We start from the raw sequence: 56757 nt of genomic DNA, 5'->3' as shown, positions 1-56757 counted from the left end.
ATTAGGCACGCCGCCAGCGTTCGTCCTGAGCCAGGATCAAACTCTCCGTAAAGTGTTTGAAAAGCTCATGTCTTTTTATTTCGAAAAAGACTAAAAATCTTAAACGTTGACGTTTGGTTGTTTAGTTTTCAAGGTTCAAGTACTTCTCTTTAAAGCGTGTGTCGTTTTTTGGCGACTCAGTTATCTTACCATCTTTTCAAGCATGATGTCAACAACTTTTTTCACTTTATTTTTTGTCGCTGCCGTTTGTTATTGCGGCAACGAATAATAATATATCACGGCTTTTACATTGTGACAATAGTTTTTTATCAAAAAGGTAAAATTAATTTTAAGATTGTCTCAGCAGGTTTCATTGTCGAATATTCAGCTTTGTTTTGTCGTAGTAAGTTTCATGATTTTCACTGCATCCGGATTTCATAGCCAGTCACTGCATCTCAGGTCACAATCCCATCTGTTCCCCGAAGCATTTTGTGATCCGGTCACCAGCTGTGCAATCGTCATAAGAAAAACCGCTGCAAAGAGCAGCGGTTCAGATCATTAATCTCTGTGACGCATAAGCGGGAATAGCAGTACGTCTCTAATAGAAGGAGAATTCGTCAATAGCATCACCAGACGGTCGATCCCGATACCGAGTCCCCCTGTTGGCGGCATACCATATTCAAGTGCTTCAATGAAGTCATCGTCCATTTCATGTGCTTCATCGTTACCTTCTGCTTTTTCTTTCATTTGCGCTTCAAAACGTTCGCGCTGATCAATTGGATCGTTCAGCTCTGTAAAGGCATTTGCATGTTCACGACCGACAATAAATAACTCAAAGCGGTCAGTAAAGCGCTCATCCTCAGGGTTTTTCTTCGCAAGAGGAGAGATTTCTACAGGGTGACCGAAAATGAATGTAGGCTGAATGAGTGTTTCTTCTACTTTCTGTTCGAAGAATTCATTTACGATGTGACCATATTCCATATTGTCCTTAACATCGATTCCGTGTTCTTTTGCAAGTGCATGCGCCTCTTCATTGGACATCTCCTGCCAGAAGTCTACACCTGTTTCGTTTTTGATTGCATCTACCATATGGAGACGTGTCCATTTTGGTGTAAGGTCTACTTCGAAATCTCCGTAAGGAACGACCGTTGTTCCGAGTACTTCCTGAGCGATGTGCGCAACCATATTTTCAGTCAGATCCATAATATCGTTGTAATCCGCATACGCTTCATACAACTCGATCATTGTGAATTCAGGGTTGTGGCGCGTTGAGATTCCTTCATTACGGAATACGCGGCCGATTTCATATACCTTTTCAAGACCGCCGACAATCAGGCGCTTCAGGTGAAGCTCGATTGCGATACGCATGTAAAGCTCCATATCCAGTGCATTATGATGCGTAATGAATGGACGTGCAGCCGCTCCACCTGCAATTGAATGCAGCATTGGTGTTTCAACTTCCAGGTAGCCGTTGTTATCAAGGTAACGTCTCATTGACTGGATGATTTTACTGCGGGCGATAAATGTGTTTTTGCTGTCTTCACTTGTGATCAGGTCAAGATAACGCTGACGGTAGCGCTGCTCGACGTCTTTTAAGCCGTGGAATTTCTCAGGCAGCGGGCGAAGTGACTTTGATAAAAGCTCAAAGCTTGTTGCTTTAATTGAAAGCTCGCCTACTTTTGTACGGAAGATTGTTCCGTTCACTCCTACAATGTCTCCAAGGTCTGCAGTGTTGAAAAGCTCATATGCTTCTTCCCCTACAGCGTCTTTACGGACATAAAGCTGGATTTGACCCTGAAGATCCTGGATATGCGCAAAGCCTGCTTTACCTTTTCCACGCTTGGTCATGATACGGCCTGCAACTGTTACCTCGTGCGTTGTTTCATCGAGGTCTTCTTTTGAAAGCTCACCAAATTGTGATTTGATTTCTTCTGAAGCATGTGTACGGTCGAAGCGTTTACCGAACGGATCGTTACCCTGTTCACGTATTGCTTCCATTTTTTCGCGTCTGACGCGGAACTGGTCATTCAATTCTTCCTGACTCATGTTCGTCACTCCTTTTCGATGATTTATCTATGATTCAAATAATATCTCTGTTCTTTTTGAATACTTGTCTATTTTACACAATATAAATCGTGCGTACACCCCTAAAGGCTTTTTTCCCATACGAACGCCTTCTCCACAAAAAAACTGCCTGAGTTAAACGGCAGTTTTATCTTAGAGCGCTAAAAAGTTCTCTTTGCGCTGATAGACAGTTTCTTTCCATAGACGAACGCCTTCACTGCCAGTGTACTGCAGGAGCTCACTGACTGTACTTCCTGTTAAAGGGTGCACAGCTTCAGGGGCAATTTCATTTAATGGAACAAGAACGAAGCTGCGTTCGTGCATATACGGATGCGGAACGGTCAGCCTTTCTGATTGTATATTGTCTGTATTGTATAGCAAAATGTCAAGGTCTATAATACGGGGTCCCCAGTGAACTTTCCGCTCACGCCCAAGGGATTGCTCGATTTCCTGCGCTTTATTCAGTAAATCTTCAGCAGTCAGCTCAGTCTTCACTGCAACGGCAATATTCAAAAACACTTGCTGGTCTGTATAGCCGACCGGGTCTGTTTCATAAATGGAAGAAACGCTTTTCACTTCTATAGAAGGAACGCTATCGAGCAGCTTCACTGCTTCCTGAAGATTTTCTTTTGATTCACCAATGTTAGAGCCAAGGGATAAATAGGCTGTATGCATTCAGCCTCTGCTCCGGGTCAGTTCGATGGCAACCGAATTGTAGTGACCTGGTATTGGCGGGTCAGGCTTCACCACTTCAATCGTTACACGTTCTAATAAATCGAATTCTTTCAGCATGCGGGAAGCGATTCTATCAGCAACTGCCTCTACAAGCTTCAGCGGCTCGCCTTCCACAATTTCTTTACACACGTTATAGACATCTGCGTAATTGATGGAGTCATCCACGTTATCTGACTTAGCTGATTTTGACAGGTCCAGCTCTAGTACCGCATTCACGCGGAAGCGCTGGCCAAGCTTTGTTTCTTCAGTAAATACACCGTGGTAGCCGTAAAACTCCATTTCATTTACCTTGATTTTATCCATTTCATTCACCCTTTCCGATTAATGCATCCATTACACGGGTCATGCGGACAATTTCTTTTACATCATGAACGCGGACGATGTGGCAGCCTTTCTGTACGCCGTAGCACACGGTCGCGCCCGTTCCTTCAGTACGCTCTGCTGCCGGGAGATCCAGAATATTGCCGATCATCGATTTGCGTGATGTACCGAGCAGCACAGGATAGCCCATTGCAACAATGCGGTCTACCTCCCTTGTCACTTCAACGTTTTGTTCAAATGACTTGGCAAAACCGACGCCCGGATCTAATATGATCTGTTCATCTGTAACCCCGGCTGATTTTGCAATCGAAATACTCTCTTCAAGGTCACGCATGACGTCAGTAAGAAAATGCTCATAGTCACGCTTTTCCCGGTTATGCATTAAGATAATCGGCACGTTGTGTTTTGCAGCCACATCCGCGATAGCAGGGTCATATTTTGCACCCCAGATGTCATTGATGATCTGTGCTCCTGCTTTTACAGCCGCTTCTGCTGTTTGCGCTTTAAACGTGTCGATCGAGATAGGAAGATCCACTTCACGGCGCACCGCTTCGATGACAGGTACTACCCGCTCGATCTCTTCTTCAACTGATACCGGTGTATAACCCGGTCTCGTTGACTCGCCGCCAATATCGATGATGTCAGCGCCGTCTTCAGCCATTTGCTTCGCATGCGCAACGGCTGCATCTACTGTATTGAACCTGCCCCCATCTGAAAATGAATCGGGCGTTGTATTTAAAATTCCCATTACATATGTTTTCTTCGTAAAATCCAGCGTATACGCTCCCGCCTTCATTTGATTCACCTCATTCAACTGACGCTATCTCAAGATTTGTCTTTTGCTGATACTCAGATTTCAACTGAGTGTAAACAGGTCCATCTCCAGGGAAGTCCTGACCTTCAAAACGTGTGATCGGAACAATTTCCTGTATGGAATTTGATAAAAACCATTCATCTGCTCCTTGTGCTTCTTCCGGTGTGAAGCGACCCTCTTTTACTGGAATGCCGCCAGCCCGCGCAAGTGCAAGGACCATTTTTCTTGTGATCCCTTCAAGCATACCGGTTGAAAGGTCCGGCGTATAAAGCGTACCGTCCTTAACCCAGTAGACGTTTGATGCGAGTCCTTCTGAAATCACACCGTCTTCAGTGAGGAAGATGCCTTCTGTTTTCGAATCCGTTACTTCCTTTCTCGCAGCCAGGTTATTAAAATAATGATGCGATTTCAGTCTGATTTCTGTCTCAGGTGTATTGCGGCGCAGCTTCAGCCACTGTGCGTGACGTTCAGCAGGCGGAGGGGTCAGCGGTTTTTGAAGCAGCATAACCATTGGCTCCGTGTAAGGGGATGGATCAAGTCCGATCCCTCTTACACCGGCAGACACATTTAAACGGAAGTAGCCGTCTGCACCGCCGTTCGCCTCTCTCAGCTCACTCACCATCTGCTTGATTCCAGCTGTCGTCAATTTAGCTTCGATTCCCATCTCACCAAACGCAAACTGCAGCCTTTGCAGATGATCCCCAATTAAAAAGGGATACCCATTATAGGTGCGGAACGTCTCGAATGCACCCATCCCGTACAAAAAGCCGTGATCAAACGGTGAGATACGCGCGTCTGCTTCCTCTATGATTTCTCCATTTAACCAGAGCTTCATACGCTTTCTGCCTCGCGGACGCGGTAAGCATCAAGGAAATTCCGTAGCAGTTTTTTACCCTGGTCGGTCATAATGGATTCCGGATGGAACTGTACGCCTTCAACCGCAAGTGTCTGATGGCGGATCCCCATGATTTCACCCTGATCGGTCCAGGACGTAATGAGTAACTCATCCGGCAGCGTGTGCTTTTCTACGATCAGTGAATGATAGCGCGTCGCAGTAAACGGCATCGGCAGATCCTGATAGACACCTTTTCCATCGTGATACATTTCTGACGTTTTGCCGTGCATCAGGCGTGTTGCACGTACAACATTACCGCCAAACACCTGTGCGATCGACTGATGACCGAGACATACGCCGAAAATCGGAATTTTACCGGCAAACGCCCGGATTGCTTCAAGGCTGATTCCCGCTTCATCCGGGCTGCACGGCCCCGGTGAAATCATCAGGAAATCAGGATTCAGCTCTTCAATTTCTTCAATCGTGATCTCGTCATTACGCTTTACGACAAGCTCTTCTCCAAGCTCACCTAAAAATTGAACAAGGTTATACGTAAATGAATCATAGTTATCAATCATTAAAATCACTGCGATGTCACTCCTTCCGCCTGATCTTTTGCCTGCCAGAGCGCACGTGCTTTTTTAAGCGACTCTTTATATTCCCGTTTCGGGTGGGAATCTATGACAACGCCTGCCCCTGCCTGCACATGGGCCTGTCCATCTTTTACAAGCATGGTACGGATTACGATATTTAATTCCAGATCTCCGTTAAAGCCGATCCAGCCGATTGAGCCCGTATACAGCCCCCTTCTCACCGGCTCAAGCTCTTCAATGATTTCCATCGTACGGACTTTCGGTGCACCTGTAATCGTACCTCCCGGAAATACCGCTCTGATCACATCCGCTTCATCATACTGTTCATCCAGTGTGCCGCGGACGTTCGAGACAATATGCATCACGTGTGAGTACTTTTCAATGACCATGAATTCGTTCACTTCCACACTGCCATACTGACTCACTCTGCCAAGATCATTGCGCTCAAGATCCACAAGCATCACGTGTTCAGCACGTTCTTTTTCATTATGAATCAGTTCATTTGCAAGTGACTGATCCTCTTCAGGCGTCTTTCCACGGGAGCGCGTCCCTGCAATCGGTCGTGTGCTCAGCTCAGTTCCTGCTTTTTTCACTAAAAGCTCAGGGGAAGCAGAAGCAATCTGCATATCCGGCAAATGCAGGTAAGACATATACGGTGATGGGTTCAGCTTACGCACTTCCCGGTACACATCAGCCGCCTCCACTGCAAGCGGCTTGGATTGACGGACAGAAAGGTTTACCTGAAACACATCACCCTGCGCAATATACTGACGGATCGCTTCAGCCGCTTCACAGAATGATGCTTCTTCCATCGAGACTGTCATGTCATCAGCACTTTCGCGCGGCGCGGTTCGCTCAGGCGCAGCTGATGTTTCAGATGATTTCCACTGATCCACGAAATGTTCAAGCTTTTCATCCGCAGGCTCAGCGTAATGATGCAGCACCATAAAATAAAGCGTTCCAGTCTCATGATCAAAGACCATCCATTCATCAAAAATTAAAAAGCATACATCCGGCAGTCCGAGGTCATCCTCTGCAGATGCAGGCAGTTTTTCAATTGAACGCACATAATCATAGCTGATATAGCCGATCGCACCTCCCTGAAAATCCGGAAGCTCCGCAATCGGCTCCGTACGATATGGGGACATCCACTCAAGCAGACTTTTCAGCACGTCTCCCTCAAGCGTTGTTTCTTCACCGTTTTCAAAAACAGAAAGCCGGTCATTCTTCCCGCTCGCCCAGGCGAATGGCTTTATGCCCGCAATACTGTAACGGCCGCCCCTGCCACTTTCTAAAAACAGGTGGCGTTCCTCATGCGCAGCCATTTTCTGCGTTGTATAATAAAATGTATCTAAAGTTGTTTTAGTCGTTTGATAAGTAATTGTATATGAACTCAAGAAGTTTCACTCCCAGTAGCAGACTCTTTCTCAATCATACACGAAACAATTCATCAGGTGGTACAGGGACATCTGATAAAAAATTGACGTTTTCGCATAATTTCCATATACTTTATTCATTAAAGCGGCTCCTTTCAGCAGGCTCTTTTCTGCAGGAGGAGCTTTTGTATGTAACGATGAATCGGCACAGCTGTGATGGAAGCGTCAAAACGCGGAAATCAGCAGCCGGTTTTAATCTAAATCGCGAACGTCCCTTGCAAACTGTGACTATACTTACAGAAAGCAGAATTACACAGGAGGCACAATATGATTCAAAAGAATGTACCTTTGAAAGATTATACGTATACAAAAATCGGCGGGAATGCAGATTACCTTGCCATTCCGGAGTCAATTGAAGAATTGACAAAAGCCGTTACCTTTGCGAAAAAAAATAACCTCCCATGGATGGTGCTCGGCAACGGATCAAATGTATTGATCCAGGACGGCGGCATTGAAGGGCTCGTTATTTTAACCACGTCACTAACGAACATGACAATAGACCATGAACAAATCACCGTGCAGGCAGGCGCACCGATCATTGAAGTATCAAGAGCCGCACACGATCACTCACTGAGCGGACTGGAATTCGCATGCGGGATTCCGGGAAGTGTCGGTGGGGCCATCTATATGAATGCCGGCGCTTACGGCGGAGAAATCAAGGATGTGTGCACACACGTAACCGTCCTCACTCCGGAAGGCGACGTTGAGAGACTGCCCGCTGAAGAAATGGCATTTGATTACCGCACAAGTGCAATTCCGGATAAAAACTGGATTGTGCTTGAGGCAGAGTTCGTTCTTGAAAAAGGTGAACAGCACGTCATCAAAGCAAAAATGGATGAGCTCACATACCTGCGCGAATCCAAGCAGCCGCTCGAATACCCGTCATGCGGCAGCGTGTTCAAACGGCCACCGGGTCACTTTGCAGGAAAACTGATTCAGGATTCCAACCTGCAGGGCGTACAGATCGGCGGCGCCCAGGTGTCACTGAAGCATGCCGGATTTATCGTAAATAAAGGTGATGCAACTGCGAAAGATTACCTGAACCTTGTGAAGCATGTTCAGAAGACGGTAAAAGAAAAATTTGGTGTTGATTTGGAGAAGGAAGTCCGTGTGATTGGCCGGACTTAAATAGAATTGGAGCCGGAACTTGTCCTTTGGGATGGGTTCCGGTTTTTTGTTGGGGTGTGGCAGCTCGAAACGAGACAGAATGGGCATAGTCCAAAAGGTACTTTTCTACGAACCAAGGCTGTTTTTCTAAGAACTAACCTGTTTATTCTACGAACCAACACGCCATTTCTACGAACACAGCATGTTATTCTACGAACATCACCGTCTATTCTAAGAACACCCTTCTACCTACTAATAACCCAAACAAAAAGCAGCCCCCGCCAAGGGACTGCCATCAACATCAATCTTCAAACTGATAAAGCGGTGTGCTCAGGTAGCGTTCGCCGTTACTCGGAATCACTGCCAGCACTTTTTTACCTTTACCCATTTTCTTTGCGACTTCAAGCGCTGCGTAAATTGCTGCACCGGATGAAATCCCACCGAGAATACCTTCTTCTCTTGCTGCTCTTCTTGCCGTTTCAAATGACTGGTCATTGGTTACCTGAATGACTTCATCATAAATTTTTGTATCGAGAATATCAGGAACAAATCCTGCACCGATTCCCTGGATTTTATGAGGGCCAGGGTTTCCACCCGACAGGATTGGTGAATCTGCAGGCTCTACCGCATAGATTTTCACATCTTTATAGTGATCTTTCAGCACCTGACCTGCACCAGTGATCGTTCCGCCGGTACCGATTCCAGATACGAAAGCATCCAGCTGCTCCATTTGTTCAACGATTTCTTTACCCGTTGTGCGGCGGTGGATTTCAGGGTTTGCTTCATTTTTGAACTGCTGAGGCATAAAGTACCCTTTTTCTGCTGCAAGCTCTTCTGCTTTTTTAATGGCACCCTTCATTCCGTCCGGGCCCGGTGTCAGTACGAGCTCTGCACCATATGCGCGCAGCAGATTTCTTCTTTCCATACTCATCGTCTCCGGCATGACGAGCACTGAACGGTAACCTTTCGCTGCAGCAATCATCGCAAGACCGATCCCTGTGTTACCACTTGTCGGCTCAATGATTGTGTCACCTTCCTTCAGGTTGCCGTCACGTTCAGCGGCTTCAATCATCGAAAGAGCAATACGGTCTTTTACGCTGCTGCCCGGATTCATATACTCAAGCTTCAGGTAGACCTCTGCTGAGTTTTCATCAGTCAGCCGATTTAATTTTACGATTGGCGTCTGCCCTACTAATTCAGAAATATTATTTGCAATGCGTACCATTTTCCTCACTCCTAATCCCTAGTAATGTGATCGGTTTTACATACTGCAAATGTAACAATTAACATTTAAAATTTCAACTATTTTGATTATTCAACCGGGCCGTAGAACCAGTCAATTGAGTATTCATCCCAAAAGGATTCAGCGGTTACCGGTGTACTCATTTGCTCAAGTGCCAGCTGACGCTCAATCTTACCGCGAACTTCTTCAAATTCAAAATCAACGCCCGGCACCTCTTCATGAAGATAAACAATTGTCAGTCCATCAGCCGTTTGAAAAGCATCTGAATATTCACCTGGTGATACGCTTTCTGCTGCATCTAAAATGGCCGTATCTACTGTATCTGTATTTTCCGGAATAAACCCGAGCTGGCCTCCCTGACTGGCAGTAACAGGATCAATGGACCGCTCCCTCGCGACCGCTTCAAACGAGGATCCATTCTCTAATTCTTCAAGTGCTTTATCAGCATCTTCCTGAGTCGGCACTACAATTTGAGAAAGCCGGTACATCGCAGGCACTGAATAAAGTGATTCATTCTCTTCATAGTATGTACGCAAATCTTCTTCAGACAGTTCCGCTTCAGTTGTAATCAGCTTCTCTAAAATTAATTCGGTTTTCAGTTCCTGTTTTAGCACATCTTCATTCGGCAGTGAAGCCTGATCATAGACATTCAGGACAGAACGCAGCATGGATAATTCCTGATCCAGCTCTTCTTCTGATACGGCTACGTCATAATTCTCTGCTGACTGCTCCATGACTGACTGATTGATCAGCTGCTGAAGCACTTCTTTTCCGTGGCGGACTTCAATGGCATGCAGCCATTCCTGACGCGTGATTTCATCATCACCGACCTGAGCGACCACCTCTGCCTCAGCAGAAGGTGGTGCTCCGTCTTTTGTGATCCAGCCAATCAGAAATATCAGATTCGTCACCATCAGAAAACCAATGATATATAAAAGCGGCTTAGCTTTAAGTCGTCTTTTACGAACCTCAGCCATCTCTTAGTTCGCCTCTTCTAAAAATGCTTCTAATTCTTCTTTCGTGTAATCATACGTTTCGCGGCAGAAGTGACATTGCGCTTCTGCTTTCCCATCTTCCTCGATCATCGCACGGATTTCATCCTTACCAAGACCAACGATGGCATTGCCAAAACGTTCTTTTGAACAGTTGCATTCAAATGAAACCGGCATTGAATCAAGCACACGTACATTCCCTTCTCCCAGTACCGTTTCAAGTACCTCTTCCGGAGAGAGCCCATCCTGAATCATTTTTGAAACAGGAGGAATTGTGCTGAGACGCTTTTCGATTTTCTCGATCGTCTCTTCATCTGCACCAGGCATCAGCTGAATAATGAATCCGCCAGCTGCAAGAATCGAATTATCAGGATTGACAAGCACCCCGACCCCAACTGATGACGGCACCTGTTCTGATGAAGCAAAATAGTAGGTGAAATCTTCGCCAAGCTCCCCTGAGACAAGCGGTACCTGACCTGTAAAGTTATCACGCATACCAAGGTCTTTCACGATGGTAAGAGTTCCTTCTGTACCAACAACCCCTCGCACATCAAGCTTACCCTGTTCGTTCAGTTCTTTATGCGTCTGCGGATTTGTTACGTATCCTCTTACTTCACCCTTAGCATTACTGTCGACTAAAATCATGCCGAGCGGGCCGTTTCCTTCAACTTTTACAGTTAACTGGTTGTCACCCTTCAGCATTGCGCCCATCATAACTCCTGCAGTCATTGCTCTGCCGAGTGCAGCAGAAGCAGTCGGCCATGTATAGTGGCGGTCCTGCGCTTCCTGTACAGCAGCAGTTGTATTTACAGCATATGCACGTACCTGATCATTATAAGCAAGTGCGCGTATCATATAATCTTTCATTGTAAAATCTCCTTTCATTCGGCGTTGCGTTTGTATATTAACTGAAGTCCCTTTAAAGTCAAAAACGGATCAACAACATCTATAATATCTGATTCCTTGGCAATAAGTGAAGCAAGACCGCCTGTAGCAATCACAGTAACCGGTTCACCGGCTTCTTTTTTCATACGTGACACGATACCTTCAACCTGCCCCACGTAGCCGTAAACAATACCGGCCTGCATCGCAGAAACTGTACTTTTCCCAACAACTGTTTCAGGACGCGCGATCTCAATTCTCGGAAGCTTTGCTGCTTTCGAATACAGCGCTTCTGTTGAAATGCCAATCCCTGGCGCAATCACGCCACCCATATACTGGCGGTTTTTATTAATATAGCAATACGTTGTAGCCGTACCGAAATCAACGATGATCAGCGACCCGCCGTGCTCTTTAATACCAGCTACTGCATTCACAATCCGGTCCGCACCGACTTCTTTCGGGTTATCGTATTTAATATTCAAACCAGTCTTCATCCCCGGTCCTACAACGAGCGGCTTCAGATGAAAATACTTCTGGCTCATCCGCTCAAGCGGAAACATCACCGGCGGCACAACAGAAGAAATAATAATACCATCGAAATCCGAAAAAGTAAGTCCGACATGCTCAAACAGATTTTTCACAAGCATGCCATACTCATCCTCAGTTTTATGACGATTCGTCTCAACCCGCCAGTGATAGCGAAGCTCCTCTCCTTCATAAACCCCTAATACCGTGTTGGTGTTCCCAACATCCAATACAAATAACATCTATTATTCACCACGCCTTATTAGAATACACACTGCAAACATTTTACCATATTTAGAAAAGCGGAGGGAGGCGTTTAGCTCTGACAGGCATGTAGAGCGGGGACCTGCCGCCGGAATGTGATCTGACATTGTCCGGATATGACCTAAGATTATTCGAATCCCACCTGAAAATCCGCTAATGCGACCCCAAAAACTCGCCCAGAGCCCGCTAAAACAAATGTGATCCCAGTTTCGCCGGATGTGACCTCAATTTCCCGGGAAATGAACTGATATTCAGGAAATGCGACCTCAAATCCAGCCGCTCAGACGCCTTTCGTCTACACGCCAATCAGTCAAAAAATCCGCGGCCCCGTTTACGCGGAACCGCGGATTCAAGCATCTGCTAATGCAAATGATTATTCTTTATTACGACGATCCTCGTCAGAAGATGTGCCTTCTTTCGATTCTTTCAGCAGATCTTCTGAAGATTTCTCTTCATCGTTAATCTCACTGTCAGTCGTTACAGACGTTTCGTCTGATTCAAGTTCTTTTGACTCTTCTGTGATATCTTTACGGTCCTCACCATTCCCCTGATCGTAGTCACGCTCAGGCAGTGTTCCGTGATCCACAAGATGTCTGATCTGTTCAGCATCAAGTGTTTCAATATCAAGAAGCGTTTCAGCGATCAGCTCAAGCTTTTCACGATTCTCAGTCAGAATCGTTTTCGCCCGTGCATAGCACTCTTTAATAATGCGCTGAATTTCTGTATCAATATCGTAAGCGATCTGATCAGAATAGTTCTGCTCACTGTTAAAGTCACGTCCAAGGAATACCTGACCCTGGGCCTGACCGAACTGAAGCGGTCCAAGCTTATCACTCATACCAAATTCAGTTACCATACGGCGGGCAATGCCTGTCGCACGCTGGAAGTCATTGTGTGCACCAGTTGATACTTCTCCGAAGATAATATCCTCTGCTACACGGCCGCCAAGGAGACCTGTGATTTTATCGAGCAGTTCAGGTTTTGTCATGAAGTAACGATCTTCTTTTGGAAGCATGACAGCATATCCGCCTGCCTGACCACGTGGAACGATGGTTACTTTGTGAACCATATCGGCTTCATCCAGTACAACACCGATAATCGTGTGTCCTGCTTCGTGGAAAGCAACGATTTTTCTCTCTTTTTGAGAGATGACACGTGTTTTCTTTGCAGGACCGGCAATGACGCGGTCTGTCGCTTCATCGATGTCACTCATATCAATTTTCTTCTTATCACGACGTGCAGCGACAAGTGCAGCCTCGTTCAGCAGGTTTTCAAGGTCTGCTCCTGAGAAGCCAGGTGTACGCTGGGCAATCGCTTTTAGATCAATGTTTTCTGCAAGCGGTTTGTTTCTTGCATGAACCTTCAGGACAGCTTCACGGCCTGTTACATCAGGACGGTCTACTGTGATCTGACGGTCGAAACGTCCTGGACGCAGTAATGCAGGGTCCAGAATATCCGGTCTGTTTGTTGCTGCAATCATGATGATTCCTTCGTTTCCACCGAAACCATCCATTTCAACAAGCAGCTGGTTCAATGTCTGTTCACGCTCATCGTGTCCACCGCCAAGACCGGCGCCACGCTGACGTCCAACTGCATCAATTTCATCAATGAAAATAATACATGGTGCATTTTTCTTCGCATTTTCAAACAGGTCACGTACACGTGATGCCCCGACACCGACAAACATCTCAACGAAGTCTGAACCGGAAATCGAGAAGAACGGTACGCCTGCTTCACCTGCTGCTGCACGTGCAAGCAATGTTTTACCGGTACCCGGAGGCCCGACAAGCAGAATCCCTTTTGGAATACGTGCACCGACATCAGTAAATTTACGGGGATCCTTCAGGAAGTCAACAACTTCAACAAGCTCCTGCTTCTCTTCGTCTGCCCCTGCAACGTCCTTAAAGCGGACTTTTTTCTTTTCTTCAGTATAAAGCTTCGCCTTACTCTTACCGAAATTCATGACACGGCCTCCGCCGCCACCCTGAGCCTGGTTAAGTAAGAAGAAGAATAGGATGAAGATAATCACAAATGGAATAATCGTCGTCAGGAATGTCACCCAGCCGCTTGTTTCAGGGGCTTTCAACACATTCACTTCAGTATTATTCGCCTGCGCTACCTCATCAATGGTTTCAAGTGCTGAACTTTCAAATGGAATGTTTGTAAGGAAGTACTCGGTTTCTTCATAGCCTTCAAGCTGTCCGCGTACATTATAGACATTTCTGTCCGGCTGAATTTCAATCTCCGTTACTTCACCACTATCAAGCGCATTTAAAAATTCACCATATGTGAGTTCCTCATTTGGCTGGTTCCCATTGTTAAATAGGCCAATAATACCAATGATGACGAGGAAAATAATCAAATAAAATATCGTATTTCGAAATATACGGTTCATCCCTTACCTCCTCCCACGGTCAAGAAAACTAATATCAATACTATCATAGTAAAATAAAGCGTGACAACCAATAAGCATGCTCAGTGAATGCGCTCGCTTACACTCTATTTTACTCAGAATCTGTATAAATTTCAGGCTTCAATACACCGATGTATGGGAGGTTTCGATAACGTTCCGCATAGTCAAGTCCATACCCTACAACAAACTCATCCGGTACAATGAATCCAACATAATCTGCTTTGATGTCTGCTTTACGGCCACTTGGCTTATCAAGCAGTGTAACAATTTTGATTGATTTTGCTTTACGGTACTTGAACAGATCTACCAGGTAGCTGAGCGTCAGTCCGCTGTCGATGATATCTTCAAGAATCAGAATGTCACGGCCTTCTACTTTTGTGTTCAGGTCTTTGACAATTTTTACTTCTCCTGAAGAAACAGTGGAGTTACCATAGCTTGAAACATCCATGAAATCCATCTCAAGATAGACATCCATACGTTTGATCAGATCAGCCATAAATGGCATTGCGCCTTTTAATACGCCGACTGCAAGTGGATATTTATCCTGGTATTCAGCTGTTAACTCAGTGCCAAGCTCTTTGATTTTTTCCTGCAGCTGTTCCTCGGTATACAATACTTTCTCGATGTCTTTATTTAACACGAACAATGTCCTCCTAGAAGATCTTAATAGTAAATTAACGTATATGCAGCAGGCTTCCCATCAGACGGCGCCTTACGCAGTCCGGGAATCCAAAGTACACTTCCGTCAGCAGCCGTCACAATTGGGTGGCGATTCCGCTGGCTGAGTGGTACTTTCTTTTCTATAAAGACATCCTTTATCTTCTTTGACCCTTTGCCATCAGGCAGCCGTATCTTATCTCCATCCCTGCGGCTTCTCACCGTCAGCGGCATGAACGACTCAGATACATAATAAAGATCATAGTACGGCTTATCCGGCACGATTTCACCAGCCTGCACATCAAGCATATGCCGGTCAGGAAGTTCGATCAGCTGCTCCTTATCGATTAAATAAGAATAGGCTGCATCGTCTGTTTTACGCTGAAAATGAAAATAACCGTCTTGATAAGAACGGGTTACAGTCAATGATTCAGGCAGGTGCAGATCCCCTGACGGATGTGCCTGTTTCAGCAGATCCAGTATCGCGCGCGTATGCGCAGAAGATAATGATGTGGGTACTTTTGCATACAGATAATTTAATATTAGATGAATCATTCTTCTTTGTAAAGGAAGACCATAAGTACGAAATTTTTCTACTGAAAGATGGAAGCGTTCACTGCTTTTTGTGACACAGACGTCTTCAAGGGCTTTCACGGCCTCCTGTTCAAGCCACGCATTATCCTCACCAAGCTCTTCAGAAAAGCGTTCAAAGGCTTCATGCAGAAGAGGGTTTTCTTTTTTTAACAAAGGGATCACATGTCTTCTCAGCCTGTTTCTTGTATACGCATCACTTTCATTTGTCGGATCCCTTCTCGGCTCCAGATCATGCTGTTCACAATATTGTTCGATTTCACTTTTGGTCACTGATAAAAATGGACGAACCATTTTCCCCTCCGCAAAGGGTCTGACAGGCATAATTCCAGCTGCTCCGCGCATTGACGTTCCTCGCATCAGCCTGAATAAAATGGTCTCCACCTGATCATCTGCGTGCTGGCCGATCATGACGACATCAGCACCCGTTTCCTCCATCAGCTCTTCAAAATAAGCATAGCGGACTTTTCTCGCTGCTTCCTGAACGCCTTCCCCAGTCTGCTCCATTCTGCCTTTCACATCCGCAAGCAGGAGATGAAAGGGAATCTGATGGAGCTTACAATACGCTTTCACATAAGCTGCATCTGCCGCTGAGCTCCCCCTTAGCCCGTGGTCCACATGCACAGCCTCCACCTTTAAGTCAGGTCTGTTTTCCCTGAAAAAATGAAGCAGCGCTAATGAATCGGGTCCCCCTGAAACCCCGATCAGCACCTTATCTCCTGAGGAAACCATCTCATGTTTTTCGCAGTATGCCTTCACTTTTAAACGAAAGTCACTCATGCCATTACCCTTTCCTGATCCATTCTTTTCTCAATAGTATACAGGAAGATCAGGAAGGTCATGCAAATACTTAACCGGCAGTCCTCCTTAATGGAATAGCAGCCCACTTTGGCACCTGGTGATCAATTTTTACTGCCACCACTGTCATATCATCGTTAATTGACCCTCCCGCTGCCCGGACAGCTGCTTCTACAAGGAGGTCAGCAGCCTCCTGAGGGTCAGTTGTGACAAGCTCAGCAATCTGACGCCTCATCCAGCGTTCAGGGTTCTCAATCGAACGCAGGCCGTCAATCAGCCCATCACTCAGCATAAACAGCATATCCCCTGATTTTAACTGATGCTCTAATACATCCATCTCCATTTCATGAAAGAATCCAAGCGGCAGATTCGCAGCTTCAATCATCTGTATCTGCTTCCCGCGTTTCACGTAACTCGGTACTGCCCCCACCTTTAAAAACCTAGCCCTGGCATGCTGAAGATCAATCATCGCGAGATCCACAGTCGAATACATATCACTTGTTCTTTTCGCCGTTAAAATGGCATTGACCGACTTTATCGCAAGCTCCTCTTCAATTCCAGCCTTTAACATCTCCTCTAAAAGTCCAATGGTTTCTTCACTCTCTTCACGCGCCTTTTCCCCATTACCCATCCCATCGCAAATCGCCGCTGCAAACTTGCCTTCATGGATCGGAATTGCTGCACAGCTGTCCCCTGACACAAGTCCGCCGGCATAGGCAGCATGTGCAATCCCTGAAGTGACCTGAAAAGCTTTTGCTGACCTGAAAGTTGCGGCAGTGCCATAGTAAGGTGGCGGGAGATCCCCTTTTTGATGGACAATGACGGTCTCCTGCAAAATGGAAGAGAGCATTGGCGCAATCAGCTTGTCACACTCCCCGTGCTTCTCCTGAAACGGCAGCAGCACATCAAGGTCCACCCTCCCTGCTTCAAGACAGTGAATATCAATCTGGTCCGCTCGTACGCCATACGCATCCAGCTCCTGCAGAATTTTCTCCTCCTGTTCCCCATTCTGGATGGTTTCACGCTGAAGCTCATTGGCAAATTCACTCATGACATCCGCAAGACCCGAGAGCTGTCTCGCTACAAAACGGTTTCCTTCTTTCATATGCTGCTGCATCAACTGATTCACTGCTTTTTCCTGGTGGTAACGGTCAAATTCTTTTTCCATCAGGGCAGATTTCACGCAGTAGGACTTCCAGCCGGGCTCAGGCTCTCCGCGTTCTGCAAGCACACTCATCCATTCATATGTACGGTCAAAATGCTCAGACCAGCAGAATTCTTTTCTGAAGCACTGATCACACGTATACTTGGTCACACTTCCGATCATTTCATCAGCAGCTCCCGGATTTTCCTGGGCAGGCTCTATATCTGAAAAGCTGTCAGAAAGCTTTTTAAACATCGCTGAAAAATGCTCAACTTTTTCAGCCGTCACATCACGCACGCTTTTCGCATAAAGCTGCTGTTCTTCTGCATATTCCTCTGAACCCGGAATATGACGGGCAAGTGCACGCACCCAGCTCTGAGGCGTGATAAAAAGCAGTAAAGCAGCCACTGCAGACTCATATAATGAAAACTCCAGACGCAGGGCATTCTCCATCATTAAACCGGTCAGCATCGTGGCAAGCATTAATCCGATCACAACACCCACCCGGCCGCCGGACTTTAATAAGCCTCCGAGGAGACCCGCAACCGCCAGCAGTGCCACTTCCGGGATAAATGCAAAAGAAGCCAGACAGAAAAGTAATCCGATCACAACACCAGCCGTAGAACCGACCAGTGCCCCTGCAGACAATGCAGCAGCCAGCACAACATAGCGCGCTGCAATATGGCTAATCACCAGATCCCCGGCCATGAGTCCGGTCAGCCCGAGTGCAATAGAGGCGGCCAGTACAGAAAGCGCCACAAGCTCCTCATGTGAAAAAGCACTTCTTCGTCCTTTCGTCAGCACAAGGAAGCTCTGCAGGAAGATCAGCAGCAGCACACCTGTCATCGCTGCTTCCGCTAAAATATAGAAAGCGGTCATCCAATCAAGCGGCTGAACCGCCCAGGTGTATAAGGTTTTCACCAATGCGGTTACACCAGCTGCCAGGCCTGCAGCAACAAACTGGTTACCGGTGTACTTTCTTAACAGACCAAAACTGATATAGTACATCAGCAGAATCGTCGCTGTATACAAAGCCGGCAATAACCCCAGCGCAGCCGCACCTGCTGTTAATCCGGCAAATGTTTGAGGCGCTTTCTGGCGCTGCATGATCATAACCGCAGCAAAAAACGGAAGTGCAAAAGGCATAAACTGCAGCATCACAACCGCACGACCGAGCATAACTCCTGCTAACAGATGAAAGATCCCTTTTTCATACAGCCACTTCATCACGTTCACTTTTCTTACTTCTTTTTTACGTGTTCTCTTGAGAGATAGAGCGTTTGTTAGTTCGAAGTTTGCTTCATGCACATTTGCCATCTTGCAGGTCCACTCCTTCATTTCTTATTGCGCCTATTATAAAAAGGACAGAACAGAGGAGTTTGTCAAAAAACGTTTCACACAGCAAAAAACATTCGACGGATTCCTGCTTGAGAGGACCCTTAGAAATTTTCAAAAAAGATATTGACACTTATTGACGCGCTATGTATTATATAACTTGTGCTTCATTAATGGCGGCGTAGCTCAGCTGGCTAGAGCGTACGGTTCATACCCGTGAGGTCGGGGGTTCGATCCCCTCTGCCGCCACCATACGAGGCCCGTTGGTCAAGTGGTTAAGACACCGCCCTTTCACGGCGGTAACACGGGTTCGAATCCCGTACGGGTCATATTAGAAAAGTGAAAGGCGCTCGTTTAGCTCCGACAGACATAAGTCGCGGAGTGAGAAACGGGCGCCTTTTCCCGTTTTCACTGCGTGGCTTATGATCCGAGGAGCTAGCGCCTGGAACTGGACAAAGAAAAGCGGAAGCAGGCGTTTAGCTCCGACAAGCATAAGACGCAATGAGAGAAATGGGCGAACTTCCCCATTTTCTCATTGTGGCTTATGACTCGAGGAGCTGCCTGCTGAAGCTAGACAATACGAAAAGTGGAAGGCGCTCGTTCAGCTCCGACAGACTCAGGTCTGGGAGCTGGATGAGCGCTTTTTTGTATGCAGCGCGCGGCGGGTCCTGAAAAAGGTGATAGAATAAACAGTCGACATGACTGAATAACGCGATTGCTGATCGAATTAATTTTTAAGATGGTCGAAATAACCGCGGCATATCGAATCCTACAAAAAGGTGATGGAATAAACGCCAAAGCTGACGCAATCATCCTAAAAGATCATCGAATTAACCTAAAAGGTGACACAAATAAAACCACGCGACATCCGCTAAACCTTCCAGCCTGATGCAGCTTACCTATTTGTCACACGCCATCCCCGCCAGAAAACAGAAAAACAGCACGGAGTCACTCTCCCGTACTGTCTGTAACTGCTAACTTAACCGCTTATGCTCCTCTTCCACTCTGATCCCCTGCCGCAAATCCAGCTCCAATCGAAGCTTCTCCGTCTCAAGCATATAATTCTCGTGCTTCAGCTTCTCAAGCTCCAGCTGCTTGTCGATCATTTCATACTTACTTTGATTCTGTTTTCGAAAATGATAAGTAAGAATCGCCGTGAGCGGAATCGAAAACACCATCACGACTGAGACCAATGCAATCAGATCCATTTAGTTCACACCCCCGATCTGCTTCATATGATGACGATCATGCCCGGCAAAGCCAGTAATATAACCCGTCGTTGTCATCGAGTGATCCCCGATAGAAAACGTTGCTTTCAGCTTGTCCTGATCCATTGTACGAACCGTCTCCATTAAAAGTTCCCGTTCATTTCTGGCTTCGTCAATGATTTCATTTTGACTCAGACCACTGTCTGCTTTTTTCCACGACTGTTCATTAAACTGCTGAAAGTCAGGAAATTTTTCAAGCATGACACCCTCACGTATTTGCGGGATTCTATCGTCAAGTGTGTAATGATCCCAGGCGGCCATGTGCATGACAATGGCTGCCGGTGACCACTTCCCTTCTGCAATCGGCTGGAAAAATGCGTCGCTGTCCATTGCTCTTAAATCCTCAAGCCATGAAAAATAGTGCTGGTTATGTTCATCAAGCCATTCATCAATCGTCATCTTTATTCCTCCTCAATGATCCTACTGAATGTATTTCGACGTGCAATGGCTAATTCCTCTTTTTAACAGCATGACTTAGTTGAATTTGGATGCTTTACAACCTGGAGCTCAGCTGGCAGAAGTCACCGCGTGCATCAGGAGTTTGCAGCTATGCAGAAACAACAATAAGCTTTATCCTATCGAACGCAAAAAAGCCGGCGTGCTCTATGCACGCCGGCTATCTATCGTATGATCACTGTAATTGATGCCTTCTATAAAAACACTTTCGGCAGCTATTAACCTTTTTTCGCTCCGCGTCCACCGCGTTTTGATTCTGTGTGGCGCTTAAGAGAAGTCAGACGGTCTTCACTATCTTTAAGGAAACGAGCCATCTTTTGTTCAAAAGATTCTCCGCGTGGCGGTCCACCGGCATTTCCTCCGCGGCCTCCACCGCGCTGATCGTTTCCACGATTTGGTCGAGGGCGACTTTGACTTTGACTCTGCTGAGGCTGATCCTTAGCTTTACGGATTGATAAGCCAATCTTGCCATCGCTTTCTACGTTCAGGACCTTCACTTCAACTTCGTCCCCAACTGTCAGATGGTCATTGATGTCCTTGACATAATTATCCGCAACTTCACTGATGTGTACTAGCCCTGTTGAACCGCCCGGCAATTCAACGAACGCCCCGAAATTAGTGATCCCAGTCACTTTACCCTTTACTTTGCTGCCTACTTCGATTGACATAAAAAAAATGATCCTCCTTAGAATAAATAAAAAATAGACCTTACTTCCCATTATAGCCAAACAGAAAAAAGAGTGTCAACATCGTGACACTCAATCTGCTGTTTTTATTTTATCATATGCACTATTCAGCCGTGTCGTTCTGCTCTTTTTCAGCTGCCGGCTGGTCTTCAGGAATGGTGAAAATAATTTCTCCGCTATCAGAGAGGAAGTAATCCCGTCGTGCGAGCTTCGCTATGTATTCATCATCATTCAGCTTTACAATTTCATTCCGTAAATTCTCTTCCTGCTTATCCAGCTCGACAATTTTCTGCTCAAGTTGTGCTCTTTCAGTTTGTTTGTCTTCTAATACGCTGGCCTGCGTCACCATTGAAGAAATAAGCACACTGCTGACAACAGCTGCCACAATGAAAAAAGCAGTCAGGCGTCTGGTTAATCTTTTCCTGTGTGACTGTCGGTTATGTTCTTTTCTTTCATGTTCTGCTGTGTATTGATTTTCAAGTGATGTCACGCGTGGCTTTCCCATAACAACTGCTTACCCCCTTTTAATCAACGTGTGAATGCAAGTTCGATTTATTTATCCCCTATTATATAACAGATTAAGCCATATTTTTATCTTTTTCGCAAGAATTGACCATTTTTTTTGAAGAAACTGTGAAATAGGGTGAAAAGGCCTAGATATAAACGCCAGTAATCGAAATAGTACGATAAATAACAGCTTCACAACAGCCCATATCCCTTTAAAAGGAAGAAAGAGGATCGTAAGGATGGTAATCGTCAGCCAGGAAAGCCAGTTAAATACGCGGAGAGTCAGTCGCCTTGCAAGCTTCCAGTAGAGTGTGAATCCTGCCAGTAGTGCAACCAGCATGTAAAAGCGTAATTCAGCTCCATTCAGTTGAAACAGAAGGAGAAAAACAATGAGAGCCTGTCCGAGCCAGAAAAGCAGATCAGGGAAGAAGCGCCATAAACCCTTTTTCCCTCTGGTCATAAAGCGTTCGTAAAAAGTGACGCAAAATCCGACAAAAACACCTGCAGCCATCATACTGAGAAAAATCCGAAGCTGCTCTTCTACAATCATTTAAACAGTTTTCCAAGCAGCCCTTTTGAAGGTTCCTGGGCTTTACTGTCCAGGTAAAGAATATCATCAATCTTCCCTTTTAAAGAAACGAGGCCTTTATCCAGATCCAGGTTGACGAGCTTCAGACCGCTCCCTTTAATCGAAAGCATCCCTTCCACTGTTTCTATCAAAAACTCATCCTGATCAAAGCTTTCAAGTTGTTTGACGCCAGTCACAGATAGCTCAAGTCTTCCGATCATACGGACTTCGTGATCCTGACGTTTTTGTTCGATTGGCATGTCCTCACCCCGCATAAGAATTGAAACCTTAGCTCATTTTATGCCGGGTGAAGATTGATTATTCGTTCACACGCTCTTCTTTTTTTATCGTATACATCGTGCCGGCTTCTTCTTTTTTCGTTGTTTCCATCAGCCGGTCTACTGACAGGGTCACGATCCGCTGACCGAAGCGGATCACAAGCTCGTCGCCTTCCTTTACCGTTGCGCTTGCTTTTGCTGTATTTCCGTTGATCTGGATACGCCCCTGATCAGCCACTTCTTTTGCGAGTGTTCTCCGCTTGATTAAACGGGACACTTTTAAAAATTTATCTAAACGCATATGATCGACTCCTTTTACAGTCCGTGTTTTTTCGCCTGCTTCCAGAACTCATCAAGCTCTCCCAGGCTGAATGCTTGAAATGGTTTTCCTGATTCATTTACCCTGTCTTCAACAAATTGAAAACGGCTGATAAACTTCTGGTTGGCCATCATCAGGGCTTCTTCAGGGAAAATACCGTGAAATCTTGAGACATTGACGAGTGCGAACAGAACATCTCCGAATTCCCGGAGGCTTGCCTGCTTGTCTCCATTTGCCACTTCCTCCTGAAACTCCTGCCATTCTTCTTCAAACTTATCCCAGGCGTCTGAATGATCGTCCCAGTCAAAGCCTGCTTTTGCAGCTTTCTTCTGAATTTCATAGGCGTGAATCAGAGCAGGGAGACCGCTTCCGGCATGCTCAAGCAGCCTTGAAGGGGCACCACCCTTTTCTTCGTTTTTGATTTCCTGCCAGGCGTCTGTCACATCTTCAGCAGTCTCTGCTTCCGCATCTGCAAAGACATGCGGGTGACGGCGTACCATTTTAGCTGAAACTCCCTGAATCACGTCTCTGATATCAAAATAGCCGTCGTCTTCGCCGATTTGCGCGTGCAGCATGACCTGCAGCAGCACGTCGCCAAGCTCGTCAATCATTTCGTCAATGTCACCCCGGTCAACCGCTTCAAGGAATTCGTACGTTTCTTCAATCAGATAACGTTTCAGCGATTCATGGGTCTGCTCACGGTCCCACGGGCATCCGACCGGACTTCTTAAAATCTTAATGATTTCTTTAAGCTTTGAAAATTCCCCGTAGAAATCCTCTTCTTTTTCAAGCGGCGGTACATATACACTCGTCAGGTTGGAGAGCGCCATGCCGTGGTCAAGCTCATAAAGTTTTACTTCACGGATCTCTTCAGCAGCTGAACCTGCTGCAGTAATCACTTTTACAAGATGTTCATCCGGGTATTTATTCATCAGCTCTAGCTTCACATCAGAAGCTGTCATGCTGTCATATACCTGCCCGATAATCACGTGCTGGTCCGGTTTGACAGATTCGCTTTCAAGCGCAGTTCCATCAAGGAGCTGGAAGCCATCAACAGGATCAAACCCTGCTGCAGTGAACAGCGGATCCAGAAAGCTTTGTCCACCCTCAATGGTTAGCGTGATTTTTCCTTCTTTCTCAAGTGAAAGCAGGTTTTGGACGGTCTGCTCTGCCACTAACGGATGACCGGGCACTGCATACAGGACAGGCTCCGTTTCAGCCAGCTGAACGAGTTTTTCTGTAATATCTGCGTACACCTCTTCAAAACGGTCATGCGCTTCATAGATATGGTCAAACGATTCATATGTTACACCCTCTGCTGAAAGCTCCTCCAGCACAGGATGCTCTGCAGTGCGGACATACAGCTTTGTTGCTGCTGTCAATTTTTTATAAACGCCAAGTGGCAGCTGATTAAGATCTCCTGCACCAAGACCGATAACTGTAATGTGATTCAAGATGATCTGCCCCCTTTTTCGATTCTTATAAACAACCGGTCGATCTTCCGCCCAAACGGTATCTGACCAACCTCTTCTTTTGTAAACAAACTCCGGGACCAGCTGACCTTAAAGAATAAATAAGCGCCGATGATGGCTGCAGCGATGGAAGCAGCCCCTGATGAAATCCTTGTTTCAGGCGTCCATACCAGCAGTAAAAGCGTTACACCTGCTGCCATGACGATCAGGCCGGTCAGAAGACGAAGATAAAAAGGCTTGTACAGCCGTAAACCGATTTTTTTATATACTTTCACGATCAGAACAATCGCTACTGCCATTAAAGAACAGACAGTTGCAATTGCCGCTCCCCCGGTGCCATAAACCGGCACGAGTAAGACATTTAATCCATATTTTAAAACCAGGCTCCCTGCTGCGGTCCAGGCTGCAGTATGATAGCTTCCTGTTCCCTGCAGCACCGCGTTGACCGTCAAAATGACTGAGGTCAGAAATACAGCTGCCGCAAATACAGACAGCACCGCTGAGCCATCTTCATTTTGAAATAGAAACCGGTTGAGTGGATTCATGATACTGATCAATCCAACCGTTGCTGCAGCCCCAAAGACCAGCCCGGCTTTTACTGCAAGTGATGCTTTTTGCTTCACCTGACTGAACCTTTTCCGCTCATAATCTGACGCAATGACCGGTACAACCGCAAGAGACAGTGAAGTGGCAGCGACAACGCCCATCTGGACAATCGGCTGCCCCCTATCATAAATTCCTTTTAACACCTTTGCCTGAGCAGCGTCACCCGTATAGCCTGTCAGCAGTGCATAGACATTTAGTGCGTCCACCAGCTGATACAGAACAAGCAGCATGCTGACCATCGCAATGGCCGTCCCTCTGACAAGGAGCACTCTGAGCAGCGTCATATCCCCTTTTTCAAATGACAGCCGCTCTTTCTTTTGAAAAAAGTGCTTTTGGATAAAGAAGACGAGGACCAGAGCACCAGCTATGACACCTGCAATGGATCCGATTACCGCGCCTTCCCCAACGGTATACAACGAAGCACCCGCATTTGTCAGCAAAAATGCAGTACCGATTATCGCTATGACGCGGATCGTCTGCTCGGTTACCTGGGCGATCGCTGAAGGGACCATATTGCCATCCGACTGAAACCATCCCTTTCCGGCTGATAACACCGGAAGCAGTAAGAATGGCCACGCTGACAGCTCAATCAAAGGCTTTAGCTGCGGATCCCCCATAAAGTCTGCAATCAGCCCGGCGCCAATATATAAAACGGCAAACCACGCAAGCCCAACACCTGCTAAAAATAATGTAAGAAGCTTTAAGACTCTTTCACGCTCTGCCTGCCGTTCAATCAGAATACTTGAGACCATAACAGGAAAAGCATATGTACAAAGCGCGATAAACAGCCCATAAAACGGATAAATCTGCTGATAAATATAAAACCCCGTGTCTCCTGTCAGGTTTTGAAATGGTACCCGGTAGAGCGCACTGAGTATTTTCGAAAACAGCGCAGCAAATGTCAAAATCGCTGCGCCTTTCATCATTGTCTGAGACGCCTGCGACATTCGGCTGTCCTCGCTTTCAATTCGATCACTTTCACTGATTATTTATTATATCAAAGGGGAGCGGGAATGTCTTTTCAGGTCATATTTGGAGATGGAGATGGCGGATGTTGGCGGTTTTGGCGCGCGGACTGGTGGGTGACAGGGCCGGTGGTAAGTGAGGGTCGCCCGGGGGGTCGATAAAACGAAAAGGTGATTGAATTAATCTGAAAGATGATGGAATTATTCCAATTGCTGATGTAATTCCACCGCTCAAAACAGGGGGCGGCAGAATCAACTCAAAAGGTGACGCAATAAATGTTCGAGGTGTCATATATGTTTAAAAACGTGAACGAATTAGCCGCCGCCAGACACAACCGTCACCACATCGCCAGACAGTCTAAAAAAACCATATCCGGCGAACCGGATATGGTTAAGTTTCCATCTGACGCCCTAAAAAGCGGGCAGCTGTCTCACATACCTTCAGATCCACCTCTGTGAGCGCATGATCCTTTGAGAATACAAGAACTGCGCCAATCGGATCGCCGGAAGCAATAATCGGAGAGGCAGCCAGTGAAGCCAGATCCTCTTCATTATGCTCAACCAGCTCAATCGAGAATGGTTCTTCTTTCATCATCGTTTTTCTTGCGTCCATCATCTCTTCAGTGTGAGAGCTGATTCTGCGGTTTAAAAACTCTTTTTTCGAAGCGCCTGCTACTGCGATAAAATGATCTCTGTCACAAATTAATACAGCATGGTGCAGGCTGTCATATAGGGATTCCGCATATTCTTTTGCAAAGTTGCCAAGCTCGTGAATCGGCGAATATTTTTTCAGGATGATCTCACCGTCACGGTCTACAAAGATTTCAAGCGGATCTCCTTCACGGATCCTTAACGTACGCCTGATTTCTTTTGGGATCACAACGCGTCCCAAATCATCAATCCGTCTCACTATACCAGTTGCTTTCATCAGACTCTCTCCTTCTTTTACAGCTGCTTTTAACGATAGTATCGGGTAAATCCTGAGATTTATACGATTTATTAAAAGTTTTTGTAAAAGAAAGTCATGTTAAGCAGATTTTTTCAATGTTTCAGGCAGACGTGAGAGCACGTGGTGGATCATTGAAAACCATGCTTCAGGCTTCTGGCCTTTTATTTTAAAGGTGATTTTCAGTCTGTTATTTTCAACGCCGAGCCCTACATTACGCTTATATTCATTGGTAATATCAAACGCTTTGGCGCCATCTACTTTTTGTGTTCCGTCTTCACTTAGCTCAATTTTCACTTCATCTTTGGTCTGGTTAATTGTCTCAAGCCCGACTTCGTAGCCGTATGCCTTAATTTCTGCGATCTGGAACAGGTTATGGACCTCATCCGGATAATCACCAAAACGGTCGATCATTTCATCCTTCAGTTCAATGACCTCATCGATTGTTTTCAGACCACGGAATTTCTTGTACATCTCAATCTTCTGATGGCCATCCGGAATATAGCTCTCAGGAATATACGCATCCTGCTTGATATCCAGGTCAATCTCAACAGCCTGCTGCTTTTCGCGGTTGTCATCTGAATGATCTCCAGGCAGCAGATCCTTCCGTTCTTCAATCGCATCTTTCAGCATCTGTGAATACAGATCAAATCCGACTGAGTCAATGAATCCGTGCTGCTGGGCACCTAACAGATTACCGGCACCCCGGATACTTAAATCACGCATAGCGATTTTAAAGCCCGAGCCCAGCTCTGTGAATTCTTTAATGGACTGCAGGCGCTGTTCAGCTACCTCTGTGAGCACCTTGTCTTTGCGGTAAGTAAAATATGCGTAAGCAACGCGGTTCGAACGGCCCACACGTCCTCTCAGCTGATAAAGCTGCGATAAGCCCATCCGGTCAGCATCAAATACGATCAGTGTATTTACATTTGGAATATCGACACCTGTTTCAATGATCGTGGTTGTGACAAGCACATCATATTCACCTTCAAGGAACTGAAAAATGACAGATTCAAGCTCTGTTTCAGTCATCTGTCCATGTGCAACGGCAACGCGCGCATCCGGGACAAGTGATGCAATTTCATCCGCTTTTTTCGTAATATCCTCGACCCTGTTATAAAGGAAGTAGACCTGTCCGCTTCGTGCCATTTCACGTTCAATCGCTTCGCGGATCAGCGCACCGTTATATTCCATCACATAAGTCTGGACAGGGAAACGGTTCTCAGGCGGTGTTTCAATGACTGAAAGGTCCCTCACGCCAAGCATCGACATATGCAGCGTACGCGGAATTGGCGTCGCTGTCAGTGTGAGTACATCAATATTTGTTTTCAGCTGCTTGATTTTTTCTTTATGGGTTACCCCAAAGCGCTGCTCTTCATCAATGATTAAAAGGCCGAGATCACGGTATTTAATCTGTTTTGACAGCAGACGGTGTGTGCCGACGACAATATCAACAGACCCTGATGCGAGCCCTTTCATCGTCTCTTCCTGCTGCTTTTTCGTTCTGAAACGGCTCAGCAGACCGACGTTCACAGGGAATTCCTGCATCCGCTCAATCATTGTTTCATAGTGCTGCTGGGCAAGGATTGTTGTCGGGACGAGGATCGCCACCTGCTTACCATCCATCACCGCTTTAAATGCAGCACGAATCGCGACCTCGGTCTTACCGTAACCCACATCACCGCACAGCAGGCGGTCCATTGGGCGGTCACGCTGCATATCCTTTTTGATTTCTTCAATTGAACGCAGCTGATCCTCTGTTTCTGAATAAGGGAACGCTGCCTCAAAATCTCTTTGTTCAGCAGTGTCTTCACTAAAGCCGTAGCCTTTTGCCGTTTCACGTTCTGAATAAAGCTTGATTAAATCATCTGCAATATCAGCAACTGTCGATTGTACCTTGGATTTAACACGCTTCCATTCAGACCCGCCAAGCTTGTACAGCTTTGGCTCCTTGCCTTCAGATCCAACATACTTCTGGACCAGGTCAATCTGGTCAACAGGTACATAAAGCTGGTCGTTCCCTTTATAGTGAATATTTAAGTAATCCTTGTGTAGACCATTGATTTCAAGTGTTTCAATGCCGAGGTATTTACCGATACCATGGTTGACGTGAACGACAAAATCCCCGACCTTCAGTTCAGAATAACTCTTAATCCGCTCAGCATTTGAAAGCTTTTGACGGCGCTTTTTCTTTCTTGTTTTCTGACGGAATAATTCCTCTTCCGTCATCACAGCCAGCTTATTCATTGGAAGCTCAAAGCCTGACTGCAAAGAGCCGCTGACAATCTGCACGGTATTTGGAATGAGCGGCTCTCCCTCTTTTACAATGACCGCGTCAATCTCATAATCAGCCAGCACCCGCTCAAACTTATCAAGGCGCTGTCCATCCGGTGCAAGCATCACGACTGTGAATTTACCTTTCTTCCATCTATCAATCTCTGCTTTTAACAGATGCATCTGACCGTGGAAGCTCTGCATTGGCTTACAGGAGAAAGAATGAACCTTCTTTGGGTTCATATGTGCAATTTTTCTTGTAAAAAGGGAGAAATACACCTTCTGACGCTTTTCAGTCATCAGCGCTGACAGGTTGTGTGAAACCTGAATATCATGCAGCATTTTGCCTTCTTCAAGAAGGGATACGAGCCAGTCTCCCTCTTCATTTTCAAGCGTCTCATCCATTTCAAAAATACGGCTGATTTCATCGAACATCACAAGCCCGTCTTCAGGCAGGTAATCAATCAGACTTGCAGGCTTTGAATAGGCAAGAGACTGATATTTAAATAGCTGGTCCGGCTTACGGCCATTTTCAAGCAGATGAATATCATATTCTGTCTGCTCTGCCATTGTTTCTTTTACCGCTTTACGCTTCACTTTTTTAAGGCTTGTCTTCAGCCGCTCTCTCAGTTCATCAGCGATTTTCCCAAGCATCGGTCCTTCCATGATCAGCTCACTGGCAGGCCCAACGGCCACTTCCTGAAGTGTTTCAATCGAACGCTGATCTTCTGCAGAGAATGTACGAATGGAGTCTACTTCAGTATCAAACAGCTCAACTCTGACAGGGTCTGAAGTCAGCGGATAAATATCAAGAATCCCGCCGCGCATACTGAATTCGCCCGGACTGCTGACCATATCCGCGCGGTGATAACCCATTTTGATTAAAGCTGAAAGCGTCTGATCCACATCAATATCTTTTCCAATCGTCAGGGTGAACTGATGGTCGACCCACTGATCTTTAGGTGGAACGATCTTTCTGAGTCCGGCCATCGGCACAATATAGACACCCTGACCATTTACAGCCAGATGATTCATTGCTTCAAGACGCTGCGCTAAAAGCTCAGGACTTGCAATACTCATTTCTGCAGCGATCAGTTCATTTGCCGGGTACATATAAAGCGCATCTTCACTGATTGACTGGGAAAGGTCGTCATATAATTTCTGAGCGCTCAGCAAATTAGGCGTCACGATCATCATCGGACGCTTGTACTTTTCATATACCGCTGCCATAAATGTACTTCTTGCAGATCCCGAGAGCCCGGAAAGCAGCTGCTCCCCGCGCTCCTGATCCAAATCTTCTATCACGGACCTGATTTGCTGGTCCTTTATTAAACCGTCTACTAACGTTTTCAAGTTGTTCTCCTCCCGGATATAAACAGAAAAATGCCTTGGATCAGCATCCAAAGCTTTTACTGTATAAATTGATCCAGTTCATGAAAATCCGGATTCCGTTCTAGGGACTCCTGGCAATCCTCACAGATCGTCTGGATATGAACATGTCCTTCTGTATAGGATATCATGTTTCGACGCTCCTCTGCTGAAAGAGTATGCAACCCGAGTCTTTCTGCATCCATCAGCGGCGAATCAATTGTGCCGATCTCACTTCTGCAGTGGCGGCAATGATAATGAACAGCCAATCCTGTCATCTCCCCTCACGTCTTTGCTGATAGTCTAGTATAAGCAGAAACGTGTGAGGATATTCATTTAACCACCGTTAAATTCGTTCATGACTTCTAAAAACGGTTTTTCTAAAAACCGCTCGCAGGCATCTGCACTTTTCGCAATCACCGGTTCCATTTCAGCCCATTCTTCTTTTGAAAAACGGCTCAATACGTAATCAGGCACCTTCATACCGCGTGGCGGGCGGTCGATCCCGATCCGGATTCTGTTAAATTCCTGCGTGCCGAGGTGGGCAATGGTACTTTTAATCCCATTATGTCCGCCCGCACTTCCTTTTTGACGCAGGCGCATTTTGCCCATTGGAAGATCAAGGTCATCATAAATAACGACAATTTCCTCAGGCTCAATTTGAAAATAGTCCATCAGCGGTCTGATGCTTTCGCCTGACAAATTCATATACGTAAGCGGCTTCAGTAAAATCACTTTTTCACCGTTTACAATTGTTTTGCTGAACACACCATTGAATTTACTTTGCATGAGCGGCGCATTCCAGCGGTCAGCGAGTTCGTCAATGACTTCAAAACCGATATTATGTTTTGTCTTATCGTACGGCTTACCGGGATTCCCGAGACCGATCATTAATTTCATTATTTACACCTCTGTATACGTTCAAACATTTTTTTCGTAAATACTCTTACTTATTCTAAACGATAAGAAGCGCAACCTCCACAAGAAAGGTTGCGCTGATTGAAATGGTTCAATTGATCATTAAAAGATTTTATGCTTTCTCTTCAGCTGTTTCAGATTCGCCATCTGCATCTTCAGTGCTTTCTCCGCCTTCAGCGTCTTCAGCACCAGCTTCACCTGCACCAGCTTCTTCTTCAAGCTCTTCAATTTCTTCTTCTGTACGAGGCGCAAGGACAGATACAATTGTTTCATCGTCCTCGTGGTTAATCGTTACGTCATATTTGCTGCGAAGCTCTTCAACGCTGAATGATCCGCCGATTTCAAGTTCAGTTACATCCACTTCGAATGCTTCCGGAATGTCATTTGGCTTCGCTGAGATTGAAAGCTCGTGAAGTACAGTCTGTACAACGCCGCCTTCTTTCGTGCCAGCCGCTTCACCTACAAGGTGTACTGCTACATCTACTGTTAACTCCTCAGACATATTGACTGCAAGGAAGTCAGCGTGAATGATTTCATCCTTCAGGAAATCGCTCTGGTAGTCACTCAGGACAACCTTTTGCTTGTTCCCTTCGATATCAAGTTCGATAATTCCGTTACGTCCTACTTCACGGATTGTTTTAACAAGATCAATCTCATCTACTGAGATCGCTGTATTTTCTACTTTATAACCATATACAACTGCAGGCAGTTTTCCTGCATTGCGAAGCTCTGTTAAATCAGAATTCTTAAAACTCTCTCTTTTAGTTGCTTTTAGTACTGAACTCATGTCTAATCACCTTCCAAAGTTAATTTCAATTTTTTGATTTTGGCTTTGTTAAAAAAATGTTGATTTTCACTTTAGGCAGATCGTATTCTACAAACCCTTAACAAAGCTTTCATTTTAAATGTCCATATACTACATTACCCTGAGAACATCCTGTTAAACCCCCAAAAGGTTAGAAATTTTGTTGGAAATCTGTGTTAAATCAGACTTTGTGGCACTTTTATGCATAAAAAAACAACAGGCTCTCTCTTCTGGACGCCTGTTGTTTTTGTGTAATTTGGGATGTCCAGATTACGGTATGGAGTTGCGGATGAACAGATGGATGTTCATCTTTTGGCGGGCAGGGGCTAGCACGTTTCCTTCAGCTCTGTCCGATAAGTCAACATCAGCTCACTGCGTTCACTGTGTTTCCTTTATCTCAATCCGCTTCAGTCCACCGCATACGCCCCTAAACGCTCACTTACGCTTTTCTATCTTGTCCAGCTCCAGGTGCTAGCTCCTCGGGTCATAAGCCACGCATCGGTAAACGGGAAAGGTCACCCGTTTTCCGCTCCGCGTCTTATGCCCGTCGGAGCTGAGCAAGCACCTTACGCTTTTCTTTTAATCAAATAACATACTTACAGACTGCTGCTCGTATACGCGGATGATGGCTTCGCCGAGCAGGCCTGCTACTGAAAGTTCTACAATTTTACCGCCCTGTTTTTCTTCTGACAGTGCAATTGAGTTTGTTACAACCAATTCTTTGATGGCAGAGGCATTAATGCGCTCCATTGCCGGCCCTGAAAGTACAGGGTGTGTACAGCTTGCGTAAACTTCTTTGGCACCTACGTCCATCAGTGCGTTTGCAGCAAGCGTGATGGTACCTGCTGTATCAATGATGTCGTCAATCAGGATACATGTCTTGCCTTCAACGTTACCAACGATGTTCATGACTTCTGATACGTTTGGTTTTGGACGGCGCTTATCAATGATTGCGATTGGCGCTTTAAGGTATTCAGCCAGTTTACGCGTACGTGTTACGCCACCGTGATCAGGTGAAACGATCACCAGTTCATCAGGATTGAAGTTCTTTTGCATAAAGTATTCAGCGATGATCGGCACGCCGCGCAGGTGGTCAATCAGGATATCAAAGAAGCCCTGGATCTGCGGTGCGTGCAAGTCAAGTGTGATGACACGTGTAGCGCCTGCAGTTTCAAGCAGGTTTGCAATCAGCTTTGCAGTGATCGGCTCACGTGCACGTGCTTTACGGTCCTGACGCGCGTAACCATAGTACGGCATTACAATGTTAATCGTTTTCGCAGAAGCACGCTTCAATGCGTCGACCATAATTAACAGTTCCATTAGGTTTTCGTTGACTGGACTTGAAGTAGACTGAACGACAAACACATCACAGCCACGGATACTTTCTTCGATATTAATTTGAATTTCTCCGTCGCTAAAGCGTGTAACTGAACATTTCCCAAGCTTGGTTCCAATTGACTCTGCAATATCCTCTGCTAACTTATGGTTTGAATTCAGTGAAAAGATTTTTAATTTAGAATTGGCGTATTCAGTAGACATGACAGCCTCCAGTTATTTTTTAGTGTTAATTCTTTTAGCGTAGCCTTCTTTATTTTCCTGACGGGCACGGGCAATGGATAAAGCTTCACCCGGAACATCTTTATTGATGGTTGATCCCGCAGCAACATAAGCACCTTTACCTATTGTCACAGGTGCAATCAGATTTGAATTACAGCCGACAAATGCGTCGTCTTCAATCTTTGTCAGATGCTTTTTCTGTCCATCATAATTCACAGTAATTGATCCGCAGCCAAGGTTCACACCTGAACCGACTTCAGCATCACCGATATAGCTAAGGTGAGAGGCTTTGCTGCCTTTACCAAACTGAGTTTTTTTGATTTCGACAAAGTTACCGATCTTTACTTCGTCTTCAATGGCAGATTGCGGACGAATGTGTGCGAACGGTCCGATATTTACATCTGACCCGATCTCACTGTCATGTACGACAGACTGCTTGATCACTGTGCGATCTGCAACCTTACTGTCTTTGATTTCACTGTTCGGTCCAATTGTGCATTCCCCGCCAATGACAGTGTTTCCTTCAATCACAGTACCCGGATAAACAACTGTATCACTGCCAATCACTGCATCTGCACTAATATAAGTAGAAGCAGGATCAATCAGTGTAACACCGTTGCGCATCTGCTGTTCATTGATCCGTGTGCGCATCAGCTGCTCTGCTTTTGATAAAGCAACGCGGTCGTTCACACCAAGCGTTTCATCTGATGAAGGTGTCTGGTAAGCAGCAATTGCCTGTCCTTCATTTTTCAGAATCTCAATGACATCCGGCAGATAATATTCGCCCTGCGCATTATCATTATTTACTTTTTCTAGTGTTTCAAAGAGCGCTTTATTATCAAAGCAATACGTACCTGTATTTACTTCCTGAACAGCAAGCTCTTCTTCATTTGCATCCTTGTGTTCAACGATCTTTGTGACTAGACCATCTTCCCCGCGGATGATACGTCCGTACCCAGCAGGATTGTCCTCATGAGCTGTCAGGATTGTCGCTTTCGCCTGTTGTTCCTCATGATGCTGAATCAGCGAAGACATGGTTTCAGTTGTAATCAGCGGCGTGTCACCACATACAACTAAAGTGATACCGTCTTTTCCCTGTAAACGGTCTTTCGCCTGCATAACAGCGTGGGCTGTCCCCAGCTGCTCAGCCTGAAGAACAAATTCCGAACGACCCTCAAGCTTGGACTGAACAAGTTCAGCACCATGACCAACAACGGTAATGACTTCTTGCATATTTGCTTCCTTTACCTGTTCTAACACGTGCTCAACCATTGGCTTTCCACAAACAGGGTGAAGTACTTTATATAATTTGGATTTCATACGAGTCCCCTGACCCGCAGCTAAAATTACCGCATATCGATTCGACATTACCGGTCCTCCAGTCAACATTTTTCCACTTTGAATATATTACAAAAACGCATTCATTTCAAGGAAAGCGGTAATTTCAGAAGAATCTGTTATCAATGTATCGGCTTCTATTGACCCACAAAATGAAAAAGCGTACGATTCTGCCGTTACAGCAAATCGTACGCCTTTTTGATGGCTTGTTTTATTTCAGCCTTATCAGGTAAGTACCGGGCAATTATGCACCCGCTTCTTCATATGTGATTTCAGATTGTTTACTGTAGTCCTGATGGTATTCAGCCAGCACCGAACTCTGAATAATATCTCTCATTTCAGAGTTGATCGGATGGGCTATATCCCTGAATTCACCATCTGGCGTCCGCTTACTTGGCATTGCGACAAATAATCCATTATTCCCGTCAATGACACGGATATCATGTACAACAAACACTCCATCTAGCGTGATGGAAGCGATTGCGCGCATCCTGCCATCCGAGCTCACTCGCCTAAGTCTCACATCTGTTACTTCCACTGATTTCCACCACCTTTCTCCCCCTAGTACAAGCCTCCCCTCTACTTCTATACGAAAGGTCCATATCCCTACCTAAAAAGTGAAAATAGTCGTATTATTTTCCAAAAAGAAAAAGCTTTTTTCTTTCAGGCAGATCACCCTTAGAAAAAAGCTCCATTTCGCCTTATTTAACTAGTGCAATGACTTCGATTTCAATCCCTGCGCCTTTTGGCAGCTTAGACACTTCCACACATGAGCGTGCAGGACGGTGGTCACCGAAATATTCAGCATAAATACCGTTTACTGCATCAAAGTCGCTTAAGTCATCAAGGAATACCATCACTTTTACCACGGTCGAAAGTGATGCACCTGCTTCTTCAAGAACAGCCTTCAGGTTGTTAAAAACCTGGTGCGTCTGATCTTCAATACTGCCTTCTACAAGCGTGCCTTCAGGTGTCAGCGGAATCTGTCCTGAGCTGTAAAACATATTATTGACAACCATCCCTTGAGAATAAGGTCCGATCGCCTGCGGTGCCTGATCTGTCTGTACAAACTTCATGTGAATGCCTCCTCTATTGTTTTAAAAAAGATGATACGCGGTCGAAATAGTTGCCCGTTTCAACCTGAATCGTTTTACCTTTTTCATCAACACTTCTCAGCTTTAAAAGTGAAATATAATCTTCTACCAGGCGCTCTTCAGAATCCTGTTCTGATTCGATGAAAATACCAACTCCGGCAACCGTCGCAGAAAATTCTTCGAGCAGATTTTTCATGCCTGCAGCGGTACCGCCGGCTTTCATAAAGTCATCGACAATCAGTACTCTTGCGCCCTGCTTCACACTTCTTTTAGATAAAACCATGGTCTGGATTCTCTTAGATGAGCCAGATACATAATTAATGCTGACAGTTGAGCCTTCTGTCACCTTACTGTCGCGTCTTGCCACGACAACCGGCACCCCGAGATAGCGTGCTGCTGCGTGTGCAATGCCGATTCCTTTTGTGGCAACAGTCATCACAAGGTCAATCTGCTCGTTTGCAAAAGCGCCTGCAAATAACTTACCGACATGGTTCATCAGGTGGATGTCACCAAGAATATCAGTCATAAATAAATAACCGCCCGGCAGCAGCCGATCCGATTTACTCACCTGATCCGATAAAATATGCAGTGCTTCTTCTGCCTGGTCTTTTTTAATGCCCGGGATAAAGCGCACCCCGCCAGCTGCACCCGGTACCGTTTGCAAAGAGCCGATTCCTCTGTTTTCAAAAGTTTCCTTTACAATCACTAAATCTTCACTGATCGAGGATTTAGCTGAGGAATAGCGCTCTGCAAAAAATGTGAGCGAAACCAGTTCACGTGGATGTTCCGATAAGTAATGTGTCATATCAATCAGGCGTTCACTTCGTTTAATTTTCATGCGGTGAAACCTCCCAAAACCCGAATAATGTATAGTAACTATATCATTATCGTACGTTTTTAAGCAAGAGGTGCCCGACTGCCGAGCATTCTTACCGCAAAAACCTGATCACAAAAGCCGCGAAGCCCATTTACGACACGATGGACCTTTGATTCATATTGAACCAGTCCAAAAACAGTCGGGCCGCTTCCGCTCATCAATACTGCATCAGCACCAAAACGCTGCATCTGCTCTTTAATATGCTTCACTTCCGGATATAGCTGAAGCGTAACAGACTCAAGCGCATTACCAAGATGATCACACACACCCTGATAATCTCCTTCTTCAATCGCCTGTACCATTTTAGCTGTATTCGGATGATCCACCTTTTCAAGCTTCAGGTTTTGATAAATGTCCGCTGTTGAAACGCCGATCGATGGCTTGGCAAGAATCACCCAGCACTTTGGCGGTGTTGGCAGCTCCTGAATCTTCTCACCCCTGCCAGTTGCAAGCGCTGTGCCACCATAAATACAAAACGCCACATCTGAACCGATCTCTGAGCCGATCTCCGCCAGCTCATCATTTGAGAGCCCGAGCGCCCAAAGCTCATTCAAGCCCTTCAAAGCTGCCGCCGCATCACTGCTGCCGCCCGCAAGCCCTGCAGCAACCGGGATCTGCTTATGGATTGTAATATCCACACCTTTTTTCACGTTATACTTCCTTTGCAGCTTCTCCGCTGCCTTATACGCCAGATTCCTGTGGTCACTCGGTACAAAACGGTCATGCGAAATAATCCGGATCCGCGTTCCCTTCGTTTCATCCAGCTCAATACGATCAGCTAGATCCACAGTCGTCATGACCATCTCCACCTCATGAAACCCATCAGGCCTCTTATGGAGCACATCCAGCGAAAGATTAATCTTCGCCGGAGCTTTCACCATCATCATAAATCCACACACCTCAATCTTCCTTCAAGTCATTGAAGTAATTGTAGCAATAAACCGCGAAAAGTGGAAGCAGGCGTTTAGGGGCGTATGCGGTGGACAGACTTGAGGATGACGTGTTCGTTGTTTATGAGAGGGCTGCTTATATGTATCACCTTTTTGGTTTTATCTATCACCTTTTGATTGGATTCACTCACCTTTTAGCTTTTTCTTCGTTGGAAGCCTGGCCAGTCAGTTTTTCACGTCATCTCCGTGATATATCGATCACCTCCCCATTTTTTTCAATCACCTTTTCATTTTTTCGCACGGCTCGCACAACTTTCACCGCACACCCTTCATGCACTTGAGAAACTAAAGGTTTAAAACCTGTGACCTAAGTGTATAAAGGGCTTCTCGATGAACTCTGGATTACGATGGGTTAATTGTCGTTCGGGGATCTTTACGATTAAGTCGTGTGGTTGAAAAAAACCGCCCAGCAGCAGCCGGACGGTTCTTCCATGCATGTACCCCGGTTAACGTGGTTCAGACTGGTCGCCCAGCTGACGCTCAGCCATTTTAATGGCCTGCTTTACCATGTTACCGGCATCCCGGGACTTGATTCCGCCCCAGCCTTCCTGCTGAACCGTATCATAGATCCCGAGTTCCCTGGCGACTTCTTCCTTGAGCCGATCTGACATTACGCCTCTTCTTCTGCTCATGTTTTCATCCCCCTGGTGTCCAGCTTCAGCGCCTCTTACCCTTCTCGGAGCTAATCAAGGCGCTTTCGCTTTTCTATCTTGGTCATGCCCTTTTAACCTGCCACCAAGCGCTTTACTTTATCCCGTGAAGATTTTGGCTGATCTGACAGCTTAATGCTCTTTTGATATAACAAAAAGGCGGTCTGCCCGGACAACTGTTAACCAGTTAGCCGGGCAGACCGCCCATAAAAAATCAAAATGATTTCATTTAGCTTACGCTTGCAGTTTCAGAACCTTCTTCGATAAAAGTCAGTTCAACTGCTTCAGTCAGTACATCGGTGTAGCTGTACGATACCCGCTCAAAAGCATTTTCGTCCTGATCAAGCTCCACAATAAAAATTGAAGGATATGTTTCAGTCAAAACTCCTGAACGCTCAATTGTCTTGCGTCTTCCACCATTGGCTTTTAACAATAGACGTTTTCCAAGATTCACATCAAGTGCTTTCTTAATATCAGCTAACGTTTTTGGCATTCCGCTTCCACCTCACTGACATTAGTATACCAAAATATTACGTTTTGGTCAAATAAAATATTCATTTTATCAATTCTCTTATCTGAATGTCAATGTTTTTATTCCGTCAAAATGCTTAACTGCTGTCGTTTTGTGTCTCTGCATACATTTCTTTCTTATATGGCATCCCGGTTCTGAGGACACCGCGCGTTTCAATTCCGCCAATTCCGTTATCATCGGCCAGTGTATGCGGAAGGATATTTTCGACTGTGAACATTGAATGGATAGAAGTGTAGCTGATGACGCTTGCTGCGTATGCTGGGTCGAGTGCATGGATGTTGATTCTGAGAGGCGAACTTGCGATGTTGGCCCCTGCATAGATCAAAGACTCGAAGTGAGACTGGCACGCCCCAGCAAAGATCACAAGCTGATCCAGATACGGGACAATTTTACGGGCGTTTTTTACTGCGTCTACAAATGAGGAAGAATGTCTGTAAGCTTTCAGGTCACTTTTTTTACCCTGTGCAGGCAAATACGCATCATGTCCAGTCAGCACGAGAATCTGCGGCTGATAACGGATGATCAGCTCCTGAATGCGATCTGCCATTTCTTTTTCGGGGCAATGAACGCCAATGTGAGGCACTCCTGCGTCTTTATAGATCTTCAGGCATTTTTTCAAATAGCGCTCATCACCATCCAAATGAAGCACGCGTCCCGGAAGATGAAATGAAAGAGCATCAGACTTTCTTTCTTTTTCAGCAGCTGATTTTGCCCGGTTCTCTTTCATCTCATCCATTTGCCGGTCTGCCTTTGCAAGGCGTTCCTCATCAAGCAGCTCGAGATCTTCAATCGGTGCGTCCGCTACGAGTCTGATATCTCTTCCGTAAAGGATGGCATAATATCCACTCTCACGCTCCTCTACACCAGCCACGACAAACACGACATCACAGTTATACGATTTCCGTCCGACCAGCTGGTTCATCCAATCCACCGGCTTTCCCCTCCTATCCGGCCCATGCTGTTACTATATGCATCCGCGATTGTAAGGGTGATTGAATCAAAGCAATAAAAAAAGCATGAGATCAGATCGTCTCATGCTGTAAAGCCGTTTTACTGCCGTTATGAAAAATAAGGGTACAGTGCATTCGCAAGGTCTGCAAACTCAGGGATGGAAAGACTCTCTCCACGCCTTGAAGGCTCAATACCAGCCTGTTCAAGCGCTTTAAGGATATCTTCCTTCTTTTCTTTCCCGTTAGGCAGCTGACTTGTCAGGTTGTTTAAAATCGTTTTTCTACGCTGGGCAAATGAAGAACGGGTAACAGTGAAGAAGAAGTCTTCATTCGTCACTTCTACCGGCGGCTTATCACGCTTTACTAACTTAATCACAGCTGAATCTACATTCGGCTGAGGGATAAAGACAGTCTTCGGTACGATCATGACAGTTGAAGCTTCCGTGTAATATTGAATCGCAATCGAAAGAGACCCGTAATTCTTCGTTCCGGGCTTCGCTGCAATACGGTCTGCGACTTCTTTTTGAAGCATAACGACCAGTCCTTTAATCGGAAGACCTTCCATTAGGAGCTTCAAAATGATCGGTGTCGTGACGTAATATGGAAGGTTAGCGACAACCATGACATCTTCAACGTCAGCAAATTCCTCCGTCATGACCTGCTGTACATCTGCCTTCAGCACGTCCTGATGGAGAATTTTAATATTATCGTAAGGCGACAGTGTATCATCTAAGATCGGCAGCAGACGCTGATCAATCTCAAATGCGACAACTTTTTTCGAAGCGCGTGCCAGGTGCTCGGTCAGCGCACCGATCCCGGGACCGATTTCAATCGCGCCATGTTCTTTTGTCAATCCGGCATGACCGACGATGTTCTGAAGAATATTCGGGTCAATCAGAAAGTTTTGTCCAAGACTCTTTTTAAATGAGAAGCCGTACTTCTGCATAATTTCCTTTGTACGGACCGGTGTTGCAATATCTTTATTCATGATTTTCCTCCTGTAAAATACGCGTCAGCGCCTCGGCAAAGTCCTCTTTTGTGATCTCAAACATCATCAGACGGTTGTATAGCTGTTTGCCATTCACATAACCGATTTTTAATTCAGCCCCAAGCTTTTCTCTCCGCGCTTTTGCTTTCGGCCCGCCGATCAGCCCAGCTGTTACGAGATCCTCCTTCGTGATCACTTCAACAGGTGCCTCTGCCATCGGATGGGCATCCTTTAGCGCTTGGCGGATGACGTCTGGCGAGGCATGCTCAACTCCAAGTCCACGGCCTTTTTTCCGCAAAGCATCCTGCTTTTCGATAAAAGCATGCTTGCAGCCGGGCACTGCCTCCTGCACGATCTGTCTGATACGCTGACCGGGGTAGTCAGGGTCAGTTAAAATGATAACGCCTCTTTTTTCCTGAGCGTGGCGTATTTTCTCCAATGTCTTTTCAGAAACAGCTGAGCCATTCGTTTCAATTGTGTCAGCATCGACTGCGCGTTTAATCGCTGTCGTATCGTCTCTGCCTTCCACCACAATAATTTCTTTAAGTTTCATTACATCCTCCGAATTGGTTTCTGTGCTTCATTATAGCCGAAAATGCTTTTGAACGCACAAAAAACAGAGAGAACGCGCTCTCTGTTTTTAAGTATAACGAGTTTACGGCATAACCGTTACTTTGACTGTTCTGTTCCCCCACGCCAGTGCTGAAGCACGATCAGCGATGAAGATATCAATTTTGTTACCTTTAATTGCACCGCCAGTATCACCGGCAATTGCATAGCCATAGCCTTCAACATACACTCTTGAACCGAGTGGGATAACAGACGGATCAACAGCAATGACTTTCATACCAGGGTTTGCTTTCAGGTTGATGCCTGTTGCAGTAATACCTGAGCAGCCTGCACATGAAGCAGTGTAAGCTGTTGAAGACATTGTCAGTTCGCGGCCGGACGGTTCAGATGATGAAGACGTCTGGGCCGGCTGTGATGAAGCTTCAGCTGTTGAAGCTTCTGATTCTGAAGCTTCTGGTTCTGAAGCTGAATTTGAAGCCACCGCTTTCTTTGTTGTTTCACGTGGAACGCTCGCAACAACCGGCTTCTTTGTGCCAATGGCAACTACTTTATTTTTACTTTCTTTTACAGTCTTTTCTTCCTTCAGATCACGGGATACTTCCTTCCCGTTCTCTTTTACAACTTCGTATGTTTTTTCAATCAGACCTTCTTCGCCTTCCTGAACAACTTTTTCAGTACCTTCGGCTAATGTATTGTCATCTTTCTCTTCCACACTGAAGTCCTTCGTCTCTTCCACCACATCGGTGACCTTATCAACGTGGACGATCTTCACAGTAGCGCCCTCCGTCAACATAGTGTCTTCAGATGGTTCTACGCGATCATCTTGATCCAGCTTAATCTCATGCTGTTTTAAAAAGTCAGCGACGGTGATCGAAGTCGACCAAACCTCTTCTTTATCAGTCCCATTTACAAGTGTCCATGCGAAAGCTTTTTCAAGAGAAAGCGTCATATCTTCCTCAATACTTTCATTCAGTGCATGTGACAGCTTGTCTACGTCACTTACTTCTAACTGTTCTTTACGCAGGAATTCTCCTACGGTTTGTGCATTTGTCATGATTGTCTGCGTCTCTCCGCCTAAATCAAATGACACCTGTTTCGCCGCTCTCCAGTTTACGGTCATATCATGATAGACTTCCGTATCGCCTGAGGGGTATAAATAGTCTTCTGAGTGTAAATCCATTTCCAGCTCTGCAAATATATCTTCAACAGTGGCAGCGTTTGTGCGCACCAATTGCTCTTCACCATTAAGGGAAAGGGCTACCGTTTTCTTCATACCTTCCTGAAATAGGAAACCAACAACTAAAACAAATACTGTTAAAGTTACCAAAGAATAGACCCAGTTCCTCTTACTCATAGACTTTGGAAACAGGTTTTTCATGTTCTTTTCTGATTGCATGAAAAACTCCTCCTTTACTCCGAGTGATTATAAAGACTATCCGAACAGATTGTCAACCTCTGAATTTGAGACATTTTCCCTGCGCAGGTGAGATATGTCCCAATTATGCAGACCGTTTTCCGGCCTGAAAAGGTTTTTTTATCGACAACTGAACGTTGGTATTACGCAAAAGATGTCGCACAAACGTGCTCAATTTTACCTAAAGCTTAAAATCATCTATTTCAGCTGATAAATTTTTTTTGCGTTTTCTGTCGTACGTTTTCCAACTTCTTCGTACGAAATGCCTTTCAATTCAGCGATCTGCTCCGCAACCAGCTTGACATATGCCGGTTCATTGCGCTTTCCGCGATTCGGGTGCGGTGCCAGAAACGGTGCATCCGTTTCAATCAGCAAATGCTCAAGATCAATTTCTTCAGCAACCTCTTTTGGCTTCTTCGCATTTTTAAATGTGACTGGTCCGCCAAGCGAGATCATAAAGTTCAGATTAATACATTGTTTTGCAATTTCAACACTTCCGCTGTAGCAGTGCATGATACCGCCAACTTCTTCAGCGTGTTCTTCTCTCAGGATATCTACAACATCCTGTGTTGCTTCACGATTATGTATCACGATTGGAAGCTTTACTTTTTTAGCTAAATGAATCTGCTTTCTGAACACTTCTTTTTGAATATCATGCGGGGACTTATCCCAGTGATAATCAAGGCCCGTTTCCCCAATTGCCACGACCTTTGGATGAGCAGCCAGTTCTTCAATCCACTCCAGGTCCTCATCAGTCATATCAATTGCATCTACCGGGTGCCACCCGATTGCAGCATAGATAAAATCGTGCGTCTCAGCAAGCTCCATCGCCTTTTTGATTGTCTTCCGGTCAAAGCCGACAACCGTCATCCATTCAACGTCATTTTCCTGTGCGCGCTGTATCACTTCTTCAAGATCATCTTCAAACTGATCTGCATTTAAGTGAACGTGTGTATCGAATAACATTGTATCCTCTCCTTCGCAGCAAATTTAGTGTATTAAAAATCCATATGTCATACATCACAGCTATGTAACAATCTATTAACAAATTAACAATCTGGTTAAAAAACACATTAAAAGTGTGTTATGTGTGTTCAACTGAATAATATTATACGAAAAGTAATTTTCTTACCTAAAGCTTTATATGATAGCGTTTAATATTCTGAATTTTTATGTCAATATAGCATTTACGAATCATTAATGATTTATTGGAAAAACCGACCCAATGACACAAAAAACACAGATTGATGACGAGTTTCTTCTATTGTTATAGTTCGTTACACAGATGTAACATTTAAGACATATAAGAAACATAGGAACCAGATACTTCAACTTATGGGAAGCTGATTTTTCACAGCTGAACATATTAAAAAGGTTTATTCAACTGATGACCGGAGTGCAGGACGGAGACTCCCGCTTCAGGAAGGGACAGGTGAGACCCCGCAAGCGAAGCTGAGGAGGCTCACCGCCCAGGGGAAGGAAAGCGAAGTCCTGCACGGAGGTCATCAGCGGTTTTATAAATCTCATGAAAACAAAAAGAAGAGAGGAATCAATCCCTCCCCTCTTCTCTCGTTTGATTATTTAACACGTGCCCCATTTTCCAGGTTTTCTGCTACATGTGCAAGTGATAAGACTCCATCTTTTTCACCTGCAAGAATCATGCCTTCAGATAATTCTCCGCGCAGCTTAACCGGCTTGAGGTTTGTCACGCAGACAACCTTTTTACCGACAAGCTCATCAGGCTTGTAAAATTGGGCAATACCTGAAACAACCTGGCGCTTTTCAAAGCCAAGATCCAGCTGAAGCTTTAACAGCTTATCCGTTTTTTTCACCGGCTCACACGCTGTAACGGTTGCCACGCGCAGGTCTACTTTCATGAAATCATCAAAGGTAATTTCCTCTTCAAGTTCAACCGGCTCTTCTGCGGCTGGTGCTGTGCCTGCCATTTTCTCTTTAATGTAAGCAGCTTCTTCCGCTACATCAAGACGGGGGAAGATCGGCTCTCCCTTTGCCACTACCTTCGTGCCTGCTGGAATGGCACCGAAGCTTTCAAGTGTTTCCCACTTCAAGTGTGTTTCATCTAGCTGAAGCTGGGACAGGATTCGTTTTGGCGTCTCTGTCATAAATGGCTGAAGCAGCACTGCCACACGTCGTAATGTTTCAGCTAAATGGTTCATGACATGTCCAAGCTCTTCCTTCTTCGCTACATCCTTTGCAAGGACCCATGGCTGCGTTTCATCAATATATTTGTTTGCACGGCTAATCAGCTGCCAGACAGTCGACAGTGCAACCGAGAACTCCATGTTTTCCATTGAATCCTGGAATTTTACAACGGTTTCTTCATTTAACTGAAGCAATTCCTGATCGAAAGGACCTGCTGAGCCCTGATAAACAGGAATTTCGCCGTCAAAATATTTATTAATCATCGCCACTGTACGGTTTAACAGGTTACCAAGGTCATTGGCAAGGTCAAAATTCACGCGCTCAACGAACCCTTCAGGTGTAAAAATACCGTCAGAACCAAATGGCACTTCACGAAGCAGGTAATAACGAAGCGCATCCAGCCCATAGCGGTCAATCAATGTAACCGGATCAACTACGTTTCCTTTTGACTTCGACATTTTCCCGTCCTTCATTAATAGCCAGCCATGGGCAAATACCTGCTTTGGAAGCGGCAGGTCAAGCGCCATCAGCATGATTGGCCAGTAAATCGTATGGAAGCGTACAATTTCTTTACTCATCAGGTGAACATTCGCCGGCCAGAACTGACGGAAACGCTCATCATTTTCAGAACCGTAGCCAAGTGCCGTAATATAATTTGACAGGGCATCAATCCACACGTACACAACGTGCTTAGGGTCGCCCGGTACTTTTACGCCCCAGTCAAATGTCGTTCTCGAAACAGCAAGATCTTCAAGACCCGGCTTGATAAAGTTATTCAGCATTTCATTCTTACGGGATTCCGGCTGAATGAAGGCAGGATTTTCCTCGTAGTACTTTACAAGACGGTCAGCGTATTTGCTCATACGGAAGAAATACGATTCCTCACGCACCTTTTCAACAGGATGTCCGCTGTCAGGACTTTTACCGCCAATGACATTTCCTTCACTGTCGAGCTCTTTATCCTCAAGCTGAGTTTCAGTGTAGAAGGTTTCATCCGGAATAGAATACCAGCCTTCATATTCACCAAGATAAATATCACCCTGGTCATGCAGCTGTTTGAAAATCTTTTCGACAACAGTTTTATGGCGCTCTTCTGTTGTACGGATGAAATCATCATAAGAGATGTCCATCTTTTTCCACAGATCCTGGATACCGGATACAATCTCATCTACATAAGCCTGTGGCGTAACGCCCTGCTCTTTCGCTTTTTCCTGGATTTTCTGACCATGCTCGTCCGTCCCAGTCAAATACATGACATCAAATCCTAATAGACGCTTATAACGTGCCATCGCGTCCCCTGCTACTGTTGTATATGCATGCCCGATATGCAGCTTGCCGCTCGGGTAGTAAATTGGTGTTGTAATATAAAACGTATTATTCGGCTGACTCACTGTTTATCCTCCTCGATCAGCATCAGAAACACAGCTCTGACGCGTTTTCATATGTAAAAAAATATACCCGAAATAGGAAGTGAATGCAACCGCCGCAGCCCTCCCAGTAAAAACTCCCCATTTTTGTCGAATAGGTATGTCGTATTTGTCGAAACTCGAAGTAACTCGAATTCAAAACAATTTTATTTACACTTACAGTTATTACATGTTATAGTCAATATTGTAGAAGGTAATATTTTCAAAACTTATTACAGGCTGATGCAGAGGGATTTTGTAATAAATCAGTATGGACACATTTGGGAGAAAATATGTATTGACTGATTTGGGAAACGTTGGTATGATATAAAAACAGAGAGAAAAATGTCGAAACTTGACGAAAAAACACACATAAAAAACATTTAACATTTGAGAGGGGATTTTTAATCATGAAATCAACAGGAATTGTACGTAAGGTAGACGAACTAGGCCGAGTGGTGATTCCAATCGAACTTCGCCGTACACTTGGAATCGCTGAGAAAGACGCTCTTGAAATCTATGTGGATGACGAAAAAATCATCCTTAAGAAATACAAGCCAAGCATGACTTGCCAGATCACTGGTGAAGTTTCAGATGACAACCTTAAGCTTGCAGGTGGAAAGCTTGTCCTAAGCCGTGAAGGTGCTGAAATGCTGATCAAGGAAATCCAGAGCAACCTTCAAGGTGCTTAATTCATAAAAATTTTTTCACTGCTCCCTTAGTGGAGCAGTTTTTTTTATGATCCGGAGGGCGGCGGAAATGAATGGACGATTAGCTGGAAAGGTGATGGAATCCCTTCAAATGGTGATGCAATAATGAAAAAGGTGGATGAATAACCAACCGGCTGCAGATCCCAGTTCGAATCAATCATAAAGATGAGTGAATACTTCTAAAAGGTGATACATATCTCCCGAAAGATGAATGAAATAAGTGCACCTCCACCCCTGGACCTCCTCATCAATAAAAAAAGACCACCTCTACAGTGATCTCTCATGTTAATGATCCACGTGATAATCCTGGTAAACATCCCGCTTCGGAAGTCCCCGGTCTTTTGCAGTCTCTTTGATCGCTGCTTTGGAAGTCATGGATTTCTGCTGAATATAGTGCTCGACATGCTGGGTCAGTGATAATTCTGACCACCAGATTTCTTCATCCTGCTGCCACTCATCACGCGCTGCCCCTTCAATGACCAGACAGAATTCACCGCGCAGCTCCGTTTCTTCAGCCCACTGCAGACATTCTTCTATCGTTCCTCGTACAAACTCCTCAAACTTTTTCGTTAGCTCCCGTGAAACTGACATCTGACGCTCTGCACCAAGCGCATCCTGCATTTCCTTCAACGTTTCCTTCAGCCTGTGGGGTGATTCATACAGGATAAATGTCGCAGGAATCGTCGATAAAAATGCGAGCTCTTCCCGCTTCTCTTTTTTCTGACGGGGTAAAAAGCCATAGTAATAAAACGGCTGCGGCTTTAACCCTGAAGCAATCAATGCAGTCACAGCCGCATTCGCTCCAGGCAGTGGAACTACATTAATTCCCTCTTCTACGCACTGCTTCACAAGCTCATAGCCAGGGTCGGAAATACATGGAGTCCCCGCATCTGTCACGAGTGCAACCTGTTTTCCATCATGAAGGTCACTCATCAGCTTCCGCCCGCTTTCTTCTTTATTATGATCGTGATAGCTGACAAGCTTTGTTTCAATCTCAAAATGACGGCACAGATTTTTCGTGTTACGTGTATCCTCCGCTGCAATCAGATCTGCTTCTTTCAGGATATTGACTGCTCTGAAAGTCATATCTTCCAAATTACCTATCGGTGTTGGCACAAGATACAGCCGGCCTTCATTCGCATGCTGAAAACTTTTTTGTGTCTGCAACCTCTTCACCCCTTTCTTTTAAATACAAATCCTTTTGCACTCTCGACTTCTTTTTGAACCAGTACTCAGCCTGCATCGCTTCTCTTTTTGTACAGAACGATTCGTGATGAATCATTTCAACCGGGCGTCTCGTCCTCGTATATTTAGAAGCGGTGCCTCCGTTATGCTGGGACAGACGGCGCTCGAGATCAATCGTGTAGCCGCCGTAGTAGGAACCATCTTTGCACAATAACACATAGAAGAAATGGTTAGCCTCTGCTCCCATATAAAATCTCCTTCATCTCGTCAGTGTATTCATTGTTCTCTTTATAAACGATCAGCGGCGGCAGAATCTTTACATCAGGCTTACCGTCTTTTGCTGCTTCCACCAGAATCGTATTGGCTTCCTTACCTTCTTTCGGATAAACAAACTGGATTCTCTTCGGCTCGAGACGGTACTGCCTCATCAACGTAATCAGATCCAGCAGTCTGCCGGGCCGGTGAACAAATGCAGCTTTACCACCCTGCTTTAAAAGGCCGCTGCTGACACGGATGGTATCTTCAAGCGTACACATAATCTCATGACGCGCAATTGTTAAATGCTCATTTTCGTTCAGCTCATCTTTTCCCGGCGTTGTAAAATAAGGCGGATTACACGTGACAACATCGTGCCTGGCATATCCAAGCGTTGGTGAAACTGTATTTAAATCCTCACAAATCATCTGAATCTGATGAGTGAGTTCATTATGACTGATGCTTCGATTCGCCATATCTGCAAGACGTTCCTGGATTTCAACACCCGTAATTGAACCATTTGTTCTCGTACTTAAAATGAGCGGAATGACCCCATTTCCTGAACAGAGATCAATCAGACTTCCCTTTCTGATCGGCACCTGCACAAAGCGTGCGAGCAGGACTGCATCCAGTGAGAAGGAAAAGACTGATGGACTTTGAATAATTCTTAAATCTTCAGCCAGGAGATAATCCAGCCGCTCATCACCAATTAATTGCATGTTGCGATCCTCTTTTCTGTTGGCTTTGTTAAAATGTGTGTCAATTGATGAAGGAGTACACTCGATCGGGTGGTGCACCTACTTCGATCTGCTGCATAGTGCACTCGATGACAGTGTGCACCTACGCCGATCCACTGGATACAGCACTCAATGGACACGCAACCCACCTCAATTGTCTGCATACCGCACTCAGTCAGCCACAGTCACGCTTCACCCACACATTCTACACAAAAAAAGCCCGGCAGGACGTCCGCCTGTTTTTCAACAGACGGCGTAATGCCAGCCTTTATTTTTTCGTTAAAAATGAAAGACAAAACAGGCAGTCTTCATCCTTGCGCGGGCTTCCAAAATGTATGTTGCAAATATGGAAGCCTTCATGATAAAGACGGGCAAGGTTATCGTATCCTTCACCAATATCTGTGCTTGGACCCACAGCTTTGCCGGCATCAGCTTTGCCTTCGGGTGCTGCTGTTTCATTCCCGAGCTGTTCAAGTCTTCTGCGCAGATGTTCATTTTCGATCTGCAGCGAATGATTCTCTTCCATCATGTCAGCCAGATGATGTTTCAGTTCGCCAAGCTGCTGGTATAACTGACCAATCTGCTGCTCCATATTGGATACTGAATCAAAGAACTCCTTCTTATCCACGAACTCCACCCCGTTACTCTGTGGCTTGAATTGACGCAATATCGTGATTCATAATTTCTTCAAGCGTATACTCAAGCGTACGGTCCTGCTCCTTCATTTCAATCTGAAGCACGCGCTCAAGCATATTCAGCCCGACAACTTTCCCTTTTCCTTCAGGTGTCTGAACAAATGCACCAAGGTCAGGCATTTCCTCTTTTGCCTGCTCATACTCGTCGTTTTCGTATTTCAGGCAGCACATCAAACGTCCGCACAGGCCTGAAATTTTCGCCGGGTTAAGAGAAAGGTTCTGATCCTTTGCCATTTTAATCGACACAGGCTCGAAATCGCCGAGGAAAGTGGAACAGCAAAGCATACGCCCGCATGGTCCAATACCGCCAAGCATTTTCGCTTCATCACGAACACCGATCTGTCTCAGTTCAATCCTTGTTCTGAAAACAGACGCCAGGTCTTTTACCAGGTTTCTGAAATCGACCCGTCCGTCCGCTGTAAAATAAAAAATTACTTTATTGCGGTCAAATGTATATTCAACGTCAACAAGCTTCATATCTAAATCATGCTCACTGATCTTTTCAGCGCACACCTGATAGGCATGAGCAGCCTCTTCCTTGTTTTCCTGTACAGAAAGGCGATCCTTCTGTTCAGCAATCCGGACGATTTTTTTCAGCGGCAGCACGACATCGTTCTTGTCCACTTTCTTGACTTCAGTGACGACTTTACCGTATTCCACACCGCGTACCGTTTCCACAATAACGTATTCATCTATGTTCAGTGAAAGCTGGTTCGGGTCGAAATAATATATTTTGCCCGCTTTATTAAAACGGACGCCTACTACTTCATACAAGTGCAGATCCCCCCTGCAATTTAAGCATCAGCTGTTCCATTAACAGCTGTGTATTCATATTTCTCTGTAGCTGTGTTTTCGCTTCGAGTATCACTGTCAGCTGGTGAGTAAGCTGATTTGCTGACGTCTGGAGTGCATCTGTACGAAACGTGTCCAGCCAGTCCGGGTACGACAGGTGATCGAGCTTGTCCGTTTGGATATAAAGGAGATCCTTATATATAAGAAGAAACAAATCGAGTGATTGGTCAATTTGCGATTTCTCTTTAAAATGCGGAAGATAGTCACTTTGAACCCTGATCATGGCTTCAAAGGGATCATCCTTTAGCACTTCGTATAATTTTAACATGATTTTTCTGGCTTGTACAAACCACTCATCATGACTGAGCTCAATTGCTTCATCAACCTGATTGGTTAACTTTGATACAAGTGAGGCCATCGTCGGGTGAACATCCTCTGAAATCAGCTTTTCTTTAAACAAAACAGGTGTCAACGGACGGAAAGATACGTGCTGACACCTGGAAAGTATAGTCGGGAGCATCTGGTGAATCTGCTCAGTCAATAAAATCGCTGTCGTGGATGGATGCGGTTCTTCCAGAAACTTCAGTAAAGAGTTCGCAGCCTGAACCGTCATTTTATCAGCACCGCTTACGATATATGCTTTTTTCATGGATTCCATACCCGTTTTACTGAACTCTTCCTGCAGCAATCTCACCTGTTCCTTTTTAATGGATTGCCCGTCCGGCTCAATCACGTGAACATCAGGGTGATTCCCCTGATCAATCCGCCGGCACTGTTCACAGGTATGACAGGGTTCACCTTCATGTGGCTGCCTGCAGAAAAGTCCTTTAGCAAGAAATAATGCCATTGCTTTTTTCCCTGTACCGCGACCGCCTTCGAACAGATAGGCATGCGCGACACGGTTTTTCTGCAGGCTGTTTTGCAGCATTTTCATTGCGACCGGCTGCTGTGTTGCCAGGTCCTGATGCATATCGGCCATACTATCTCCCTTTTCTGCGTGTATATACGAATGAGCGTTGCTGCTCTTTTAAAATTGGTGAAACTGCTCGATTGGCAGTACAAAAACCGTGGCGCCGCCAACTTCAACTTCGACAGGATAAGGAATGTAAGAATCCGCATTCCCGCCCATTGGTGAGACAGGGGCTACCATCTGTTCTCTTGAACGACAGCTGTCATTGATGACCTCTAACACTTTATCAACACGCGCATCCTCTGTACCGACCATAAATGTGGTATTCCCTGACTTTAAGAATCCTCCGGTACTCGCAAGCTTTGTAGCACGGAAATTATTTTTCATTAATGCCGTGGATAAACGGTTCGAATCCTGATCCTGCACAATTGCGACAACAAGTTTCATCCATTCCACCCTCTTCCTTTTAAATAGGTTCTGCCTTTATTATACCAATAATACGTATCGTTTACGAAATCATTCCGGAAATCATTATTTCTGTCTTTATTAAAGCTGGCTGATGATTGCAGCTCCAGGGGGACGCTTTTCGCGCGGCCGGCGGTGAGCCTCCTCATCACTTCGCGCCTGCGGGGTCTCACCTGTCCGCTGCAATCATCTGCTGTACAGTAACAACAATTGACTTTTCATAAAGCTAGTTCTTTAAAAGTTCCGAAAGCACTGTAACGGCTTCCGCTGTAACGTCTGCGAGCAATGCAGATGCATCAATCCGCGTGATTCTCTCCGGAAAGCGCTCCTGCAGAATCTGATAGCCTTCATATACTTTTTGGTGAAAAGCCATTCCTTCAAGATCCAGGCGGTTCACTTCACGGCCCGCGTTCTGTTCAATACGCTTCAGCCCCTCTTCAGGAGAGATATCAAAGTAAAGTGTACAGTCAGGCATCATTGATCCGATGGCAAACTGATTGATACTCCACACCTCATCAATGCCAAGACCTCTCGCGTATCCCTGATAAGCCAGTGAGCTGTCGATGAAACGGTCACACAGGACCACTTTCCCTGCCTCAAGCGCAGGCTTCACTTTTTCAGCTAGATGCTGTCTGCGGGCTGCAGCGTATAAAAGTGCTTCTGTCCGGCTGTCCATTTCAGTATGCGACGGATCCAGAATCACTTCCCTGATCTTCTCGGCAATTTTAATCCCGCCAGGCTCACGCGTCAGCATCACATCATAGCCAAGCGCTTCAAGCTCTTTCTTTATTTCAACAGAAGCAGTTGTTTTTCCTGCTCCTTCAGGTCCTTCTAACGTAATAAATAACCCTTTATTCATGTAAATCCTCCTGCACAACCTTCATTTTTCCTTCTATTAAGTGCACTCCGCCCTGAAAACGCATATTCGTTTTCGCAAGACGGCTCAGTTCATTACATTTTTCGGCGGTCAGTCTTTCACCTGCAATGATATATGGAATTCCGGGTGGATACGGTGTAATCGTCTCAGCCGCAATTCTCCCGGCAGCCTCTGTAATCGGCAGCACTGCACATGGCAGCTGATCTGCATCATGTACAGCTAATGTCGTAATCTTTTCTGTAAAAAACACAGCCGGATCATTTTCCGTCCATTCAGCCGTTTCAGCAATCTCACGCAATGACTGGATAACGCGATCCCACTTAAACTGACTGCCCTCTTTTAAAAGTGGGAGCATCCATAATACCTGAAGCGGATCTGCAAGCTCAGCGAAAATACCGCGTTCCTCACAGGCTTCCTGCAGATCATACCCATTCATCCCATCCAGCCTGATGATCAGCTTCAGTGGGTCTTCAGGCTCAATGACCGACAGCCGCTGGATCTCCCTCAGCCGGCTCACGAGTTCAGCGCGCTCACTTTTAAAATATGCTGCATCTTCACCCGAATACGTTGCTGCATAACACCGCGCATCATCAAGCGAAGCCATAATCGGGTAGGACGGACTGCTGGACTGAAGCATACCAAGCATCTGCTCAATCCTGTGATGATCCTTCAGCTCTTTTCCTATATGTAAATAAGAACCCATCGTCAGCGCAGGCAGTGTTTTATGAGCTGACTGAACGACTGCATCTGCACCCATGTGAAGCGTTGATTCCGGAAAGCCCGGCAGTGAAAAATGAGCCCCATGTGCTTCATCAACCAGCACTGTAAGTCCTGACGCTTTTGCGATCTCAATAACCGCCTTCATCTGGCCGGTGTGGCCGTAGTAAGAAGGATACGTCAATAAAACCGTTTTGGCATCAGGAAACTGCGCCATTGCTTTATTTAGCAGGTCAGGTGAAATGCCTGACGGTGTCATAGACTCCGGATGAACTTCTGGCGTTAAAAACACCGGCATCACACGCGCCAGACGACAGGCATGAATTACGGATTTATGTGCATTTCCTGCCACAAGCAATTGACTCCCCGGCTCACATAACCCCATCACCATCGCAAGGTTTCCGGTTGTCGAACCATTGACAAGAAAATAACTCTTTAAAGCCCCGGCATGCTGAGCTAAAAGGGATTGCGCTTTTGCAATCGGTCCCTCCGGCGCATGCAGGTCATCAAGCCCTGAAATCTCCGTCTGATCCCACGCCCCAAAACGACCCGCAACCTCACCAATCATGCCGTTTTTATGACCCGGCACGTGAAAAGACACCGGCTTCTGATTCATATGGTGCTGCAGCGCCTCAACAAGCGGTCTTTCTCTCTGATCCATAACGTTCTCCTTTAAACAAATCGTTTCTTTATTGTATCATGATTTATTTACAGCCGACCCTCTGGCACACAAAAAAGCCCGCACCAAGGCGGACTCCCTGCATCAACTATTCTTTTAAAATATGAATCCATCTGTCATATCCATTGTCCTCAGGCCTCAGCTGAATCAGTGACTGCTCACACCAGACGCAAATAAATTTTGAAGACAGGCTGATCGCCCGGTTGTATCGTCTTCCACACGCACGGCAATGTCTCATGTACTTTCCTCCACTTCGCAGCTGTTATACTACTCAGTATAGACACTGCGGATAAAAAGTAATCTCTCTATCCTATTCTTTTTATCCGCAAATGTGAAGGAAAGTCCTCAACAAACTTTTCAAAGCCTCGTGGACCGCCGCTCATCCTCCAATTTCGGTTCAGAAGGCGCTTCCTCCGGCTCTCTCACATCACTATATACAGCCAGACCTTTTCTTTTACGATTTCCATCAGACACCATACCGACTGACACAATAACAGTTAGAATCAAAAGAATGATCATCCACCACATCTTTTTCTCCTCCCTGCTTATTTAAAATTAAAAGCCAGTTGTCTTCCGGTCGTTATCCATCTGATACTGCTGAGGCGCTTCCTCGCCTCCGCTGCGGTACTGCTCAAGGTTTTTCCGGGAACTTTTCCTTCGGTCAACAAGTACACCAAATCCAATCAATCCGGCAATGATCCCAATCGCGTAAAGCATCCACAGACACCTCCTGTACCATCACTATACCCTGATTTTACGATTTTATCCAATACGCTGAGCCGTCCTGATTCCGGTCCATAAACCCATATTCAATAAAATAACGGCGAATCGTGACAAAATCAGCATACACCTGCTTAATCACTTCATTTACTTCCCGTTCCGTATACTGCTGCCCCGCATTAAACCTTTTCAGCAAATACTGAAGCACCACAATCTTCTTCTTCTCCTTACTTGGAAACTGACTCAGCGTCCCATCCTCTTTAAAATACGTCTTCAACACCTTTTCCTGCTCCTCAGTCGTAATCGCATAACGCTCATCCACCATCGTCGCCCCCCTATGTATATGAACAAGACTCTCAGGCCCCGTCTCCTCTTTCAACAGCTGCATTAACGCTAAAAACACACGCGCCTGCTTTTCCTTCTCCTTAAACTTAAACCGGTGATTCCGGATCGTCGAAGGACTGCCGCCAATTTGCTTCGCCGCCTCCTTATCAGACACTCCCTGCTTAAAAAAAGATAACAGCTCCTTCTGATGATCCGATAAACCCGTATACTTCTTATCCATATTCATTAAATACACAAACATCGACTCATGCTCAGCCTGCACATGAACCTCAGCAGCCCGGTAAGCCTCAAAAAAGCGCCCGTCAACCTGAAACACCTCACCCTCCTCAAAACGCTCACCACAAACCAGGCAGCAATAAGCACCATCAACCAGCTTAACCCCATGCGTCAGCTCCTCCACAGAAGCCTCCCAAAACAACTCACTCAAAACAAACACTTCCTTCAAAAGTTTATTATTTAATAAACATATTATATTATTATTTGTTATTAATCAAACATTATTTTGGATTGTTTGGTTTTTAATTAGATGGTATAAGGTTTGATTAGATTTTAGTACGGCGGGAGACTAGTTGAGAGAATTGCACTTTATTTTGAAGGAATTGCTGACATTGGTGATGGAAATATGTCAATAGATGATGGAATTAGGCGTAGTGATTAGACTGGTGAAGGGATTAGGATCAGGATTGAAGGAAATAAATCGTATATTGAAGGAATCGATCACAGAACTGATGGAAAAACTCTCAGATTGAAGGAATTCTCATCCGCGTGATGCCTTTGGGAAACTGGCTTTTTGCCATGAATGCATTCAGGATCTCGGCACTTTGCCTTTCATGCCTTTAGGACTCTGTCTTTTTGCTCTTCATGCCAGCATAATTCCAGATCTTTGCCCTTGATGCCCTTCAGATCCTGTCTCTTTTTAAACACAAAAAAAGCCTTCCCACTCAGGGAAGACTCAGTTTGCCTAGCGACGTCCTACTCTCACAGGGGGAAACCCCCAACTACCATCGGCGCTGAAGA

Annotated in this window: 57 protein-coding genes, 2 tRNA genes and 1 pseudogene; 4 read left to right on the top strand and 56 right to left on the bottom strand. The window is 45.6% G+C overall.

Features of this window, described 5'->3' with window-relative positions; translation table 11 throughout:
- Positions 1-537: 537 nt before the first annotated feature.
- The 7 genes from lysS to UFB30_RS16320 form a co-directional block, all read right to left on the bottom strand.
- Positions 538-2025: a lysine--tRNA ligase gene (gene lysS / locus UFB30_RS16350; protein WP_322422744.1), complete on the bottom strand. Its 1488-nt coding sequence runs from the start codon at positions 2023-2025 to the stop codon at positions 538-540.
- Between the two features lie 171 nt (positions 2026-2196).
- A complete protein-coding gene (gene folK, locus UFB30_RS16345) occupies positions 2197-2718 on the bottom strand; it encodes a 2-amino-4-hydroxy-6-hydroxymethyldihydropteridine diphosphokinase (RefSeq protein WP_322422743.1) in 522 nt (173 codons plus the stop codon).
- Positions 2719-3081 carry a dihydroneopterin aldolase gene (gene folB, locus UFB30_RS16340; RefSeq protein ID WP_322422742.1) on the bottom strand — a complete coding sequence of 121 codons (363 nt, stop codon included), beginning with the start codon at positions 3079-3081 and terminating at the stop codon, positions 2719-2721. It lies immediately after the preceding gene.
- Position 3082: 1 nt separating this feature from the next.
- Positions 3083-3895: a dihydropteroate synthase gene (gene folP / locus UFB30_RS16335; protein ID WP_322422741.1), complete on the bottom strand. Its 813-nt coding sequence runs from the start codon at positions 3893-3895 to the stop codon at positions 3083-3085.
- Between the two features lie 10 nt (positions 3896-3905).
- Complete coding sequence (pabC, locus tag UFB30_RS16330) at positions 3906-4748, bottom strand: aminodeoxychorismate lyase (RefSeq protein ID WP_322422740.1); 843 nt, start codon at positions 4746-4748, stop codon at positions 3906-3908.
- On the bottom strand, positions 4745-5335 hold the full coding sequence (pabA, locus tag UFB30_RS16325; RefSeq protein ID WP_322422739.1) for an aminodeoxychorismate/anthranilate synthase component II: 591 nt from the start codon (positions 5333-5335) through the stop codon (positions 4745-4747). Before pabA ends, pabC begins: the two co-directional genes overlap by 4 nt.
- The gene (locus tag UFB30_RS16320) at positions 5332-6723 is read right to left on the bottom strand and encodes an anthranilate synthase component I family protein (protein ID WP_435390900.1); all 1392 of its coding nucleotides are present in this window, start codon (positions 6721-6723) and stop codon (positions 5332-5334) included. Before UFB30_RS16320 ends, pabA begins: the two co-directional genes overlap by 4 nt.
- A gap of 282 nt (positions 6724-7005) precedes the next feature.
- Between UFB30_RS16320 and murB the strand changes: the two are divergent.
- Positions 7006-7905 (top strand): annotated as a pseudogene (gene murB, locus UFB30_RS16315) (UDP-N-acetylmuramate dehydrogenase); the annotation flags it as partial.
- 280 nt (positions 7906-8185) lie between these two features.
- On the opposite strand, the gene cysK reads toward murB, so the two are convergent.
- The 8 genes from cysK to spoIIE form a co-directional block, all read right to left on the bottom strand.
- Complete coding sequence (gene cysK, locus UFB30_RS16310; protein ID WP_322422737.1) at positions 8186-9109, bottom strand: cysteine synthase A; 924 nt, start codon at positions 9107-9109, stop codon at positions 8186-8188.
- Positions 9110-9195: 86 nt separating this feature from the next.
- Positions 9196-10104 carry a peptidyl-prolyl cis-trans isomerase gene (locus UFB30_RS16305; RefSeq protein WP_322422736.1) on the bottom strand — a complete coding sequence of 303 codons (909 nt, stop codon included), beginning with the start codon at positions 10102-10104 and terminating at the stop codon, positions 9196-9198.
- Positions 10105-10107: 3 nt separating this feature from the next.
- Entirely contained in the window at positions 10108-10986 is an 879-nt protein-coding gene (gene hslO, locus UFB30_RS16300) for an Hsp33 family molecular chaperone HslO (RefSeq protein WP_322422735.1), read from the bottom strand.
- A 14-nt stretch (positions 10987-11000) separates the two neighbouring features.
- Positions 11001-11768, bottom strand: coding sequence for a type III pantothenate kinase (locus UFB30_RS16295; RefSeq protein ID WP_322422734.1), 768 nt, complete (start codon positions 11766-11768; stop codon positions 11001-11003).
- 395 nt (positions 11769-12163) lie between these two features.
- Complete coding sequence (gene ftsH / locus UFB30_RS16290; protein ID WP_322422733.1) at positions 12164-14185, bottom strand: ATP-dependent zinc metalloprotease FtsH; 2022 nt, start codon at positions 14183-14185, stop codon at positions 12164-12166.
- Positions 14186-14294: 109 nt separating this feature from the next.
- Positions 14295-14843: a hypoxanthine phosphoribosyltransferase gene (gene hpt / locus UFB30_RS16285; protein ID WP_039806191.1), complete on the bottom strand. Its 549-nt coding sequence runs from the start codon at positions 14841-14843 to the stop codon at positions 14295-14297.
- Positions 14844-14866: 23 nt separating this feature from the next.
- The gene (tilS, locus tag UFB30_RS16280; RefSeq protein ID WP_322422732.1) at positions 14867-16231 is read right to left on the bottom strand and encodes a tRNA lysidine(34) synthetase TilS; all 1365 of its coding nucleotides are present in this window, start codon (positions 16229-16231) and stop codon (positions 14867-14869) included.
- 70 nt (positions 16232-16301) lie between these two features.
- On the bottom strand, positions 16302-18710 hold the full coding sequence (gene spoIIE, locus UFB30_RS16275) for a stage II sporulation protein E (RefSeq protein ID WP_322422731.1): 2409 nt from the start codon (positions 18708-18710) through the stop codon (positions 16302-16304).
- Between the two features lie 193 nt (positions 18711-18903).
- Here spoIIE and UFB30_RS16270 point away from each other — a divergent pair.
- Positions 18904-18980, top strand: a tRNA-Met gene (locus tag UFB30_RS16270).
- A 5-nt stretch (positions 18981-18985) separates the two neighbouring features.
- Positions 18986-19057 (top strand) — tRNA-Glu (locus UFB30_RS16265).
- Between the two features lie 645 nt (positions 19058-19702).
- Here the strand turns inward: UFB30_RS16265 and UFB30_RS16260 are convergent.
- The 28 genes from UFB30_RS16260 to metG form a co-directional block, all read right to left on the bottom strand.
- A complete protein-coding gene (locus tag UFB30_RS16260; protein ID WP_322422730.1) occupies positions 19703-19936 on the bottom strand; it encodes a hypothetical protein in 234 nt (77 codons plus the stop codon).
- Positions 19937-20395, bottom strand: coding sequence for a DinB family protein (locus tag UFB30_RS16255; RefSeq protein WP_322422729.1), 459 nt, complete (start codon positions 20393-20395; stop codon positions 19937-19939).
- Between the two features lie 275 nt (positions 20396-20670).
- On the bottom strand, positions 20671-21120 hold the full coding sequence (locus UFB30_RS16250; protein WP_322422728.1) for a S1 domain-containing RNA-binding protein: 450 nt from the start codon (positions 21118-21120) through the stop codon (positions 20671-20673).
- Between the two features lie 121 nt (positions 21121-21241).
- Positions 21242-21643: an FtsB family cell division protein gene (locus tag UFB30_RS16245; protein WP_322422727.1), complete on the bottom strand. Its 402-nt coding sequence runs from the start codon at positions 21641-21643 to the stop codon at positions 21242-21244.
- 51 nt (positions 21644-21694) lie between these two features.
- Positions 21695-22195 carry a spore cortex biosynthesis protein YabQ gene (yabQ, locus tag UFB30_RS16240; RefSeq protein WP_322422726.1) on the bottom strand — a complete coding sequence of 167 codons (501 nt, stop codon included), beginning with the start codon at positions 22193-22195 and terminating at the stop codon, positions 21695-21697.
- Entirely contained in the window at positions 22192-22473 is a 282-nt protein-coding gene (gene yabP / locus UFB30_RS16235; protein WP_322422725.1) for a sporulation protein YabP, read from the bottom strand. The genes yabQ and yabP overlap by 4 nt, the downstream gene beginning before the upstream one ends.
- A 58-nt stretch (positions 22474-22531) precedes the next feature.
- Entirely contained in the window at positions 22532-22792 is a 261-nt protein-coding gene (locus tag UFB30_RS16230) for an RNA-binding S4 domain-containing protein (RefSeq protein ID WP_041120784.1), read from the bottom strand.
- A gap of 14 nt (positions 22793-22806) precedes the next feature.
- Complete coding sequence (gene yabN, locus UFB30_RS16225) at positions 22807-24264, bottom strand: bifunctional methyltransferase/pyrophosphohydrolase YabN (RefSeq protein ID WP_322422724.1); 1458 nt, start codon at positions 24262-24264, stop codon at positions 22807-22809.
- Positions 24261-25835, bottom strand: a complete 1575-nt coding sequence (locus UFB30_RS16220; protein WP_322422723.1) for a putative polysaccharide biosynthesis protein — start codon at positions 25833-25835, stop codon at positions 24261-24263. Before UFB30_RS16220 ends, yabN begins: the two co-directional genes overlap by 4 nt.
- A 409-nt stretch (positions 25836-26244) precedes the next feature.
- Entirely contained in the window at positions 26245-26781 is a 537-nt protein-coding gene (gene spoVT, locus UFB30_RS16215) for a stage V sporulation protein T (protein WP_322422722.1), read from the bottom strand.
- Positions 26782-26880: 99 nt separating this feature from the next.
- Positions 26881-30426, bottom strand: a complete 3546-nt coding sequence (gene mfd / locus UFB30_RS16210) for a transcription-repair coupling factor (RefSeq protein ID WP_322422721.1) — start codon at positions 30424-30426, stop codon at positions 26881-26883.
- 56 nt (positions 30427-30482) lie between these two features.
- Positions 30483-30710: an anti-sigma-F factor Fin gene (gene fin / locus UFB30_RS16205; RefSeq protein ID WP_041120779.1), complete on the bottom strand. Its 228-nt coding sequence runs from the start codon at positions 30708-30710 to the stop codon at positions 30483-30485.
- Positions 30711-30777: 67 nt separating this feature from the next.
- Positions 30778-31341, bottom strand: a complete 564-nt coding sequence (gene pth / locus UFB30_RS16200) for an aminoacyl-tRNA hydrolase (RefSeq protein ID WP_322422720.1) — start codon at positions 31339-31341, stop codon at positions 30778-30780.
- Positions 31342-31471: 130 nt separating this feature from the next.
- On the bottom strand, positions 31472-32146 hold the full coding sequence (locus UFB30_RS16195; protein WP_322422719.1) for a 50S ribosomal protein L25/general stress protein Ctc: 675 nt from the start codon (positions 32144-32146) through the stop codon (positions 31472-31474).
- Between the two features lie 597 nt (positions 32147-32743).
- A complete protein-coding gene (locus UFB30_RS16190) occupies positions 32744-33703 on the bottom strand; it encodes a ribose-phosphate diphosphokinase (RefSeq protein WP_322422718.1) in 960 nt (319 codons plus the stop codon).
- Positions 33704-33715: 12 nt separating this feature from the next.
- A complete protein-coding gene (gene glmU / locus UFB30_RS16185) occupies positions 33716-35089 on the bottom strand; it encodes a bifunctional UDP-N-acetylglucosamine diphosphorylase/glucosamine-1-phosphate N-acetyltransferase GlmU (RefSeq protein ID WP_322422717.1) in 1374 nt (457 codons plus the stop codon).
- A 214-nt stretch (positions 35090-35303) separates the two neighbouring features.
- Entirely contained in the window at positions 35304-35597 is a 294-nt protein-coding gene (spoVG, locus tag UFB30_RS16180; protein ID WP_322422716.1) for a septation regulator SpoVG, read from the bottom strand.
- Between the two features lie 163 nt (positions 35598-35760).
- Positions 35761-36135: a RidA family protein gene (locus tag UFB30_RS16175; protein ID WP_322422715.1), complete on the bottom strand. Its 375-nt coding sequence runs from the start codon at positions 36133-36135 to the stop codon at positions 35761-35763.
- A gap of 13 nt (positions 36136-36148) precedes the next feature.
- Complete coding sequence (gene purR, locus UFB30_RS16170; RefSeq protein ID WP_322422714.1) at positions 36149-36991, bottom strand: pur operon repressor; 843 nt, start codon at positions 36989-36991, stop codon at positions 36149-36151.
- 59 nt (positions 36992-37050) lie between these two features.
- Complete coding sequence (gene ispE, locus UFB30_RS16165) at positions 37051-37917, bottom strand: 4-(cytidine 5'-diphospho)-2-C-methyl-D-erythritol kinase (protein ID WP_322422713.1); 867 nt, start codon at positions 37915-37917, stop codon at positions 37051-37053.
- Between the two features lie 509 nt (positions 37918-38426).
- Entirely contained in the window at positions 38427-38612 is a 186-nt protein-coding gene (locus UFB30_RS16160; protein ID WP_322422712.1) for a small, acid-soluble spore protein, alpha/beta type, read from the bottom strand.
- A 247-nt stretch (positions 38613-38859) separates the two neighbouring features.
- Positions 38860-39123: a biofilm formation stimulator Veg gene (gene veg, locus UFB30_RS16155; RefSeq protein ID WP_322422711.1), complete on the bottom strand. Its 264-nt coding sequence runs from the start codon at positions 39121-39123 to the stop codon at positions 38860-38862.
- Between the two features lie 115 nt (positions 39124-39238).
- Positions 39239-40084, bottom strand: coding sequence for a sporulation peptidase YabG (gene yabG, locus UFB30_RS16150; protein ID WP_322422745.1), 846 nt, complete (start codon positions 40082-40084; stop codon positions 39239-39241).
- Positions 40085-40221: 137 nt separating this feature from the next.
- Entirely contained in the window at positions 40222-41100 is an 879-nt protein-coding gene (gene rsmA, locus UFB30_RS16145; RefSeq protein WP_322422710.1) for a 16S rRNA (adenine(1518)-N(6)/adenine(1519)-N(6))-dimethyltransferase RsmA, read from the bottom strand.
- Positions 41093-41653 carry a ribonuclease M5 gene (gene rnmV / locus UFB30_RS16140; protein WP_322422709.1) on the bottom strand — a complete coding sequence of 187 codons (561 nt, stop codon included), beginning with the start codon at positions 41651-41653 and terminating at the stop codon, positions 41093-41095. Before rnmV ends, rsmA begins: the two co-directional genes overlap by 8 nt.
- Before the next feature lie 102 nt (positions 41654-41755).
- A complete protein-coding gene (locus tag UFB30_RS16135; RefSeq protein WP_322422708.1) occupies positions 41756-43066 on the bottom strand; it encodes a ubiquitin-like domain-containing protein in 1311 nt (436 codons plus the stop codon).
- A 216-nt stretch (positions 43067-43282) separates the two neighbouring features.
- On the bottom strand, positions 43283-44050 hold the full coding sequence (locus UFB30_RS16130) for a TatD family hydrolase (RefSeq protein WP_322422707.1): 768 nt from the start codon (positions 44048-44050) through the stop codon (positions 43283-43285).
- A gap of 611 nt (positions 44051-44661) precedes the next feature.
- Positions 44662-46638 carry a methionine--tRNA ligase gene (metG, locus tag UFB30_RS16125; RefSeq protein WP_322422706.1) on the bottom strand — a complete coding sequence of 659 codons (1977 nt, stop codon included), beginning with the start codon at positions 46636-46638 and terminating at the stop codon, positions 44662-44664.
- A 425-nt stretch (positions 46639-47063) separates the two neighbouring features.
- Between metG and abrB the strand changes: the two genes are divergently transcribed.
- Positions 47064-47345: a transition state genes transcriptional regulator AbrB gene (gene abrB / locus UFB30_RS16120; RefSeq protein WP_039806138.1), complete on the top strand. Its 282-nt coding sequence runs from the start codon at positions 47064-47066 to the stop codon at positions 47343-47345.
- Between the two features lie 303 nt (positions 47346-47648).
- On the opposite strand, the gene rsmI is transcribed toward abrB, so the two are convergent.
- The 13 genes from rsmI to UFB30_RS16055 form a co-directional block, all read right to left on the bottom strand.
- The gene (gene rsmI / locus UFB30_RS16115) at positions 47649-48539 is read right to left on the bottom strand and encodes a 16S rRNA (cytidine(1402)-2'-O)-methyltransferase (protein ID WP_435390899.1); all 891 of its coding nucleotides are present in this window, start codon (positions 48537-48539) and stop codon (positions 47649-47651) included.
- Positions 48496-48795, bottom strand: coding sequence for a GIY-YIG nuclease family protein (locus UFB30_RS16110; RefSeq protein ID WP_322422704.1), 300 nt, complete (start codon positions 48793-48795; stop codon positions 48496-48498). Before UFB30_RS16110 ends, rsmI begins: the two co-directional genes overlap by 44 nt.
- Positions 48779-49522, bottom strand: coding sequence for a tRNA1(Val) (adenine(37)-N6)-methyltransferase (locus UFB30_RS16105; RefSeq protein WP_322422703.1), 744 nt, complete (start codon positions 49520-49522; stop codon positions 48779-48781). The genes UFB30_RS16110 and UFB30_RS16105 overlap by 17 nt, the downstream gene beginning before the upstream one ends.
- Positions 49523-49808: 286 nt before the next feature.
- Positions 49809-50168: a DNA replication initiation control protein YabA gene (gene yabA, locus UFB30_RS16100; RefSeq protein ID WP_322422702.1), complete on the bottom strand. Its 360-nt coding sequence runs from the start codon at positions 50166-50168 to the stop codon at positions 49809-49811.
- Between the two features lie 13 nt (positions 50169-50181).
- A complete protein-coding gene (locus tag UFB30_RS16095; RefSeq protein ID WP_322422701.1) occupies positions 50182-51009 on the bottom strand; it encodes a PSP1 domain-containing protein in 828 nt (275 codons plus the stop codon).
- Complete coding sequence (gene holB, locus UFB30_RS16090; RefSeq protein WP_322422700.1) at positions 51002-52006, bottom strand: DNA polymerase III subunit delta'; 1005 nt, start codon at positions 52004-52006, stop codon at positions 51002-51004. The genes UFB30_RS16095 and holB overlap by 8 nt, the downstream gene beginning before the upstream one ends.
- 48 nt (positions 52007-52054) lie before the next feature.
- The gene (gene darA, locus UFB30_RS16085; RefSeq protein WP_039806128.1) at positions 52055-52384 is read right to left on the bottom strand and encodes a cyclic di-AMP receptor DarA; all 330 of its coding nucleotides are present in this window, start codon (positions 52382-52384) and stop codon (positions 52055-52057) included.
- A 244-nt stretch (positions 52385-52628) separates the two neighbouring features.
- Positions 52629-53261: a dTMP kinase gene (tmk, locus tag UFB30_RS16080; protein ID WP_322422699.1), complete on the bottom strand. Its 633-nt coding sequence runs from the start codon at positions 53259-53261 to the stop codon at positions 52629-52631.
- Complete coding sequence (locus UFB30_RS16075) at positions 53254-54657, bottom strand: aminotransferase class I/II-fold pyridoxal phosphate-dependent enzyme (RefSeq protein WP_322422698.1); 1404 nt, start codon at positions 54655-54657, stop codon at positions 53254-53256. Before UFB30_RS16075 ends, tmk begins: the two co-directional genes overlap by 8 nt.
- A 106-nt stretch (positions 54658-54763) precedes the next feature.
- A complete protein-coding gene (locus tag UFB30_RS16070) occupies positions 54764-54913 on the bottom strand; it encodes a sigma factor G inhibitor Gin (RefSeq protein WP_322422697.1) in 150 nt (49 codons plus the stop codon).
- 119 nt (positions 54914-55032) lie between these two features.
- Positions 55033-55203, bottom strand: a complete 171-nt coding sequence (locus tag UFB30_RS16065; RefSeq protein ID WP_322422696.1) for a hypothetical protein — start codon at positions 55201-55203, stop codon at positions 55033-55035.
- Between the two features lie 27 nt (positions 55204-55230).
- Positions 55231-55392: a hypothetical protein gene (locus UFB30_RS16060; RefSeq protein ID WP_322422695.1), complete on the bottom strand. Its 162-nt coding sequence runs from the start codon at positions 55390-55392 to the stop codon at positions 55231-55233.
- A gap of 37 nt (positions 55393-55429) precedes the next feature.
- Complete coding sequence (locus tag UFB30_RS16055; protein ID WP_322422694.1) at positions 55430-56176, bottom strand: DUF2087 domain-containing protein; 747 nt, start codon at positions 56174-56176, stop codon at positions 55430-55432.
- Between the last annotated feature and the right edge of the window lie 581 nt (positions 56177-56757).

It is taken from the genome of Jeotgalibacillus haloalkalitolerans (genome assembly GCF_034427455.1).
GTDB lineage: Bacteria > Bacillota > Bacilli > Bacillales > Jeotgalibacillaceae > Jeotgalibacillus > Jeotgalibacillus haloalkalitolerans.
Note: the sequence above shows the minus strand (reverse complement) of the source record. Positions and strands in the feature narration are given on the sequence as shown.

Bases quoted from the DNA above. Each gene is read 5' to 3' on its own strand.
- yabG (WP_322422745.1), bottom strand. From the start codon at position 40,084: ATGAACCAGCTGGTCGGACGGAAATCGTATAACTGTGATGTCGTGTTT.
- UFB30_RS16135 (WP_322422708.1), bottom strand. From the start codon at position 43,066: ATGCAATCAGAAAAGAACATGAAAAACCTGTTTCCAAAGTCTATGAGT.
- pabC (WP_322422740.1), bottom strand. From the start codon at position 4,748: ATGAAGCTCTGGTTAAATGGAGAAATCATAGAGGAAGCAGACGCGCGT.
- folK (WP_322422743.1), bottom strand. From the start codon at position 2,718: ATGCATACAGCCTATTTATCCCTTGGCTCTAACATTGGTGAATCAAAA.
- UFB30_RS16245 (WP_322422727.1), bottom strand. From the start codon at position 21,643: ATGGGAAAGCCACGCGTGACATCACTTGAAAATCAATACACAGCAGAA.
- UFB30_RS16295 (WP_322422734.1), bottom strand. From the start codon at position 11,768: ATGTTATTTGTATTGGATGTTGGGAACACCAACACGGTATTAGGGGTT.
- veg (WP_322422711.1), bottom strand. From the start codon at position 39,123: ATGCCAAAAACGTTAGCTGATATTAAGAAAGCACTTGATGTGAATCTT.
- folP (WP_322422741.1), bottom strand. From the start codon at position 3,895: ATGAAGGCGGGAGCGTATACGCTGGATTTTACGAAGAAAACATATGTA.
- abrB (WP_039806138.1), top strand. From the start codon at position 47,064: ATGAAATCAACAGGAATTGTACGTAAGGTAGACGAACTAGGCCGAGTG.
- ispE (WP_322422713.1), bottom strand. From the start codon at position 37,917: ATGATGATGGTGAAAGCTCCGGCGAAGATTAATCTTTCGCTGGATGTG.
- UFB30_RS16065 (WP_322422696.1), bottom strand. From the start codon at position 55,203: ATGTGGTGGATGATCATTCTTTTGATTCTAACTGTTATTGTGTCAGTC.
- cysK (WP_322422737.1), bottom strand. From the start codon at position 9,109: ATGGTACGCATTGCAAATAATATTTCTGAATTAGTAGGGCAGACGCCA.
- folB (WP_322422742.1), bottom strand. From the start codon at position 3,081: ATGGATAAAATCAAGGTAAATGAAATGGAGTTTTACGGCTACCACGGT.
- tilS (WP_322422732.1), bottom strand. From the start codon at position 16,231: ATGAGTGACTTTCGTTTAAAAGTGAAGGCATACTGCGAAAAACATGAG.
- UFB30_RS16190 (WP_322422718.1), bottom strand. From the start codon at position 33,703: ATGTCTACTGAATACGCCAATTCTAAATTAAAAATCTTTTCACTGAAT.
- darA (WP_039806128.1), bottom strand. From the start codon at position 52,384: ATGAAACTTGTTGTCGCAATTGTGCAGGATCAGGATTCGAACCGTTTA.
- UFB30_RS16305 (WP_322422736.1), bottom strand. From the start codon at position 10,104: ATGGCTGAGGTTCGTAAAAGACGACTTAAAGCTAAGCCGCTTTTATAT.
- UFB30_RS16260 (WP_322422730.1), bottom strand. From the start codon at position 19,936: ATGGATCTGATTGCATTGGTCTCAGTCGTGATGGTGTTTTCGATTCCG.
- UFB30_RS16220 (WP_322422723.1), bottom strand. From the start codon at position 25,835: ATGTCGCAGGCGTCTCAGACAATGATGAAAGGCGCAGCGATTTTGACA.
- lysS (WP_322422744.1), bottom strand. From the start codon at position 2,025: ATGAGTCAGGAAGAATTGAATGACCAGTTCCGCGTCAGACGCGAAAAA.
- rsmA (WP_322422710.1), bottom strand. From the start codon at position 41,100: ATGAATAAAGATATTGCAACACCGGTCCGTACAAAGGAAATTATGCAG.
- glmU (WP_322422717.1), bottom strand. From the start codon at position 35,089: ATGTCGAATCGATATGCGGTAATTTTAGCTGCGGGTCAGGGGACTCGT.
- rnmV (WP_322422709.1), bottom strand. From the start codon at position 41,653: ATGAAACTTAAAGAAATTATTGTGGTGGAAGGCAGAGACGATACGACA.
- yabQ (WP_322422726.1), bottom strand. From the start codon at position 22,195: ATGATTGTAGAAGAGCAGCTTCGGATTTTTCTCAGTATGATGGCTGCA.
- pth (WP_322422720.1), bottom strand. From the start codon at position 31,341: ATGAAATTAATGATCGGTCTCGGGAATCCCGGTAAGCCGTACGATAAG.
- UFB30_RS16060 (WP_322422695.1), bottom strand. From the start codon at position 55,392: ATGCTTTACGCGATTGGGATCATTGCCGGATTGATTGGATTTGGTGTA.
- UFB30_RS16105 (WP_322422703.1), bottom strand. From the start codon at position 49,522: ATGCAATTAATTGGTGATGAGCGGCTGGATTATCTCCTGGCTGAAGAT.
- yabP (WP_322422725.1), bottom strand. From the start codon at position 22,473: ATGCCAATCGAACAAAAACGTCAGGATCACGAAGTCCGTATGATCGGA.
- UFB30_RS16075 (WP_322422698.1), bottom strand. From the start codon at position 54,657: ATGGATCAGAGAGAAAGACCGCTTGTTGAGGCGCTGCAGCACCATATG.
- UFB30_RS16130 (WP_322422707.1), bottom strand. From the start codon at position 44,050: ATGTTATTCGATACACACGTTCACTTAAATGCAGATCAGTTTGAAGAT.
- UFB30_RS16250 (WP_322422728.1), bottom strand. From the start codon at position 21,120: ATGTCAATCGAAGTAGGCAGCAAAGTAAAGGGTAAAGTGACTGGGATC.
- purR (WP_322422714.1), bottom strand. From the start codon at position 36,991: ATGAAAATTAAACGAAGTGAACGCCTGATTGATATGACACATTACTTA.
- UFB30_RS16175 (WP_322422715.1), bottom strand. From the start codon at position 36,135: ATGAAGTTTGTACAGACAGATCAGGCACCGCAGGCGATCGGACCTTAT.
- UFB30_RS16230 (WP_041120784.1), bottom strand. From the start codon at position 22,792: ATGCGTTTAGATAAATTTTTAAAAGTGTCCCGTTTAATCAAGCGGAGA.
- spoVT (WP_322422722.1), bottom strand. From the start codon at position 26,781: ATGAAAGCAACTGGTATAGTGAGACGGATTGATGATTTGGGACGCGTT.
- UFB30_RS16195 (WP_322422719.1), bottom strand. From the start codon at position 32,146: ATGAGTTCAGTACTAAAAGCAACTAAAAGAGAGAGTTTTAAGAATTCT.
- UFB30_RS16255 (WP_322422729.1), bottom strand. From the start codon at position 20,395: ATGACGATTGATGAATGGCTTGATGAACATAACCAGCACTATTTTTCA.
- ftsH (WP_322422733.1), bottom strand. From the start codon at position 14,185: ATGAACCGTATATTTCGAAATACGATATTTTATTTGATTATTTTCCTC.
- UFB30_RS16160 (WP_322422712.1), bottom strand. From the start codon at position 38,612: ATGAGCAGAAGAAGAGGCGTAATGTCAGATCGGCTCAAGGAAGAAGTC.
- UFB30_RS16110 (WP_322422704.1), bottom strand. From the start codon at position 48,795: ATGGGAGCAGAGGCTAACCATTTCTTCTATGTGTTATTGTGCAAAGAT.
- tmk (WP_322422699.1), bottom strand. From the start codon at position 53,261: ATGAATAAAGGGTTATTTATTACGTTAGAAGGACCTGAAGGAGCAGGA.
- hslO (WP_322422735.1), bottom strand. From the start codon at position 10,986: ATGAAAGATTATATGATACGCGCACTTGCTTATAATGATCAGGTACGT.
- holB (WP_322422700.1), bottom strand. From the start codon at position 52,006: ATGGCCGATATGCATCAGGACCTGGCAACACAGCAGCCGGTCGCAATG.
- spoIIE (WP_322422731.1), bottom strand. From the start codon at position 18,710: ATGGCAAATGTGCATGAAGCAAACTTCGAACTAACAAACGCTCTATCT.
- UFB30_RS16070 (WP_322422697.1), bottom strand. From the start codon at position 54,913: ATGAGACATTGCCGTGCGTGTGGAAGACGATACAACCGGGCGATCAGC.